Genomic DNA, 57,671 nt, shown 5'->3' on the forward strand with positions numbered 1-57,671 from the left:
CTTCCAGCCCCGGAATGTCCGAAGCCCCAGCGGGCGGATCATACAGCCCTTTGCGCTGGAAGACGTCCGGGCCGTTCACCGCCGCTGCGTGGATACGGATCAGAACCTGACCGGCGTCCGGCATCGGCACCGGACGCGTAGTCGGCACGAGGACTTCGGGACCGCCGGGCTGTTTGATCTCAATGGCCGTCATGGACGACGGCACACGATAAGTTGAGGCAGACATGGATACCACTCCTTCTATAGATGAGGCTCGATTGATCCGGGAGGATCATTGAACGAGAAACTCTTGCGCTCAGTATAGGTCTCGACATTGCTGCGTATGTGCAGCATTATTCACGTCGATAGATGCAAATTTGCATCAGGAGGGCGGCACGATGAACTGGGATGACGCGCGAGTGTTTCTCGCGGTGGAGCGCGAAAAAACGCTCCGTGGCGCAGCCAGGACACTCAATCTCGATCAGGCGACGGTCGGCAGACGGATTGCGGCACTGGAGCACGCCCTGCGTGCCACGCTCTTTCTGCGCACTTCCGAGGGTTACGCGTTGACCGCCGCAGGCGAGGCTGCGCTGAAATCAGCGGAGAAAATGGAACACTCCGCAAACGAACTCATCAGACGAACTCAAGGCACAGACACACGGCTTGCGGGGGACGTCAGGGTCACCAGTACCGACTCGATCGCGCTCGAATTTTTGCTGCCCGCCATCGAACGCCTGCATGCTGCACATCCCGAAGTGCGCGTCCTGCTGGACACGTCGACGCGCATGCTGAATCTGGCAAAGCGTGAAGCGGATATCGCAGTCCGCTCAGTGCGGCCGGACAATCCCGATCTTGTCGCGCGGCGCCTGGCTCGCTGGCCCATGGCGCTCTTTGCATCGAATGCTTATCTCGAGCAGCACGGCAAGCCCGTCCTTGGCTCTGCATTTGCGGGCCACGATCTCGTCGTCTATCAGGGCAACTGGACCGGTAATCGATCGCCAACGCTTGCCGGCGAACCGATACACGCGGGGCGCATCGTATCGACCTTCAATTCCAGCCTCATGCTGCGTACCGCGGTAAAGGCCGGCATCGGCATCGGTGAGCTTCCGATACATCTGGCTGAACACGACGGCCTCGTGCAGATATGGCCTGAACCCGCACGTGGGGCCGTCTATGAAATCTGGCTCGTCACGCATCAGGACCTTCGGCATACCGCGCGCATTGCGGCAATGATTGACGGTATTGTTTCCGTGTTCGAAGATCGCGCGAACTAACACCAGGTCGACGGTGTGGCCCGCACTCATCCATATTGCGCGACGAGCGAGTACCACAAGGCGTAGATTTCCCGCATGCCTGGATCGTGATCGCTGGTCCATACCGCCGTTTGCACAAGTACGAGTTTCGAACGCGGATCGACAATGATTCGTTGGCCATCCATGCCTTGTAATGCGAACATGCGCCGCTCACCCGGAAGTATCCAAACCTGATATCCATAGCCGAAGATCGGATTGGCTATTCCCGGCGCGAGAAAGCTCGACGATGACTCGACCGTCGTTGCCTGTAAAAGCCAGTCGCGCGGGACGATCTGCTTGCCGTTCCACGCGCCGTCGTGCGCCAGCATCAGACCCAGTCGCGCCCAATCGCGCAGCGTCGCGCTTACGCAGCAGTAGGTAATGTCCTGTCCGGTTGGATCGCGCCCCCATGACGCATCCGACTCCATGCCCATCTTCTTCCAGATGCGCTCACTCGCGTACTGAGCCACGGACATATGCGTTGCGTGGCTCAAAACCAGGCCCAGCACTTCCGTTTCGATACTTGCGTAGCTGAAATGCGTACCAGGTGCGCGCTCGCGTTTGTCGAAGCGCTTGACGGCTTCGATTGCCCCTACGCCGTGCGTGCTCAAAAGGTCATGACCTAGCTTGTCGCGATCGTCGCCGGGATTGCTGTCTTCAAAGAAATGGACACCGGAAGACATATGCAGCAAATCGCGAATTGAAGTTTGCCCATAAGCATTGTTAGCCAACTCCGGCACATAGGCATCCGCGAGATCGTCAATCGAGTGAATCGCGCCTTCCGATATGGCGATACCAATCAGCATTCCGACGATAGTCTTCGCCATAGACTGCGACATGAACCGGTCGGCGTCCGTACGGGCGTAGCGATAGTGCTCGTAAAGAATGGTGTCGTCGCGCGCGATCAGCAGGCCGGTCACCGGGTTGCGATCGAGGTAATCGTTAACGTTGCGGTACTGACCTCCGTACGGATAGTTCAGGGTGAGTTCGTGTGCGGAGGTTTTGAGTGTCGACGGAGCACCGGCCCTGGCAATCGGATCAGCTGGATGAACTTCGTCAAAGTGACTGTAGTAGCCGACAAACTGCCTTTGTGTTCTCGCCTGCCTCGGTGCGGGTACGGGATAGTGGTCTGCGGCACCGTAAGCGTCAGCGGCATATCCGGTGTCGGAGAACACCGCGTCCGACTGAGCCACTGCACACGACAACGCCAGAATGCAGCCTATGGTTACCTTGACGCCTTGTAGCATTGTCCAGTCCCTTTCTCGTTTAACGGTTGCGACGTTTAGACAGAAGATGACGAGAGTCATCTCCTACGCTCCCGTTAAACGGTGGATGGCGCCAGTTTCCGTCGGCAAACCGCCCTGAAAAAATTCCCAGATATTGCGAACTGCCAGGCACGGCTATGTCGTCAAGATGAGGGGCTTCATGGAAAAAGCTCCTGGCCAAAACATAGCGGCGCGCCGCGCTCATTTTGACCTAATTCTCCCTGCCTACCATCGCTTTCATGGGTCACGTCACCGAACCCGCAACGAAGCTCGATAACTCTCAGGAGAATTGCCATGAACACACTTTTTCGTTCCGCACTGCTTGCCGCTATATTCGTCTTGCCCACAGCGGCGTTCGCGCAATCGGTCATGCAGGTCGATGAAACCCAGGTTGAGATGGTCGCGTACGAGGCTGCCGGTCCGGATTCCGCGGCAGTGCAGGACCGCACCAGCACGTTGAGCGATCCTGCTGGCTCGCACGCAAGCACGCTTTCCGATGCTGGATTCAATCCCGCCGCTGACGTAGGCCTGAATTCGATTTACGTCCGTCACTGATGTTGTGGGTTACTCGCGCGGCAGCTGCACGGCCACGCTGATGTTCACGTCGCCAGCCGCGTGAAGCCGTCCGCGCTCCACGCGTCGGAATTCACGCCTTGGTGAATGAAGAACAGGCCATCGGGATCGTATCGGTGCTTCACCTCGCGGAGCCGGTCGTAATGCGTTCCCCAGTACGCATGTTGCCAGTCGGATTGAAAAAAGCTGCTTTCCGAAATGTAGGCACCTGCATTCGGCACCGCGCGCCGTAGCACGTCTGCCGCCTCACGGATCCTCACCGAGGCCTGCCGGGCCCGTGCGAGATCGGGGCCATCCCCAGGCATGCCCCTGAACGCGGGAGCGGCTTCGCCCGCAATAATCGCGAGCGCAAAGGCGTCGAGCACGGCCGGGTTCATCGCCGTCTCCGATGTCCGCTGACGTGCCTCAGGAGATCCGCCGCCAAGTCCCTTGTTGAAGTGCAAACCGATCGACCAGTGACGGGTGATTTCGAACAGCATATCCACGAGTTGGGCTTGCGCGGACTGTGTCAGCAACGATACCGGCAGCCACGCGGATTCGTAGCCATAGATAAACTGTCCCGCCTCGCCCTGATTCGCAGACCAGAACACATCGCCGGCGGTGGCACCGGGCCTGTCGTCGGTCATCATCGCGCCGGGCACGTGCTGCATGATGTAGGCGGGATCCCATAGCCGCTGTGCCGGCGCGGCGAGGATCTGCGGCGGGGATGCCAATGAACATCCCGAGGCGGCGCTGGATACCCAGTCGAAGAATGGCTGCCACATGGCCGCCGCCTGATCGCGGCTCAACCCCTGAAACATCATGGAGATTCGCAAAGTGCCATCGGCGCGTAGCGACACCGTTTCGCCCCAATGCTCGTTCAGGAGATTCTCTGCGTAGAAAGCAACGAACCTCGCAATCAGTTGCCGGAACGCCTCCGGCGAGTGCGTGTTGATGTTTGCAAAGATCACGCCGAAGTACTCGGGCAACGGATGGGTTTCGAGCGTCACACTCGCCACAGCCGCAAAGCTTCCGCCGCCCCCGCCTTTCAGCGCCCAGAACAGGTCCGGTTCCCGATAAGCGTTGACGACGCGGACGGCGCCGTCGGCCGTCACCACTTCCGCCTGCAGCAGCGATCCGGCGGCGTTCCCGTAGCGTTTCGAGAAACTTCCAAAACCACCGCCCAGGACAAGTCCGGCGACGCCGACCGTCGCACAGCCGCCCCCTTGAACGTATCGGCCACCGCGTGTGGTCACCGCGTCGTAGACGTGCATCCAGATGGCCCCTGCTCCCACGGTGACTGCTGGCCGAGCTGCTTGCCGGCCCTCTCCGCCTTGAGGGGTAAATCCGTCATGCACTTCGATTGCACGCATGTGCCGCGTCCAGATCAACAGCGAGTCGGGCGAATTGGATGTTCCCTGATAGCTGTGTCCACCGCCTTTGATCACCAGCCGCAGGTTGCGCTCGCGAGCGAAACTGATCGCTTCGGAAATGTCCCGCGAATCGCTGGCCGCGACCGCATAGGCGCTCGGCGTCGACATCCACGCGTCTACCCAGCCCGATGTCTGCGTCAGCGCCGGTTCATCGCCGAGGTAGTACGGGTTCTTCAGTTCGTGAAGCAGTCCCTGGCAAGTCGTACCGTCGGGCGCCTGCTGGCATACCGAGAGCGGCGCGGACAACCGGCTCAGCCGGCCGCCGACTCGATCATTGAGCGCGGCCCAATCGCTCTCCGTCGGCCAGTCCGCATCCGACGGGCGGCGGCGCCGCATCGCTCTATCCCCAGCGGCTCCGGCGTTGGTCGCGCATGCCGTCAGTGCGGGAACGGCCGCGGTGGCAGCGGCGCTTGCCGCGATCTTCAACAGGTCCCTTCGACTGAATCCACGCATCGTCTCTCCTCCACGATAGGGTGATTCGGAATGGTGAGGAATAGCCGCAATTTTCGAATACTAACTCACCCTCGGCTGTTAGCCGGCGAGCGATCAAGCACCTCAAACACGTACGTCTTGCAACAGGACAGAGCTAGACGTTACGATCGCAAATCGATCGCGAGAAAATCTGAGGTAGCCGTGGACACCGACGTACTGCACATCTCGACAAACAAGCATGAACTTGATCTAGACATGATTCATGCATTCCTCCATGACCAGGCGCCGTGGTCGATCGGCATCGCGCGGCATACCGTCGAGCGGGCAATCGAAGGTTCATTGTGCTTTGGCGCCTATCTCGGCAAACGGCAGGTTGGTTTCGCGCGCGTCATCACCGACTTCGTTACGTTCGGCTATCTCTGTGACGTGTTCGTGCTGCCCGAATTCCAGTCGCGCGGCTATGCGGCGTTATTGATGCAGCACGTCGTCGATTCGGATGTGCTGCAGGGACTTCGACGTATCGTGCTTGTGACTTCGAATGCACACGGTCTGTATCGCCGGTATGGGTTTGACAAGCTTGCGCATCCGGAGAAGTACATGGAGGTGCATCGGCCGAATATTTATTCGGCCAGCTAGGTGGATTCTGATATCGAACCGCTTCGACGACGACGTATCTGCCTTCAAGAATGACTTCCCTGCCCTTAGCAATGCGTCGAACTCCCAGCGCGCTGAAATACGACGCTGCCCGGCCCTCCCTCCCGCAACGCTCCCGACTTCAGCCATGCGAGCGCAATCGGCCAGAGGCTGTCTTCAAAGCGGCTGTGAAAAAACGCGAAATGCCCGATCGCCGGCTGCCCGATCTGCCTCGGCCCAATGCGCAGATGCGTGAGCGCACTGCCCGTGAAATAGCGAAGCAGCCTTTCAATTGCGGGCACGGTGCCGAACTCGTCGTCGGTAACGCTAATCGCGAGGATCGGCGCATGCACCGCCGAGAACTGTGCGACAAGCCGCGCGCGTTCTGCCTCGCCGAGGGCGAACGCCCCGCGCCTGAAAGTGTCTTCGAAACGCGCCTTGCTGCAGCTCCACGATAAGGCTACGCCCTTGGGTGTGTCCTCCATCCAGCCGAGACGCCTGGCCGGCACATAGCCGGCGAGTATCGCGAGAACCGGCATGAGTACATGCCAGCGCCACAGCATCGCGAGCTTGCGGCCCGGCGCATAGTCGCGCCAATGCGCGTACTGCGCGCCCATCGTGACGACTCGCCGGATCATCGCGTTCGACGGCGCGAGCCCGACGACAACGCCGCCGACGCTGTGCGCGACGACGTCAACCGGTTGGCCCGGAAATTCGCGCGCCGCGTATTGCAACACCGCCTCGAAATCGAGCTGCCCCCAGTCAAGCCACGACGCGCTAAAGCCGCGCAGCGACCGCGGCCGCGACTCGCCGATGCCGCGGTAGTCGTAGACAATCGCGTCGTAACCGTGGCTGAAGAGGAATGCCGCGAAGCGAAAGTAGTAACGGCAACGCACTGAGGTCGCCGCGTTGACGATCACCACCGGCCGCGCGCTTGCGTTGGATTCGTGCACGACGCTGCAGTCACCAGCATGGCGTTCGCCATGACGCCAGGCGAAGCCGCGAATCGGGCAGCCGTCCGCCGCAACGAGCGCGATTGCCTCAGGTTCGAGTGCGGTGGTTTTCGTGTCCTGCATCGTATCTCCAGATGAGTCGATTCCCGATTGCCCGAATTCGTGTACATCCACATTCCACTTGACTCATGCGCCCGGCTCAACCAACCTTCTCGCATCTTTCGCATGAGGTGCATGCATGCCAGTACCGCTTGTCCAACTCGCGCCGCTCGACCTGATTCGCGGCTTTGTCGCGGTCGGCCGCCGCATGAGCATCACGCTCGCCGCACAGGACCTGTGCCTCACGCAGTCGGCGCTGAGCCGCCAGGTTCGCGCACTCGAGGATTGGCTCGGCTTCGTGCTCTTTCAGCGCGGCTACCGGTCGATTTCCTTCACGCCCGAGGGCGAACGTCTCTTTCGCACCGCCGATGCCGCCGTCCAGCAATTGCAGGAAGTCTTCGAAGTCCTGGGCCACGCTCAGGAGGGGCTGCCCGTGACGATCACGGCCAGCATCGGCGTGACGGGCCTCTGGCTACTGCCGCGGATCAACGGATTCCAACGGCGTTACCCGAATGTCGACCTGCGTATGGCGGCTATCGACAGAAACGTCGATTTGCGCGCCGAAGGGATCGATCTCGGCATCCGCTATTGCCCGGCCACGAATGCGCCTCCGGGCGCCGTGCGCCTCTTCGAGGAGGCCGTCGTGCCCGTCGCGCATCCCTCGCTCGGGCTCGTACGGCTCGACGAGGCCGCGTTGCTGGGGCCTCAGGCGCTGCTCGAATTCGAGGGGCCACGCAGGCCGCTCCTGCGGTGGTCCGATCAGCTCGCCGCAATGGGACTCGCCCACGCGCAGCCGGTCAGAATGCTCCGCTTTAACCAGTATGACCAGGTCATCGCTGCGGCGCTTGCCGGCCAGGGCATCGCGCTGGGCCGCATCGCGCTGATCGAGTCGCTCCTCGCCGACGGACGGCTCGTCGCGCTTGCCGAGGGCGCCGCCGTGCGCACAAGTACGTACGGTTATTGGCTCTATCAGGCTGAGACACAGCCGCGTCAGGACGTGCTCGATGTCGTCGAGTGGATCCGGTCGGAGGCCCGCGCCGTAGAGGCAGTGGTCAACGAGGCGCTGGCGGCGCAGGCCGGCGTATAGCGCTCCCTCTCGCATGCATGGCATGCATGCGAACGCGTCCAAAACATTGATTGAAGCGCGCCGCGCGCCGACATTTAATGCCCAGCATGGTGTGCGGACGCGTGACATCCGCAAACGTCACGTGGGGCCGCGCCGTGCGGCGCCGGCAGCGAAGGCGCGATGAGCAGCAAGCGCGCCACCCACACTACGCGGAGGAGCGGCAGTGAGCGGACAACAGGACATCTGGCGAAACCGCTGGCAACCAGTGATTGCCGGCGGCGTTGTAATGGGCGCCGCTTTGGGCGTGCGGCACGTGCAGGGGCTCTTCCTGACACCGGTCACGATCGACCACGGCTGGTCGCGCGAAACGTTCGGTCTGGCGCTAGCGCTGCAGAATCTGCTCTGGGGCATCGCGCAGCCGTTCGCGGGGATGATCGCCGACCGCTTCGGTTCCGCCCGGGTGATACTCGCCGGCATGCTTGTCTATGCGCTCGGCCTCCTCGTCATGGCGTATGCAGGTACTCCTGGCATCTATACGCTCGGCACCGGCGTGCTGGTCGGCGTCGGACTCTCGGGCTCCGCATTCGGCGCTGTGTACGGCGCGCTCTCGCGGATCTTTCCCGCCGGGCATCGCAGTTGGGCACTCGGCGTCACAGGCGCGATCGGCGGCCTTGGCCAGTTCTGCACCGTGCCGTTCGTGCAAAACCTGATGAGCGGCATAGGCTGGGTTTCGACGCTCGTCGTGCTGGCCACGGTGATGGTCCTGCTCGCGCCGCTCTCGGCCTGGTTGCGCGATCGCCCCGTGCGCCATGTCCCCGGCGAGGCATCCGCGCAATCGATGGGCGCGGCGATTCGCGAAGCGCTCTCGCATCGAGGGTTCTGGCTGTTGAACTTCGGCTTTCTGGCATGCGGCTTCCAGCTGGCATTCATCGCCGCGCACATGCCGGCGTATCTGCTGGACAAAGGCCTGAGCGCACGCAATGCAAGCGCAGCGCTAGCCCTGATCGCGCTTGCCAACGTGATCGGCACGTACGTGTGCGGATATGTCGGCGACTTCATGCGCCGGAAGTACGTGCTCTCGGCGATCTACTTCATCCGGTCCGCGGCGATGGCGGCGTTCTTTTTCGCGCCCCTCACGCCGGCAAGCGTCTACGCATTCTCGTTCGTGATGGGCCTGATCTGGCTCGGCACGGTGCCGCTGACAAACAGCCTCGTATCGCAGGTCTTCGGAGTGCGTTATATCGCAACGCTGTTCGGCTTTGTGTTCTTCGGACATCAGTTGGGGAGCTTTCTCGGTGTCTGGCTCGGCGGCATCGTGTACGACGCGACCCACGCCTACGATCTGCTTTGGTATGGCGCGATCACGCTTGGCGTCGTCGCGGGCCTCTTGCACTTGCCAATCAACGATGAACGAGTCGATCGTCTCGCCAGGCCGCTTGCGCAGCCGGTGCAAGAAGCATGGGAGGCCTAAGGATCATCACGAGAGCTTTGATGAACTCGCCGAAGCCTCTTCGGAAGGCTCTGATCGCAAGCGTGGCCGCACTCCTTGGGCTGGCGATCGTGGCAGTGTGCTTCGTGGGCTACCTTACGCCCGCCGCGCTCTTCTCGCTTCTAACAGGAAGCGCGTTTTGCGGATGAGGTGATAGACGCCAACCGGCGTTCGGCAGTGGTCAACGCCAAGACTGCGGGCGACCCGTCGGGCCGCGAACTACCCGAAAACACGTCCCCATGCTGTCCGAATGCGTCGCGCACGGTCTTCGAAGAGATATGAAGCGACGAGTGTCAGCAGACCTGAAATCACTCCCGTCATGATGTGTTCGAGGTAGGGAATACGATAATGACTCATGTGTGAGTAGACGTCGCCTAACATGGTCAGGACTCCCACGATCAGCGCATTGCCATACCGATTCGTGTAAAGCTTCGCAGCAGGTGTGAACGTGAGCAGCACAGCGAGAAGACCCGTGAGCAGACCGGTGTGGAATGCAATCGTCCAGTGGCCAAGGCTCATGACGTTGCCCCAACTCCCCGGCATGCAGGTCATACATGCGCTGGTAGGTTGCCAGAAACGCTGGATAAACAGCTTGGCGCGGCGCGTCCACTCGCTTGACATGATGTGTCCCTGCGTATGTGTGAGAACCCCGAGGGCATTTCTCAGGAGATTAGACCGTTCTGTATGCGCTCAGCGCTCAGTTATGTTACGCGGCTCCTGACACAAACTGGCGACGCGCCCTTGTCGCTGAAAACCCATTGCCTCGTATATTTCGCCCGCGTGGTAAGCCTCATCTGCAACAATAACAAACTGGTGCGAACGTCCAGCGGTGCGCCTGATAACCTCGGCCATCAGGGACTTGCAGACATTCCGGTTTCGATGCTGAGGCGCGGTGATCACTGACTGAAAACGCGCGATCCCGTCCAGAAAGAACAAGCCCAGACTTCCGACCTGTTCGTCACCAATAAAAGCTCCCCACCAGTTTCCCAGACCGCGGTCGATCAGCGTTTTGTAGGCCGTCTGTTGATGCGCCATGTAACGTTGCGAAGTGATCTCCTCGGGATTGGGCATGTCGGCGAGTTGCATTCGGGACCAATCGTCCCAATCCTGCTGGACGGCAAACGGGCGCACTTCAACCAGCGCGCTTGTCGCGACCGGACGCAGGTCATCAGGATGCGCCGCCAGCACACGACAGACCGTCGCGTCATAGCCTTGCTCGATGAATGCGTCGAGGGTGACGACGCTGTCGACGCTCTCCGGCCACGTAAACGTGCGGTGTGCAATCGAAGGCGGTTTGCCGACGAGGTGGGCAAAGTCATGCTCCAACCGTTTCAGGTCACTTCCCACGGGTTGCTGCGGCAAGACGAGCATATTGCCGAAAAAGTATTCGGGTGCATGGGGGGTGCGGACGACGATGTAGTCATCCCGCGACTCGACGATCCCGGTTTCTGCGTGCAGCAACAGATCGGTAGCGAGACCCAGGTTGTCGGGGAAATGGCGCATTTCAAGTATCGTTAGTAATGAGCATCGTTCGGTCTTTTTGCTTTTATGCGCGTTGACTTTCGGTCAAGGCGGATCGCAACCGGCCGGATGCGTCATAGGCCCCGGCCTCTGGTTGCGATTGTCTGCGATCCACTTCCCCGTGTCGACTGGCCGAATCTGGGCCGACCTAGACCACGTTGATCACGACGTCGATGTTGCCGCGTGTGGCCTTGGAGTATGGGCACATCTGGTGTGCCGCGTTCGCCAATGCTTCGGCAACTTCGCGCTCAACGCCCGGCAGGCTGACGTTCAGACGAGCCTGCAAGGAGTAAGCGTCGTCAGTTACACACAGGTCCACCTCTGCATCGACGGCGGTGTCTGCCGGCAGCGCAATCTTCATGCTGGCAGCTGCGCGTCGCATCGCGCCGATGAAACAGGCAGACCAGCCTGCCGCAAACAGCTGTTCCGGATTCGTGCCGGTGCCGGATGAACCGGGCGCCGATAGTTTGACGTCGAGCCGGCCGTCGGAACTGCGGGACGCTCCGTCCCGGCCACCGGCGGTATGGGTTTTTCCTGTGTAAAGCACTTTCTTGAGCTGAGTCATGATGGTTTATTTCCTCGGTTTACGTTTGGATCTACGGCGGTGCGTGAGTCCGTCATCCGGCGTTGATGCATTAAGCCCCGGCGACGTATCTGGCTTGTGTCGGAAAACGGGCCGATTGCAACGACGTGTATCACCGTGGCGACCAGATACATTACGATACGAATCAAGCGTTTTGAGCAGGAAAGGAAAGCGAATCGCGGGCAGGTCCGCGAAGACCCGCGGAATAAAAGACGCTGGCGGCTCGCGAAGGGTATACAGTGGGGAGACGGCTGGCTGCGTCTCGCGGCCGCGTGCTCAGGGATCCATCATGCCAGTACAGACCAAATCAGCTTCTACAATCACCAGCGGTTCGAGTGCGTACACTCTCGAGCGCAGGACGCACGCCCTTGTCCTCGAAACAGCGGATGCACTGCGCGCAGAACAGAGACGCGTCAGTTTTGCTTCAATTGATTCGAATGCCAGTAAATGGCGTTACTCAGTTGCAAGCGTAAAGGGCTGATCGTGGCACTTGAATTCCCCAATCCCAGCCGGAGCTACGATGCCGCGAGGCATTGTGTGTGTTTCTGGGGATACGACAATTCGCGCGAAATCACCTTCCTGGTGGATGACGCGGTGATCAGGAATTTGCAGCCGGGTGCGGGCTCCGACGAGCGGTCGATACTCGGGGCGTTCGACCAGTTTCGGGAAAAGCTTCTGGAGATCGCCCGGAAGCGGTACGTCAGCGGTCCGCAGAACCGGTATTCGATTTCTTGAGTGGCGGCCTCTTCGACCTGACGTCGAATACGGCGCGCAGATAGCTCGCGGTACGACTGTCCTCGGCGAGCGCCACTGTCTCAGGCTCGCCGCTCACAACGATCCGGCCACCCTCCTCTCCAGCCCCTGGACCCACATCGAGGATCCAGTCGCTTTGCGCCGCGACGCGCATGTCGTGCTCGACCAGCACCACGGTATTGCCAGCATCCACAAGGCCATGCAGATGCACCATCAGACGATCGGTGTCGACAGGATGTAGACCCGTAGTCGGCTCGTCGAGGATGTACAGCGTATCGCCACGTTGCGCACGCTGCAGCTCGGTCGCAAGCTTGATGCGTTGCGCCTCGCCTCCGGATAGTTCGGTGGCCGGCTGTCCCAGCCGCAGGTAGCCCAGGCCGATGTCGCGAAGCACGGTCAGCGAGCGCATCACCTGCGCTTCGTCGACGAAGAAGTCGCATGCGGTGTCCACGGTCATCGCCAGCACTTCAGCGATGTTGCGATCGCGCCAGCGGATCTCGAGCGTCTGCGGGTTGTAGCGGCTGCCATGGCACGTCGAACAAGGCGCGTAGACGCTTGGCAAGAACAGCAGCTCGACCATCACGAAGCCTTCGCCCTCGCACGTCGGGCAGCGTCCTTGAGCGACGTTGAACGAGAACCGGCCGGCGCTGTAGCGACGCTTGCGTGCAGCGGGAGTCGCGGCAAACAGCTTGCGCACGGTGTCGAACAGGCCACAATAGGTCGCGAGATTCGAGCGCGGCGTACGGCCAATCGGCTTCTGGTCGACGCGCACGAGGCGCTTGATCCTGTCCATGCCGGCTGTGATCCGGCCGTCGGTCGTGACAGGCGGGGCCGCAAAGAGCGGATCGACTTCGTCGTCTTCGGCAAGATCGGGTACGCGTCCGAGATGTTCCGCCACGAGTTCCGTCAGCGCCTGGCTCACCAGGCTGGACTTGCCGGATCCCGAGATGCCCGTCACCGCGGTCATGCAACCCAGTGGAAAATCCGCCGCAAGCTTGTGCAGATTGTTGCGCGTCACGCCTTCGAGCCGCAGCCAGCCGCGGGGCTCGCGGCGCGGACGGGGCGCGGCCTCGCTCCACTGAGCGTCTGACTCGCCCTGCGCAAACAGGTAGCGGCGTGTGCGCGAGCTTTCGACATCCGCAAGGCCTGCGGGTGGTCCGCTGTAGATCACACGTCCGCCTGCCTCGCCGGCATCCGGGCCTACGTCGACGAGCCAGTCGGCGCGCTGCATCACGCTAATGTCGTGCTCGACCACGAACAGCGAATTGCCCGCGTCCTTCAGGCGCTGCAATGCTTCCAGCAACGCATCGCCATCCGCGGGATGCAGTCCGGCAGACGGCTCGTCGAGCACGTAGACAACGCCGAACAGCTGCGACGACAGCTGTGTGGCGAGCCGCAGCCGCTGCAGCTCCCCGGAGGACAGAGTCGGCGTCGCGCGGTCCAGCGCAAGATAGCCGAGGCCGAGGTCGATCAGGGTTTTCAGACGTTCGAGCAGTTCGATCGCGAGCCGCTGCGCGGCCACGCGCTTCTCGTCGGACAGGTTGGGCGTACGGCGCACGTCAGGGGCAGCCTGGTGAGCCTGTCCGCCGGCCGCGACACGGCGCGCGACCGCTTCGCGCCGGCTGGCCTTGTCCATAACTTCGCCATCAGCGGACGTGCTGGAAGACGGCCACTGGCCGCGCGAGACGGGTTCGAGCAAGGCAGCCAGCCGTGCGATGGGTAGCTGCGAGAGCTCGCCGATATCCATACCGGCGAACGTCACCGAGAGCGCTTCCGCCTTCAGCCGCTTGCCGTGGCACGACGGGCATTCACTGCCGAGCATGAACTGTGACACGCGTTTCTTCATCAACGCGCTCTGCGTATTGGCGAAGGTATGCAACACGTACCGGCGCGCGCCGGTGAACGTGCCCTGATAGCTGGGCTCTGCCTTGCGTCTGAGGGCGGCGCGTGTCTCCTTCGGCGTGAAGCCCGCGTAGACCGGCACCGTGGGCTGTTCGTCGGTAAACAGAATCCAGTCGCGGTCTTTCTTCGGCAGATCGCGCCACGGCGTGTCGACGTCGTAACCGAGCGTGACAAGGATGTCGCGCAGATTCTGGCCGTGCCATGCGGGCGGCCATGCGGCGATCGCGCGCTCGCGGATCGTCAGCGAATCGTCGGGGACCAGCGAGCGCTCGGTCACGCTATAGACGCGGCCGAGCCCGTGGCAAGTCGGGCAGGCGCCCTGTACCGTGTTCGGCGAGAAGTCCTCCGCATACAGCATTGGCTGCTTGGGCGGATAGCTGCCGGTTCGCGAATACATCATGCGGACGAGGCTCGACAACGTCGTCACGCTACCCACCGACGAACGCGCGCTCGGCGTGCCGCGCTGCTGCTGCAAGGCGACCGCGGGCGGCAAGCCTTCGATCGCATCGACGTCGGGTGCGCCGACCTGCTCGATCAGCCGCCGCGCGTATGGCGCGACCGACTCGAAATAACGCCGCTGCGCTTCCGCGTACAGCGTGCCGAACGCAAGCGACGACTTGCCGGAACCGGACACGCCGGTGAACACCACCAACGCATCGCGGGGAATGTCGACGTCGACGTTCTTCAGGTTGTGCTCCCGCGCGCCGCGAACCTGGACGAAGCCGCGCGGCACAAAAGTGGACGGCTCGGCAAGATCAACCGAATGCTGGGGAGTGGAGGACCGTGAGGGCTTGGCCATGGCGACAGGGATAGGTTCGGGGTGACGGTCTTGAATGCGGTCGCAAGCGACGTGCCGCTGGGTTCGCCGTACGAGGCGATCATGACTTCGGTATCGCGTGCCAAGAAAAATCTGCACAAGCTTCATTCTAGCCAAACCGGCCATGGGCGGTTCCCTCGGTCAATGAGCCAACGACGGCTTTCCGGATCGTGGTCCGATACATCAAGCGGAACACCGTGCCATACTTCCCGAACATATGGCCCATATTTCCTGTTGACGATGACCACCTCTTCCACGTCCATCGGTTTTAACCACAATACGCTCGAGCGCCGCTCCGAAAGACGCGACGATCACGCCTTCATCGAAGCGCTACGCAACAACCCGGCTACGCGATTTCTTGTCTTCGACGGAGACGCTCCCTTGCTCAAGCGAGGCACCGAGCATGACCCGTGGTACATCGCGAGTGAAACGGTGGCCTTCGGCGAGCCGCTTCACAGCGTGTTTCTCGGCGAGGAAAGCGACGGCAGCGGACGCTTTGCGCTCGGCTTCACGCTCAACCGCGCCGCGGACGATCCGTCGGGAGACACGCTCCACGAGCGCATCGAGCTTCGCTCTATCGCGCTGCAGGGTCTTGTCGGCACTGCGACGCTGGGAATGCTCGGGCAGGCGAAGTCGATGCTCGACTGGCAGCGCCGCCACTCCTACTGCGCAAACTGCGGCTCGCCGAGCCGCATCGCGGCGGCCGGCTGGCAACGCATCTGCGATGTTTGCGGCGCACGCCACTTCCCGCGGGTGGACCCGGTCGTGATCATGCTCGTCATTGACGGTGAACGATGCTTACTTGGGCGTCAGCGCCATTTCGCCCCGGGGATGTATTCGGCGCTTGCCGGGTTCGTCGAACCGGGGGAAACCACGGAAGACGCCGTGCGGCGCGAAGTCATGGAGGAGGCTCGCGTGAGGTGCGCACAGGTTGTCTATTTCGCGTCACAGCCGTGGCCATTCCCTTCGTCGCTGATGATCGGCTGCTTTGCGCAGGCGAGCGATACCGAGATCGTGGTCGATACAGAGGAACTCGAAGACGCCCGCTGGTTTTCGCGCTCAGAGGTCGCGGCGATGCTCGCGGGTACGAGCGCGAGCGGGCTGTCGGCGCCGAAGCCGTTCGCTATTGCCCATCATCTGCTGCAGGCGTATGCGGATAAGGGTGCTGCGGTGTTGGGCGGTTGCGGGTAACCGTATCATCCGATGAGCTCAACACTCAGGAGGGGTAACAACGTGCCACTGTCCGAACTCCGGGTCAAACAGTCCGACCCCGTCACAAGTTGAGTTGTCGGCCACAACCATGATCGGGTCCCGAAACAGGCTGCCGTCGAGTTGCGCGGCGGCCATGACGTGATACGCCTGCCCTGGCTGCGCGAAGCGCGCGGCCTCGTGAACGAGAACCCACGCTGGCGGTGAAACGAAAAACGGCATCGCGTCCGGGTGCCGTGATTTTCTCTCAATCATTCGTTCACGCTTCGCGGGTTGGTCCGCCATCCTCGCGGGACATCACGATCCATGTGACCGGTCCTTCGATACGGTCGCGACCAATGCCTTCGGGGAACACGTCGCCCTCCTTGAACATGCGCTCCTGCACGAACGCGCCCGGCGATTCGAGTACACCCCAGCGGCCTGCGTGCGGGCAGTGTTCGCCGGTTCGACGCGAGATGTGTGGTTTCGGCGTGTCGGCGCCCCGGGCTGCGGCCTGCTGCTGGCGCGCAAAATCCACAAGATCCTTTGGATACACTAGATTGTCGCGATAGCTGCTGTCGTCAATGTCCCACAGCACTGTCACCAGCGCGGCTTCCAGACACCAGTAACCGAAGTACAGGCCGTCCGTATGCGCGCCGTGCCAGTAGGTCGGTGTCATGCCCTTGTACCAACTCTCGACAAATTCCTTGACGAAAGCGGCACGCTCTTCGGGCGGCGAAACTGTCGCGCGAGCAAGCGGGCGATAGGGTTCTGGATGGAGCAACACGCGCGGTGTTTCGAGGCGCGTACCTGTAAGCATCATGACCACGTTCTCAAACAGGCCATCACGCCCCCGGTTGAACTCGCGGGTTTTGTCCACCCAGCGCATCACCGTCGGAACCAATTCCAAGTGGTCTAGTAGCCTGCAAAGTGCTAGCAGCCAGAGAACATAAACGTAAGCGTCAAACTGGGTAATTTCCAGCGTATCAGCAACGTTCTCGGGCGGGTTCTTGCTGCGAGGCGATACCTCATTGACAATATAGACATCGAAACGCCGGATGACTTCTGGGAACTGCAACTTCAGTTCTTCGATGGGACTACCCGCGGTGTAGTTGAGAAGAAGAAGTTGAAGGCTATCGGACGCGATCGACCAGCGATGACTTGACTCGGCTCCTGGAGCCTTGACCTTTTCGGACGAAAGCGATTCATACGAAAGCTCAATACCGTATTCAAATCCTCGCTTGGCTTGAAGAAATTCCTTTTCGCCGAGAAATTTTTGCCGCCGACTTTTATTGAAATCCACGTTCCGAACTCCTAGAAAGTATTCTCGGCAGGCTGTGACGGAGCCGGTTTCAACGCATTTTCCAGCTGCATTCCAGATGCCACTATGTCAATCAGTACAAACAGCTTGGAAGAGGACCCTGTTGCGCCGGGTAGGCAGATAAAAATCCAGCGGGCATAACGAGAAGTTTGAATAGCCTTTAGCTTTTTGACCTTTTCATCTACGGTCATACCGCCGGCCCGTACGCTTCGATCAAGTGCCTTGGGAATCCGTTCTTCAGTCCACGGTTCACTCATCTGCGTGCCATCGCACGTTTCCCCGAGACGACGCTTCGCCTCCTTATTGATACCGTCGGTATCGTCAGGATCGAAACCTTTCGATATGTGCTTGGCCTCAAACACCACGAACAGCGGATACGCTACCGGACTTGTCGCCTCCGGGTTGAGCGCCTTGTACTTGAGTGTCGGCGGCTTCATCGTGTCGAGAATGAACACGAGCTTGCCCCCTGGCGGCGGCTCGCTCACGATCTGCGGCATAGGGTTCGGTGCGCTCATGTCCCATTGCTTCTCGAACAGACCGTCGAGACCTCGACCCCTTGGCGGATCGACAAGCCGCTTGTAGCCTAGCGACTTCTCCATCAGGGTATAGCCATCGTTCTCGCACTTCGCGCCGTTCTTTTGGTTGTTCTCAATCTGCAGCTTGCATTCGTTGGTCAAGGTATCGGCTTTGACTTCAGTCTTGACCTCCGGAGCGGGAATCGCAATTTGCTTCTTGCGGGCATATCCCGCCTGCCATTTCCGCAAATCCTCATCTTCGGTGTAGTGCTCAAAGGCATTGGATGGCATCACCACGATAGCAATCGTGAACAGCACCATCCCTCCGAGTCGAAGCAAGTACGGCGCGAGACGACTACCGACAGCCTCGCCAATGCTCTCGCCGACGGTGGGCGCCTCGACCGGCGGCACGACCCTCAGCGACGGCGGTGGTTTCGGAAAGAATGGATCATTCGCCGGGACGTCGGTGATCGGCGCATCGGGCGCGGGAAGTGCCTGCGCCAGCATGACCGTGCCCCCGAGCGCCGCTGCCTGCAGCTTCCGATCTTCCTCCTTCAGCACGCCCACCCATGCCTTGGCTTCGGCCTGTGCTTTCTTCCCGCCTCCCGACCAGTCGAACGATTCGACGTAACGTTTCGCATTGCCGTATGCCTGGCTGTGCATGAACGCTCGCACATCCAGCCAGTTTCCACCGTCATTCACAATGCCAAGGAACGTGCGCGCGGTTCCGTAGCTCGGCATGAATCCCGAGAAGAAGAAAGCGAGCTGGTCAGAAGCCAACGAACGCTCGCCGCCACTGAGTATCCACGACAGGAAATCGCGCACCAGATACAGGAAGTCGTCATCGTCGTGAAATCCCTTCACACGTGAGAGCCACTGTCCGGCAATCGCCAGCGCGGACTGCTGCTGGCGAATCACGTCGATGGGATAAAACATGGCGAGAAACCGTTCGATTTCCGCCACGGACATACGTACTGCGTCCTTCAGGTCTGGCTTGACCTGGGTGATGGGCAATACCCTTGCGATCATGAAAGGAACTTCCTCACGAGGTTGATACCGGATTGCGCATCGGCGGCTACGCCGCAAACGGTGTTGGGGTGCGTCGGCTCGCCCGTCCACTGCCGTGCGTCCTCGCTCAACTCGACAGTCCCCTTACCGGGCGGTACGCCATCGAGGCGCGCAAAGCCCTTGTCATCGAGCGTGCCGGACAGTGTGGTGCCATTGCGCAGATGCAACTTGTAGGGCGCATTCCTGACCGGCTCAAGGTCCTCATAGTGATGACTGATTTCGAAGAAGTGCGGCAGATCGCCCACCTTGCCGGACGGCAAAACCGGGAGGTCCGGTCCCTGTGATGCCTTGCCCTGTTTCTGGATCGTAATGGTCTTGAAGAACAGGTCGAACGGACCGCCAAGCGTGACGCTGCCGTCCTTCATGTGGATGAAGGCGCCGCCGCATTCGAGGATGATTTCCTTGGCAGCTGCAAGATTGACCTTGCCGTTGACACTGGCCAGATTAACGTCCTTGTCGGAAATGAACGACATCGGGCCGCCTTGCGCCTGAATATCAACGGGGCCTTTCACGGCGAAAATCTTGATGCCAAGTTTCTGCGCGAATAGCGAAATCTTCTCGCCTGCCGCTACCGTCCAGCGTCTCAGCACACTCCAGTCAGCGTTCTTGCCGGCCACAGCGTTGATGTTTTCCCGCGCCGAGAACTGGACGCCGCCACCAGCGACGAGTGCCGCCGATGCAGGCGTGCTCATCAGCAGGCCCGGCTTCTTCAGGCCGTCCAGGTCGTTTTTCATCTGCTGCTGGGCGTCTGTGTCTGCTGGCTCGGCCTTCGCGCTCGCGGCCGAAGCGGCCAGCGCCTTCGCGATCACCAGCGCACTCTCAAGCTGCGCGATGGTTTCCTGCATGTCCAGTTGCTGGCCGGTCGCGCCAGGGCGGTCATAGGTCGTGACCATCATTCCCTTGCCCGCGCGGTTCACGCCGTAACCCGAAGTGCGAAGCTCATAGCCTTCGCCCCTGTATTCCAGCTTGTTATTGACCAGGTAGCCGAGATTCAGTTGCGACTTGCCCGAATGCTCTGTGCTCAGCTTGGCACCTTCCTGGCCCGACCAGTCTTCGAAACGCAGCTTGTTATTCTTCTGCGTGCGGATCATGTTGCGCGAGAGCCAGCGCCGGTCGCTCGTCACCAGGTCGCGCGCCTGGCTATGGTGATGGAAGGCGCTGATTTCGGGCTTATCCGGATCGCCATCACGGCAGGTAATCACCGCTTCGGCATCGTCAAGCGCGGGGAAGTGCATGCCGGTTCGCCCCTTGCCCGCGAACGGTTTTGCCAGGCGCAGCGGTACGCTCTCGCCGCCATTGGGCCACGTCTCGAAGTCTGAATCGAAACGAACGATATAGCGCCCGTCTGCGTTGATGTACGAATAGGTGTAGCTGTCCGGACTGCAAATTCGCCCCGACAGGGTGCCGCTCACTTTGGCCCACGTCTGCGGCTTCAATTCGAGCCTGAAGCGCCGGTCGGCTGGAATCGCCCTGAAGGTGTTGGAATAAGCCTTGTCACGCGCGCCGCTGTGCGTAATTTCGATGATGACCATGCCCTTTGGCGCATCGACCAGGACAGCATCGGTTTCCAGCACGCGGCCGCACTGCAACGCAAGCACGTTGCTCTCGCCTTCGTAGACAACCTGGCGGGCGATGGCCGCTTCGTGGCGAAGTTGTGCCTCCCACTGCGCACCCGCCTGGTCAAGATGGTGCGTACCATAGACATAGGCCTGGCCATAGGTCGTGTCGTCCTGCGGCGCGATGTTGGCTTCGTCCCTGAAGCGCTCCCAAGCCGCATCCGGGTTGTAGTCCGCGACCATGAACGACCTCGGCACTGTCGAGGTATGCGTACTGATCGACGTGACCGCCTCGATGCCGCCCGCTTCAAGTCCGGCTGCCTCGCGGTACGGCACGATCAATTGCGGGTCGTAGATATAGTGGTCAATGTCGTCGCCATAGACCGTCTGGTCGCCGTATTCCGTTTCGACGATATAGCTGTAGATACCCGCCTTTTCCATCAGCATATGGGCGTAGGCCGCGTCCGACATTCCGTACTGCATGCGGAACGCGTGCTGGGGATACTGCCTGCGCAAGCGAAACGACATCTGCTCGGGCCGCATGCCTTGGCCCTGCGCGATGGCCTTCAGGATGTCCGGCGTCGTGCCGTGCTGGAAAATCCTGTTACGCGTGACGGCCTCAAGCCGCGCGATATGCGACCTGAGCACGATTTCGTACGCGACGAAATCCTTCGTGGTTTGCAACGTCGAAAAGCGTGCGATGAACCCGGAGAACCTGCGTATGGTCCCGTCGTCTGTCTCGATTGAAAACGACGCGTCGCGGTTCAGGTAGTCAGCACGCGCAAGCTGCAACGGGTGGGTCAACATGACACGCACCTCATTGGGTGCGCCCATTTTTTCGGTCGCGGTGAACGACACGACCGACAGCGCCACCGCGCTATCTGTGCCAGGCACGGCGAGGTGATACGCCTGTCTGCCTGGTATGGCTTGCAGCGCGTCTTGCAGGTCCGCCATAGGCTGCCCTCCTCGATGATTGTTTTTAGAGGCGCGGCCTGCGGTGCATCAGGACTGCTTAGATTGGTAGGCCGCGATGCGAGGCCAGTTCAACCCCTGAAGGTTTTTACCGCGCAATCCGTCCCGATTCTACGAGTCGGAGGCACAGAATTTGTCATTTGTTGTCAAGGCAAAATCACTAAGCGCTGTCCAACAGCGGACGAGCCTGGATGGCCAATCTTGAGTGGGCTTTGGGCGGTCTCGCAAGAATCGTCTGCTCACCACCGCTTGCTCGTTACGGCCTCCCTCGTCGCGCACCGGACATAGCCGGATTCTGGAGGAGAGTGACGAATGAGAGACGGGCGTCAAACGCCGAGCGGCATCATTGGCCAGCCGCGAAACACTGCCCGATGATGGGCCATTTGATTTCATCAACAGGATTAAGCTACTGATTATTATCGGGTTTTATTGTTTGGGGAGGCTGTGTACCAGTAGCTGTGTACCAGTCAAGCTTGCAACCGGTTTCAAAATCGCCGCGTATCAACTTGGTCACCCACCGGAAATCGAAACCCCTCGCTCATACAAGGGTATCCGAGCGTCTCTGCTGTCGAGTAAGCGCACAATGACCATCGCCGCCCCGAAGCGGAAGTAGGCAGTCAGCGTTGCGCGCCAAAGCGGACATATACTGTTGGCATTGGCTCCGCTTTGAGTCACCGCATCGATCCAGCGAGCCATCTGATCGGTGCGTGTGCCTCACACGCATGCGGGTTTGGAGTCCGAAGGCTCGGTGCTCGCTGACGTCGGCATATCTTCAGAAAGGTTGCTCATTTCAGCGTCGGCGCCAACGTGAAAATGCGGAAAACTGCTCATAAAGGGAATCGATGGCTCCTGTACTTGATGACCTGCTCAACGACGGCCGGCTAGCGCGGCTGTTCTCGAAGGACACCCGCCACTGCGCGCTGCAGCTGTGGATCTTGCAGATCAAGTCCGCGCAATCGATTGAGAGTCGCGTCATCTACGGTCGCTTACTCCCTTACAGCCATTCCAACGACCACTGGTCCTCCAGCGACGATAACTTCCATACCTTCGGGCAAGTCCAGGCGCAAGTTATACGGCTCGAACTGTACGTCAAAAGCACCCATTGTGCGGACCTCCTACGGCAATTGAGCGTCGGCCGAACCGTCTCGACAATAAGCGAGGACCTGAAGCTCGGGCTCTCGGACGAATTGAAGGCACGGTTCGGAGCGACCGCGCTCGCCGCCGACGACTTGGCGTACCGCCCGGTCGCCTACCTGCTCAATCGCGACGCACATGACCATCATTCGCCCTCCAGCCCGCATGGTGGGGCTGGCGCCTTCAGCGCTTCGATAACCAAGACCGACAAAGGGACGCTGTTCTGCGTAGGCCAGGACTACGACGTCGCCTTGACCGCATCGATGGTCAAGCACCTCAACGCGGATACTGGCCTAGACTTCGGTGGCGCCGATACCGCTCGGTTCGGCGACCTCGAACTGTTGGTCTTTCCTGCGCTGGACGACCTAGAGAGGCGCTTGCTAAGCGTGAGTTGGGTCGATGCCCCGCGCGCCTTGGTCGCCCGATTCGATCCGATACAGCTACCGCACTTCAGCGGCTTCCAGTTCCGCCTGAGCATTGCGAACGACGGCCAAATCGTCTACTCGGGCGTCGCCACAGCAGAACGCAATGCGGAGGACGTGTTCGAGTGCAAGTTCGAGCTGAACGACCAGCTGCGCGCCAGTACTGACAGCACCGACTTGGAGATCTTCGGCTTCCATGGCGACCATTCCCGCGAGGGTACGCTGTGTTGCCGGTGGCGGATCGGATATGTTAGGGAGTTCCATCTTCAGGGTCATGTAGTCGGCCACGCGGTCAGCCCAGTCAAGTTCGATTGGCTGGAAAGAGCTACGCGGAAGGCAGTACCGGCGCGGGTGAAGGCAGCCCTGACGATCAATCGCGGCAATATGGGATTCACCAACCGCTTCGGTGGGCGAGAGGCGGACCCTTGGGTCCCGGCCAACCGAAATCTCACGACCCTTTTTGCACGGCTCCATCCGCCGAAGTCGGAGGGGCAGTTCTTCATGCGCTGGGGCTTGGGCGATGGCGAGGGGCGGCTGCAATTCGTGGAGTGGTTTAGGGTGCTGCTGGCCAAGTACCAGCAACACCAGATAGTCATTTTTGATCCCTATTTCGAGACCGCTGGCTTGGGGCTGGTGTTGCTCTGTGCGGCACCGCAGGCCGACTACATCATCTTCAGGTCCCTACCCCCAAAAAAACCCAAGAAAGGCGAAGCGACGCCGGACGAATCCGACAAGCCCACCCCCAGCGGGATTGACAACTTGGTGGCGAACTGCGAGCAAAACCGCCATCTACTGAAGCACATCAAGCTGCGCATCTACGGCCTGAGGAAAGGCCGGCTGCATGATCGCTACATTCTGATCACTGGAGCGGACAAGTTACCGGTCGCTGGCTTCAACCTCTCCAACTCGTTTCAGGCAGCCGCTCAAGACCAACCATTGCTGATCACCCCGATCCCTGCGGATGTCCTGCTCAAGGTTCAGCAATACAAGTTCGAGTTGGTGCAGGAGGCCGAGAGGACGCAGGCGGCACAGCCCGAAAGCGAGAACGAGAATCCCTCCATGCGGCCTCTCTTCGACTCCACGGCATTACCGACGGCACCCCGAAACTACGAGCTGCTCAGCTTCATCGAAAAGGCCCGGGCGGGCGACGTGTTAAGCGTGTGGACTGGCGAGCCGTCACTACAAGGCTTGAGCGGTGATCCGTTGAAGGAACGGATGGTCACGCTGGGACTGCTCATGGATGACTCGCTCACGCTGCCTGAGACGGCAGGCTTGCGCAATTTCTTGGCTCAGCACGCGGGTAACTTCGCGGATTTCACGGCGACCTGGGAGGTGCTCGGCGACGTGCTCGCGCATTCGCGCGCGGAGGATCGCCGCTTTCGCGAGCTCGAATCCGAGCGCGGCTTTTTGGAATTCCTGGCGCGGTTCCTTGAGACATCGTTCAACCGCGCGTATGAAGAGGGGGATAAGGAACTGGCCGTGATGGACGCTCGATTCTTTCGGGAACCGGTCGAGACCCTGCTACACAGCTCCTATCACTTGCATCACTTGTTCCATGCGACAAAATACGCGGCCCTGACTTGGCCGGAGTACTTCGCCATCAAGTTTCTATGGTGGTATGCCCCAGAGGCTCTGCTACCGATCGCCGAAGCCCAGGTGGCCGGCGTGCCAATGGAACCTCAAGTTCAGGACATGGTGCGGCTGTCTCTATTGAGCCAGATCGTCAGCGACATTTCGCTGTCTATACAGTTCGATATCAACGAAGCGCAACGGGATCTCCTCGTTCGCAGCAGCAACGGCCTGCTGCAATGGATGGGACTGAACGCGATTGAGCGGCAGCTGGAAAAGCCTGAGGGGCTCGCGCCTGTGCTGCAGTTGACGGGCGCCTTTGCCTACCCGGAGCAAGTGCGTGCCCTTGGTTGGATGGTTCATCACGCGGCAGAGAATCCGGAGAAGGCCGAAATCTACAACGGCCTGGTTACGGCGCTGCACGACGCGCTACCAGCGACCATCCCCACTGAAGAGCTCAGGCGTCTAGTCGACTCCATGCGCGGTCATATGCGGCAACTGGCCTGGGCCGAACCGTGGCTGTTCCAGGATGTGGTCTTTCCGCTGTTACGGAATGGCCGCGCAAACACCGACGATGCCTGCGAGATCTGGGTGCAGGAGCTCGCCCGCATGCTGGAACCGGAGTTCAAGGAACAGCCCCGGCTGTTTGACGGAGCGCGCGAGGGGCAGACGACCAACATCGCCGCGCTCCTCTTTGCCTACAGCAGCCCCGAGCGTCAGTTGGCCAGCCTGAAGTCGATGCAGGTGATCCTGAAGCGGCAGCGGCAGATCGTGCTACAGCCTCTCGCCAGCACCTCGAACTGGACCAGGTGGGACGCCGCCCTCACTGTGTCGCTGTGGATAGTGGCCTTCAGCAGATGGGGTGAATACTACTTACGCCAGCGCGGCATGACCGATCGCGAGTTGGAGCGGCTGTCGCGGGACGCCCGAGAGCTGACCATGTTTAGGCCGATGGTCGAATGGCGCTCGGGGGGCGCTGGCAGACCCGGCCACCTCGTCGCGTTCCTCGACCAAGTGGAGGAGCTCCTGGCCTCAAGCAACGAGTCGCAAAGCAAACTTCAATAGTCGGTTTGCCCAAGCAGCAGTGCTGGTGAGCCTTGCCGCGCGATTGAAGCACCAGAGGCCTTTCGCCATTCTGTTCTGGGACGCTCACCTACTGCTTGCCCACGAACAAACAACTGGCATCCTTTGGCGGGAAGTGCCGCCCGCCTTACTTTGCAGATGTCTCGTTGGTCGTGCTGGCAGTAATCGCTGTGTACCAGCAGTTCGTGCAACCGGTTTCAAAAAGGCAGGTCGCAGCGCGTACTGCGTACATGCCTCATGTAACGTGTTGTCACGGGCCGCCAGCCTGCGAGCGCGCCGACGCTGCGATGCAGTCCGCTACCATGTCAGCCGAGATCAGCCTCAGCGCTCGAACGAAGCCCGCAGATCGGTATCCTCCGGGCGACGGGATCCGCCGCAACCCATAAGGAGCACGTGAGATGACAATCGCCCAAGAGGTCCTTGAGACTGGACGCCAGGTCGCCGCCGTCTGCGCAGGGACTCTTTCAGCCGGCTTGCGAGCGGGAATCGAACGCTACCTTGGATGGCCGTACAAGGTAGCGTCTGCCAGCGTTGTCGATGCCGACGGCGCGGTGTCGGATACCTTTGCAGCTGTCGTGTACGCGGCGAAGGAAACGTTGCCGGATGCAACTCTTGCGCAAGTGCCGGCGGATTCCACCGCAGTCGTTGCAGACGCTACCGACAGTCTGACGATTGACAACTTCCGGGCAGCTTACGCGCGCGTTGCGCGCGCGAAGCGGCTGAAGAAATCGCCAGCACCGAAGCTGGATACGCCGACGACGACCGTAACACTCGGTGTGATCTACGCTCAAAGGTCGGATTTGCCGCTGGAGGCTTTTGCCGAAGAGCTTGAGCGGCTCAACGCCGCGACTCCGAGCAGGGAATGGCCTGACATGATCGTCGTTGCTTCGATGGGCGCGATCCAGTATGCGGCGCAGTTTCCGGGAGAGTCACTGAGCGGCGACTATCTGCCGCCGGCAGAAGGTGCACTCAACAACTACATACCGGCGGTCTACGTCCTGATCGTCCTGAGGCCGACGGGCGCGTTCACTTTCAACAAGATGATGTCTTTTGTTGTCGCGCACCTGGGCATCTTCTCGCCGGGCGCGAAGCTTCCCAACTTCACCGAATTGTTGGACGGCGTACCGAACACGGCTGTGGTGATGTGCGGCTATCAGTACGACCTCAAGGGTAACCTAAGTCCCGTTCCACGCAATCAGTACCAAGACCGCTTTGTGCCAGCGCCGCCGTTTCAGATCACGGACCGGCGCGGGCAACACATGGCCACGATTCAACTTATCCCGTGGCAGGACGGAGGTACGATCCTTCTCAAGGGTAAATTGCCGCTGCTCGGCCTGCTGCCGTTCTTCGGGAGGCAAGACATACTGAAGGCCGGAGTTATCACCCGGCCGGATGATTTACAAATTTCGTATGTCCTACCAATTACGCCGGCAGATTTCGGCGACATGCTGACTCGGTTTCAGCAACGGTCAAACATGCGGGTAAAGCGACCGCAGAGTCAGTGGATCGTTCAGAAGCTCGCCGACGAGGGCTCGGCGTCACCCTTCATGGCGCGTCTGTTCATGGGCCTCATGCGGCTGCGCGACGCCGTCTATCCCGATCCTGTGGCGCGCGAAAGCTTCGACAAGGCCTTTGACTTCGTCCCAAACTCGCTGTTCCCGGCGCGAACGGCGGCAAAAGAAATATCCGAGCTCTGGGCAGGACACGCGAGCAAAGTCGCCGCCGGGGAAGTCGTGCGGCGGCAAGGTGTGGCAATCCACATTGACGAAAACATCGACAAGGAACTTAGGAGGCAGGTGGAGCACTTCCTTAACAGCGCCGCGCGCGTCATCAAGCAAGGCATGCAGGGACTCACGACGCAGCTCGGCGTAGACATCGGCTTCATGTTCAAGCAGCAACCTGCCTTTGAGCGCGGTATTGCTGCACTGAAGGCAACCGATCCGCTGCTAGCAAATTATCTAGAGAAGTGTCGGCAGACGTGGTCAGAGCGGCTTATCAAGAGTCGCAACGATCTGGAGCACAACAACTGGTCTTTGCCACGCGTCACGTATGACGCCTCGGGCGCGAACATCGTCGCAGTCGAACCCCTCGTCGCCGGCCAGGCGGTCACGGAGTTTGTGCAAGCGATGCTTGACCGCGTGTGTTGTTTTGTTGAGGACGTAACTGCACATTGCATACAGCAAAAGATGGCCGCGCCGATTACCATCACGGAAATCCCGTTGGCGGAGCGTCGTTCGGAAGCGCCCGAGCGCTTCCAGCTCACTCTTGCCGTAGGCGGCCAACCTCGCTGGAATATTTCCTACCAGTCCTCTTTGTTCGAAAAGGTGTAAGAGCGGGCAATGCGTTGAAGTCGCATGGCCCATCCAAGGGGCGTCGATGTCCGCACTTGGGCCGTTCTGAGACGGCTCGCGCGGTGCGGTTGCGGGGCCTGAGCTTTGCAACCGGTTGCAAATTGTGCCTCGCTCGCCCCAGCGAAGCGCTTGCTCTGCCGAACGGGCACGCAAGCGCATGATCGCGTGGCGGCTAGTATTTAGTTCGCGGGCAACGGCGAAGGCCGTCTGCCCCTGAACCAGCCACTTCAGCACCGTCGATTCCAGGCTGTCGCTCAACGCCACCCGCTACCATGTAGACCGTGATGGGGCGCGGCGGGCGCAGTTCAACAAGCGCAGCAGTCGCCGTGTGCGTTACATCGACGATTCCGCCCGCGTGACTTCGCACCCGATAGACCTCAGCGCGCTACCGAAGCGCGCAGGTCGATGTCCTCGGGACGGCAGGACAGCACGGCGCGGACCTCAGACCAGAATGTGTCATCGTAGAGGCGCAGCCCCCCGCAGTGCGGGTCACGACTCTGAAACGCGAGACGGTGGGCGATAAGAATTTCCGCGTGTAGTGGTTCGACGTTGTAGACCACTCGGCCGGACTCAGTAATCGAGATGCCGTTGGGGACGTTACTGAACTGCCGGAATAGGGCAGAAGTGTCCGGTTGCTCATGATTGCTGGGCTGCGCCTCATGGTTGATGGATTTTGAAACCAGTTGCAAAAACGAGGGTTCCGATGAGGTGGGCCTATCCCTGAGCCGCCTTGAGGATAGTTGGATGGGACACGCCATATTCCTTTGCCAGTCCTCTGGCCGTTCCGCCGACTTTCAGCTTGGCCCTTATCTCGACCTTCTGGGCCTCGGTCAGAGTAGCGCGTCGTCCAAGTTTTTTCCCCTCGGATTTGGCACGAGCCAGGCCGGCATGCGTTCGCTCGATCAGCAGATCACGCTCAAATTGCGCTACGGCAGCCAGCACTGTCATATGTAATCTGCCCGATGCGCTCGTTAGATCGACGCCCTTGAGCGCCAAGCAATGTACGTGCACGCCGAGCATCGCCAGCCGCTCGACTGTCGCGAGCACGTCGCCCGTATTTCTGCCGAGCCGGTCTAGTTTTGTCACAACGAGGGGATCGCCCTCGTCCAACTTGTCGAGAAGCTTCCCAAAACCCGGCCGCTCGGCGGCCAGAACGCTGCCAGAGATTGCCTCCGTCATGATGTGTCGGGGCTGGATGACAAACCCCGCTGCCTTCGCCTCTAGCAATTGGTTATCAGTCGTCTGCTCGGCAGTAGATACCCGCGCGTAGAGGAAGGTTCGGCTCATGACGATCAAGCGGTAAGAAAAGATGGAAAGAATAATGCCCGGTAACAAAATCTTCGGCAAGGAATTTATTACCTGCTGAACGGCGCGCTCAGATGCGGATAGGAAACGTTCGTTTGATTACCGCAATACGCTCCCTTCCCGCTGGAGATAAACCGTCGACAGAGCACATCGTTCGCACGTTTGGGACCCCAGTTGCTGTAACGACCGACGAGGTTAATCGATAGTGTGAGATCCCGTCGATTTCGTTAATTCGCGCATAGAGGGCCATAGGGGGAATAGACGTGCGCTTAGTGCCCGCGCACTGCTCAGACATTAGCAAAGCAGAATTCGGTCCGGTATGCTATCGAACAGCAAAGAAAGGCGGCGGGTGCTCGCTTAGGGATTTAAGGTCCTAAACGCGAACAGTCATAGCAGCCATTAGCCATGTATAGATTGGCAACCAACGGCCAGACTAAATTAACAAACGAATCGGGGGAGCAATTGAGTGACTATCGGCTTGATCGGCTTAACACTAGGGAATTCGAGCACCTCTCGCAAGCGCTATGCAAGAAATTCGTCGCCACCGGCGTGACTCCGTTTGGTGATGGTCCCGACGGAGGACGTGAAGCAACCTTCGATGGCAAGATGGACTTTCCCTCCGCCTCCGCGCCTTGGGCAGGATATCTCGTCGTTCAGTGCAAATTTCGCCAACGCTCCAACGGAGACACGGCAAGCGACACCGAATGGGTAACCAAAGAACTCTCATCGGAATTGGCTAAATACGGCGCCCCTAAAGCAAAGCGCTCTACCAAAGCACCAAAGCGAGGGAGACGTTCGCCGGACTATTATATCTTCATTACCAACGCTGTACTGTCAGGCAACGCAGAAACCGGCGGACACGATAAATGTGACGCGATCCTGCGACGTCATATGGCGCGCCTTGGAATGCAAGGGTACGCAATTTGGGGTTTCGACGAGCTTCGCTCATTTTTAGATCTAGCACCGGAAATACGACAAAGCTACATTGGATTCATACTTCCAGATGACGTACTGCATCGTGCGCTTATTCAACTTTCAATCGATACACCCGATTTTGCTCGGGTTTTAGAAAATTATTTACAAAAAGAATTACAAAGTGACTACGCAGCAAAACTGGAATCAGCGGGCCAGCATGACGAAAAACGTGTGGTTCCTCTCTCTAAAGTATTTATTGATCTGCCATTCACACCAACGAAAGAGGCATCTCTCCGATCTTCAGAGTCACACGACACACTCGCATGCAATTTGATCACTGCTGCCAATGCAATTATTCGCCATCCTGAAGAATCTAAAAATCGACCATCATCGCTTGGCAGGTTCGCAATTGTTGGCGGCCCTGGCCAAGGGAAAAGTACTATCGGACAGTATCTTTGCCAATTGTACAGAGCAGCATTACTGGAAAAATGCAAAACCCTCGATCCTCAATGCGCGCAAATTATTGACAGTATAGTTGAATTCTCGAAGGAAAACCCCCGCTTCGCGCCTGAATCATTGCGATTTCCTTTTAGAATAATATTAAACAGATTTGCCAGTGATTTAGCAAAAGATGGAAATCTGACGGTTGTTGAATATATACGGCAGCGAGTCGAAAAGCTAGGCAGCGCAGGGACAATTTCGACCCCCATTTTGAAACAATGGATTTCCGGGTATCCATGGATTTTTGTGTTAGACGGTCTTGATGAAGTTCCATCGAGCAGCAATCGAACTCAGGTGCTCGAAGCTATTCAACATTTTTTAATAGATTTATCTACAGCCAAAGCAGACGCGGTGGTTATCGCTACCACTCGCCCGCAAGGATATGCTGACGAATTTGCGAGTTCACATTTCCAGCACATCTATCTTCCGCCGCTATCCGCAGCGCAGGCACTGAAATACGGCTCATCGTTACTCGAATTCCGAGCGAACGGGGACATGGATAAATTTGAGACCACCCGCCGCCGCCTCGCTGCAGCAGCAAGTAACGAGGCGACCATGCGACTGATGTCAAGTCCACTGCAGGTGACAATAATGGCAACGCTAGTCGAGCGCCTAGGAGAACCCCCAAAGCAACGGTATCGATTGTTCGAAGAATACTACCGGACAATCTACACTAGAGAGACGAATCGCGAAGGTGCGCACTCGGAGCTCTTAAGAGATCGAAAGACGGATGTCGATACGATTCACTATCGCACTGGACTTTTGCTTCAAGCTGAGAGCGAACTTGCGGGAAAAACTGCGGCCCTGTTAACATTGCCACGGTTTCTTGCTCTCGTTCGTCAACGGCTAAGTGAACAAGGGTTAGACGGCACAGACTCAGATCGACTAATAAATGAAATAAAGACGTCTGCTCTCGATCGACTGATTTTTCTGGTCAGCCCACACGACGAAGAAATCGGATTCGAGATCCGGTCTCTTCAAGAGTTCATGGCAGCAGAAGCAATAGCGAGAGGAACGACGGAACATGTTCGCCTCCGAATAGAAGAAGTCGCTCCGATTACAAATTGGAGAAATGTATTTCTTTTCTTGGTAGGCAAGTTATGCGACGCAGATAGCGTGGAACTTTTGGATCACATAATCATATTGTGCGATGATTTAAACGACTCAGAATTAAATCCGGATTATTCGTCGATTAGATGGGGATCTCGCCTTGCAATTGACATTCTTTCTGATGGCGCCATGCGTCCCGCTCCTAAACGCGAAAGACGGCTACTTAGCACGGCATTAGAAATTCTTGATCAATGTTTTTTTACGGATGCGCAAGAGCTGGCCTCTATCTACCACGAACGATTGGAAGACATGTATCGTGATAAATTGGAATCGATAATGGTAGGCTTTGATTGCAGCCGCGCACTACCTGCTTGGGAATTGTTAGATGCCTTGGCGACCAAACAGGTTAAATGGGCGAGGGACCTGCACGGCAAATATTGGAAGAAACTCTCTGATTATGAGAAATTCATGGTGGCCCCAAGTGAGATTTCACTTTACAACGAATGGCACCTCCAAACGATAGCCGCCATTTTTCCCCAATTATCGCCCGGCCAGGCTTTCCCTATGATCGAGGAATACGATCAAAGAAATAAAGCCCTTGAAACGGATTGGCCAAAATGGCTTGTTGCGTTATATGATTTGCACGACAATTTTTTCTCATTTAATTCTGACTCAACTGCCACATCGATTTCCGTGAAAATCCGCTTCGGGAATACAGAAATAAAGGGGGTCATCGGCCAAGTTCTAGTCGAACCGATGAAAATAAATTTGGACATTTTGGAAATGCCCAACCCCAGTGCGTCTTGGGAAGGCTTCTTAGCCGCAATAAAATTTGCGACTACGCCTAACAAACACAGCCTTGGTTCGGCCATTCGCGCAATCGGCCGAGCGGGCGTAAGTAACGCAATTCCGTGGTTGCGAAGCATTGTGCCTTGGCCGTTGTCCGGTCTATTTGATGGTCTACATAGTTGCGGCGACGACGCGGAACTGATTACGCTCGCAGAAGAACTAGCATTCAAAGCCGACGCAGGTAAGTTCGGGGACTTCGACGACTGGGTGAAGGCAGAATCACTATCGCAACAGACGCCGATCACTTACAACCTCGCTGACAAGCCCGGGCAACTTCCATATGATCGCCAGTCTTTAAAGCGAGGGCTGCCCCTTGCTGGCAGCTACAGCCTACAATCGGGAGACGATACATTCGATACAGATTTTGATTTCTGGCTCCGAACACTAGCCGCCAACTATGAGACGCCCAATGGCGCTTGGCTTGCTCGCTGCGCGCACACCTTTCTTTTCCGGCTCTCCCGTTCGAAGGCGGAACACGAATCGATGCATGATTCACCCACTAACAAGCTAGCCCCCGATGTAATCAGCACTTATTTTGTCGCCCTCCGCGCACAATTCAAGTTTTTGGATCCTCAATTAGTACACTTTCTTCTCACTGAACTGAGTAGCGCAGACTCCATACCTGAACTACTAGATGCTTTGGTATCCGGCAAAGGGGTAACACCCAACCACGCGGGCCGAGAAATGCTTTCCACACTGATCCGCGAGGCAACCGTCGCAGATCGCCTCTCAGAGCGGTCTTTACGTTGGGCTATCTGGGCAACAGCAACGGGGCTACATATGGGGCTGTCGAAGATGCAGTTGGACATGTCACCTGCCGCAGACGCCTTAGATCCTGTCCAACTTGCGATGCTGCGCCTCGGTGCTTCAGACCTCACCGAAGAAGAATGTCGATCTTTAATCGGGCAATTTTCAGCGAACGCAAACGCGGATATGTCGCGGGAAAATGTCCGTGAGCTTGGCCGGGCTATAGAACAACTGCCTCCAGAATCGGCGAAGCCACTTAGAAAGCTAGCCCTAGAAAGCTTTGCGAAGAACGTTCCACTTGCTGAAGGATGGCCCTTGTCATCATCCTATGGTTACACGCTCTACGAAGCTTTAGATGAGCGCAAGTCAAGTCTGCGTACCTCACTTGAAAAGTGGGCGTCTCTGGGATTTCTATCGGTACCAACTGAATGAGTGGTCCCTAGCGAGAGCACAAATGACCGAACCGCAAGAGACTCCGCGGTGAACATAGCGTGCACCGCAGAAGCTGTTGCGTCACCGGTTCGAATCGCGATAAAGAAGAGCAACTATCAACAAATTACCTCTCCTTTCAATAAAGCGTAACCCCCGGGACTCGATACCGGGAGATCGCTTGAACTAACGGCGCAAGTGGATACGAAAGACCGCCATAATTATCGGCCACGTCGCCGGTAACATGCCCTGTTAAAGCGCTGTGTACTTCGGCCGCAATACCCGCAAGGCGCGCAAGGCGCGCAAGGTGCTTGAACGTGTGGCGGAATGAATGAAACACCATGCGCTCGTCCGTCACCTTGCAGTGCCCCCGCAGATAGCGGCTGAACCACTTAGAGTAATTGCCGCTTTCCTTGCCGTCAGCATCAGGCTTCAGCTTATCGAAAATTCTCGCCCGCCCCTTTGCCGCCTGTGCGTACTTCACAAGACCGAGGCGCAACAGCTCTGCGTGCAATGGGACTCGCCGCTCGCTGCTTTCCGTTTTGATATCCTGCCCCTCTGACAAATTGCCAGTGATGCGTAGCACCCATGCGCGACATTCGGCCCCTTGCCCGTCCGCGTAGTCCTCCTCGTACACGTCTTCAGGGCGAAGCTGTGCCAGCTCCTCAATACGCGCCCCCGTGAACAAGGCCAGCAACGGCAACCAATAAGCGGCCTCACCCGCCCCTGCGATGGGGCGATAGTCTTTGGTGTAAACCGGGCTTGTGAAGATGGCATTGAGTGCCGACGTATCGAACTCTCGACGCTTGTCCTTGGCTCGCCGCTTGTCCGCCACGCGAATCTTTGCCGCCGGATTGACGGGCATGATGTCGTTGTCGCAAGCGTAGTTAAAAATCACCCCGAGCATCGGTAGCTTGATGTTGATGTTCGCGGGACTCTCACCGTAAGCGAGCAGTGCGTCTTTAAATTGCAGAACGTGCCGCCTCGTGATCTGATCAGTACGCGAGACGCCTACACGTTTTGCGAAGTCCATCGCAATACTACGCGTCCGGCTAACCGTCTTTGGCTTCGGTTGCTTCTCCGCCGCCCATTTATTGATAAGGTCAGGCAGGTCGATACCGGCGCTTGCCGAGCGGTGTGACCTAGCTGGCACGTCATGCGGGGGGCGCGCATGGCGGCCGAACTCGATAACGCTACCGTCGCCGAGCAGGAAAGCCCGCAACGCATTGCGGTGCGCCTCATGGTAGGCAACCGGCTGTAACGGCTCAGCTTTGCCCTGCAATATGTCCTCATGCTCGGCAAGTTGCAACCGCCGCCAGTCCATGAAGACCTCCAGCGCGGCTTCGCCTTTAGCGGCTGCTTCATCGCGGACTCTACGCAAATACGCCAGATAACGGCGTGCAGAGTAGTCCACGTCGATAGCCTTTACGGGAACAGCGGGCGGCTGCGGACCACTGACAGCCGCAGACGCGTCATCGTTGTTTCCCAGCTGGCGTAACTGCGCGAACTCACGGTCAAGCCGCACGCCTTCCTCCCGTGCCAGCTTCTCGGCTTCACGCTTATCGGACGTACGAAGAGACTGCATGACCTCTTTCTTGCCGTCGTAATAGGCAATCAGATCAAGCGGTATTTTGCGACGGAAGTAATAGACGGAACCGCGCTTCGAGAGATGGGTACACATTGGCTCGCTCATGCTCCAAAGTGTAACACCCACTGGTAGCAGATCGGCCTGAGAGCCTTATCTGGCGGGGAGTTCCGAGCCTGGCAAGGCCAAGAGGTCCGCTGGCGGAGAGACGGGGATTCGAACCCCGGATAGGTTATTAACCTATACACGCTTTCCAGGCGTGCGACTTAAACCGCTCATCCATCTCTCCGGCGGGAGCCGAATTATAGCAAAATCCGGAGCCCGCGCCACCCCTGTCCTGAAACGGACCTCGAACACCGCTCAAACGCCCGCCAGAGGCCGATCCAGCCGCCTTACGGATGCCGGATATAGTCCACCAGCGCCCGCGTATAAGCGTCCGGCTTCCGATCCACGAGACTCACCAGAATCGCCACCAGAAACCCCGCCGGCACGCCAAACACGCCCGAGCTGATCGGCTCGATCCCAAACCACCGCGCCCCGACGAACCCCGTCATCTGCGTGAAAAACGGATACGTCGAGACGATGTAGTAGATGCACACCACCAGCCCCGCCACCATCCCCGCCACCGCCCCAAGCCGGGTCGTACGCTTCCAGAACACCCCAAGCACCAGCACCGGGAACAGGCTCGACGCCGCCAGCGAAAACGCCGCCCCCACCAGAAACAGAATATTCCCCGTATTCAGCGACGCCACGTACGACGCAAACAGCGCCACCCCCAGCAGCAAAATCTTCGAGATCGTCACCCGCCGCTGGCTCGACGCCGCCGGATCGACCATGTGATAGTAGACATCATGCGAGAGCGCATTCGCAATCGTCAGCAACAGTCCATCCGCCGTCGAAAGCGCGGCCGCCAGCGCCCCCGCCGCGATCAAGCCCGACATCACATACGGCAGCCCCGCAATCTCCGGCGCCGCCAGCACCACCATATCCGGCTGCATCTGGATCTCGCTCCACTGCACGAGGCCATCGTGATTCGTATCGGCGACGCTGATCAGGTTCGGTTCGATCCTCAGCCACTGCGTCAACCACTGCGGCAAATCGGCAAACGGATGATTCACGAGATTCGCGAGGATCTCGTACTTGATCAGCACCGATAGCACCGGCACGGTCAGATAAAACAGCGCGACAAAGAACAGCGTCCAGCCAACCGAGCGCCGCGCCGAGGCCACGGACGTGGTCGTGTTATAGCGCGTCAGGATATGCGGCAAGCTCGCCGTCCCCAGCGACAGACACAGCAGCAGCGACAAAAAATTGCGCTCATGCGTCTGCCGGTCTTCGGCGCTGATCGCCGGAAACGGCTCGGCCATCGGCACCGGCGACGACGCGCGCATCAGCAACGCCTCACGCTGTTGCGTCCACACGATCCTCGCCGCGTCAGCGTCGCGCGGAAACAGTTCAAGCGCCCGCTCGCCGGTATTGATGTCGCGCAACGGCCCGTTATGCCGGCGCAAGTCAGCCACCTGCTGCGTCAGTTGCTGCTTCGCTTCCGTGAACGATTGCGGCAGCCTGTCGATCTGCGTCTGCAACTGCGCCGCCTGCATCCGGTAGTTCTCGCGTACGTTCTGGTCCAGCGGCGAGTCGCGCACCTGGCGCTCCAGAATCTCGACACGCGACATGAGTCGTCCGTAGTTAAATTGCGGCACCCAGCCGAGGCCATCCTTATGCGCGATCATCGATACGGGAATCAGGATCGCAAAGATCAGGATGACGTACTGTGCCACCTGGGTCCACGTCACCGCGCGCATGCCACCGAGGAACGAGCACACCAGAATGCCTGCCAGTCCGCAGAAAATCCCCACCGCAAAATCGACCCCGATAAAGCGCGTCGCAATTAGCCCCACGCCCTGGATCTGCGCCACCAGATAGACGAACGAACACAGGATCGCGGATAGCGCAGCGAGTCCGCGCACTGCGTTGCTCGAGAAGCGCGTGCCGAGAAAGTCGGGAATCGTGTAGCGCGCCAGCTTGCGAACATACGGCGCGAGCAGGAACGCGGTCAGGCAATAGCCGCCGGTCCAGCCCATCAGATACGCGAGACCGTCGTAGCCAGTCGCGTAGATCGAACCCGCGAGACCGATGAACGACGCCGCCGACAACCAGTCCGCCGCCGTCGCCATACCGTTGAAAGCGGACGGCACGCGCCGTCCCGCGACGTAGTACTCCACCAGATCGGAGGTGCGCGACAGCAGACCGATGACTGCATACACAGCGATCGGCACGAACAGGAACACATAGCCGATCCACACGCCCGGCCCCGTCACGTTCTCGATGCGCCACATCACGTAAATGAAGGCCAGAAACCCTAGCGTGTAGAACGCGTATGAGCGGATGAGCCGATGCGTGAGCGTCATCGGCTCAGTTTCCTCTCGCCGTGGTGGGACCGGCCGGCGTCGTGCCTGGGTCGACGTTTGCGTCCGCATCGAACGCGCGTTGCAGCGTACGATCGGCGCGCTGCATCAGCACGATATAGACGACGATCAACGCCACGTAGATCAGGATCGCCCCTTGAGCGCCGACGTAAAACGGCAGGCTGAAACCGGCGAAACGGACCTTCGACAATGCAGGCGCGGCCAGCGGCACCACGAACGAAACGAGAAAGCCGAGGGCCATCAATACGCCGATCGACAGCAGGTTGAAACGCCAGTAGCGCCGATGCGCGCGCGCCATCGCCTCCGAGACCGGAGGCGGTTCGGGAGGCGGATGAAGCGCGGATTGAGAGGGGGGATGCGGCGCGGCCATGCGCCTATGTATCAAAAAGGAACCGCGCAGGCAATCGGGGTTGTCCGCGCGGTGTCCTCAGAAGCTCACACTACACTCACAGCGACTCGCCAAGCTGATCGAGAATCGCCGGGTTCTCCAGCGTCGATACGTCCTGCGTAATCTCCTCGCCCTTGGCCAGCGAGCGCAGCAGGCGGCGCATGATCTTGCCCGAGCGCGTCTTCGGCAGATTGTCCCCGAAGCGGATGTCCTTCGGCTTGGCGATCGGTCCAATCTCCTTGCCGACCCACGCACGCAGTTCGTTGGCAATCTTCACCGCTTCCTCGCCTTCCGGACGCGAGCGCTTCAGCACCACGAAGGCACACACGGCTTCGCCGGTCGTATCGTCCGGACGCCCTACCACCGCCGCTTCCGCGACGATCGGATTGGACACCAGCGCCGACTCGATCTCCATCGTGCCGAGCCGGTGGCCCGACACGTTGAGGACATCGTCGATACGGCCCATGATCGTGAAGTAGCCGGTTTCCTTGTCGCGCACTGCGCCGTCACCGGCGAGGTACAGCTTGCCGCCGAGCTCTTCCGGGAAATAGCTCTTCTTGTAGCGCTCCGGGTCGCCCCACACGTTACGCAGCATGGAAGGCCACGGACGTTTGACCACCAGAATCCCGCCCTGCCCGTTCGGCACATCCTGGCCGGTCTCGTCGACCACCGCCGCCATGATGCCCGGCAGCGGCAGCGTGCACGAACCCGGCACCAGCGGCGTCGCGCCCGGCAACGGCGTGATCATGTGACCGCCCGTCTCCGTCTGCCACCATGTATCGACGATCGGGCAACGGCCGCCGCCGACGTTCTCGTGGTACCACATCCACGCTTCCGGATTGATCGGCTCGCCGACCGTGCCGATCACGCGCAGCGACGACAGGTCGTAGCTCTTCGGATGCACCTTCGCATCGGCTTCAGCGTATTTGATCAGCGAACGGATCGCGGTAGGCGCCGTATAGAACAGCGAGACCTTGTGCTTCGCGATCATGTTCCAGAAGCGTCCCGCATTCGGATACGTCGGCACGCCTTCGAACACCACCTGGGTGCCGCCGAGCGCCAGCGGACCATATGCGATGTAGCTGTGGCCGGTGATCCAGCCGATGTCGGCGGTACACCAGAACACATCCGTGGGCTTCCAGTCGAAGGTCCACTTCAGCGTCTGCGTGGCCCACAGCAGATAGCCGCCGGTGCTGTGCTGCACGCCCTTCGGCTTGCCGGTCGAACCCGACGTGTAGAGGATAAAGAGCGGATGCTCGGCGCTGACCCACTCCGGCGCGCATTGGTCGGACTCGGCCTCGGTCAGTTCATGCATCCACAGGTCGCGGCCTTCGTTCCACGCAATCTTGCCGCCGGTGCGCTTGTAGACGATCACGCTCTTGACCGCTTCGCAGCCGCCCATCGCAAGCGCTTCATCGGCGATATTCTTCAGCGGCAATGCCTTGCCGCCGCGCATCTGTTCGTCAGACGTCACCAGCGCCACGGCGCCTACGTCGACGAGGCGCTCATTCAGCGACTTCGACGAGAAGCCGCCGAACACCACCGAGTGCGTCGCGCCGATCCGCGCGCAAGCCTGCATGGCGACGATGCCTTCGATCGACATCGGCATATAGATCACCACGCGGTCGCCCTTCTTCACGCCGCGCTTTTTCAGCGCATTGGCGAAGCGGCTCACGCGCTGCAGCAGGTCCTGATAGGTGACGTTGGTGACGGTGCCGTCGTCGGCCTCGAAGACGATCGCGACGCGCTCGCCGTTACCGGCTTCGACGTGGCGGTCCAGGCTGTTGTACGACGCGTTCAGTTCGCCGTCCTCGAACCACGTATAGAACGGCGCCTTCGACTCGTCGAGTACCTTGGTGAAGGGCTTGTTCCAGCTCAACGTCTCTTTCGCGAGACGTCCCCAAAAGCCTTCGTAATCGCGTTCCGCTTCGGCGGCGAGCGCCCGGTACGCGTCCATGCCAGAGATCGTCGCGCCCGCCATGGCTTCGGCGGAGGGTGGGAAAACGCGGCGTTCCTGAAGAACCGATTCAATCGCAGACATCGACTACCCCTTGGTGAAGATAAAACGAAAATCCTGTGCTGACGCGCCGGTGACGCGCCATGTCATGGTGGCGCCGCATAGCCTTTGCCCGCGACACCTGTCTCCAACCCTCGCGCGGACCCTTCACTGTCCGCGCAGCCGAACGGCGAAACCGCGTGCGGCACTGCAATATGCCCGCAGTCTGACGATCGGCCCGTTCATCGCTCAAGATAAACGTTGCAACTTACCGGCCACTTACGCAAGCCTCATACAGCGGGATGCTACCCGCTTAAGCCTTGATATGGTGCCGTTGTGGGCTCGCCACCTGACGCGGCCCAAACCTTGGGAGCAAACGCCAGACCTTGGCGCTTATGTTTCAAAGGCACTTCTTCGGCCACGCCACCCGGAGGCCCGCTGGACGAGCGCCGGGCGCTTCGTACGCGCCCCTTTTACAATGCTAACTGAACTCCCCGTTCCAGTTCCACCTTGAAGCCAGACCTGCGCGTTTGCAGGACTCCACCAGGTAAACCCGGGTGTCGCTGTACAATAGCGCGCCTGCCGTGAGCTTGTTCGCCTGCTTTTCCGCGAGCGTCTCCGTGGGTTTGTCCGCGGTTTTGTGCGAAATGCCACGCCATTTCGCGCCGCCCACATTCATCGCCCTGAGCCACGATCCTTGCCCATGTCCGCTCCGCGCCCCGACTCCGCTGGTAAAACGCGCCGCCCGATGCGCCCGCTGCCCGCCATCATCTTCATGAGCCGCTGGCTGCAGGTGCCGCTTTACCTCGGTCTGATCATTGCGCAAGGCGTCTACGTCGTCCTGTTCATCAAGGAAGTCTGGCATCTGGTCACGGCCTCGATGACGCTCGACGAAACCAACGTCATGCTGGTCGTCCTCAGCCTGATCGACGTGGTGATGATCTCGAACCTGCTGATCATGGTGATCATCGGCGGGTATGAAACCTTCGTGTCGCGCCTCGGCGTAGAGGGTCATCCGGATGAGCCCGAGTGGCTCGATCACGTGAACGCCGGCGTGCTGAAGGTGAAGCTCTCCATGGCACTGATCAGCATTTCGTCGATTCACCTTCTGAAGACCTTTATTAGCCCCGACCAGAATACGACGCACACCATCATGTGGCAGGTGATCATTCACCTGGCGTTCCTGTTGTCCGCGGTCGTGATGGCCTTCGTCGACCGTCTGACCACGCATACGCACCCGGCGCATTTTTACGAGCCGCAGCGCGAGCAACCAGTTTCCCCTCCCCTGAAGGCGCAAGACTGATCGCGCAGCCGTTGCGATCCGTATAACAAGCGCCATTGTCCCCACAGAGCTAGCCATGACCGTCATCAAACAGGAAGATCTGATTCAGAGCATTGCTGATTCGCTTCAGTACATCAGCTACTACCACCCGCTCGATTACATCCAGGCCCTCGGCCGTGCCTACGAGCTCGAAGAGAGCCCCGCCGCGAAGGATGCGATTGCGCAGATCCTCACCAACAGCCGCATGTGCGCCGAAGGCAAGCGTCCGATCTGCCAGGACACCGGCATCGTCACGGTGTTCGTGAAGGTGGGTATGGACGTGCGTTGGGACGGTGCGACGATGGGTGTCACCGACATGATCAACGAAGGCGTGCGCCGCGGTTATCTGAATCCGGACAACGTGCTGCGTGCGTCGATCGTGAGCCCGCCGGAAGGTGCGCGCAAGAACACCAAAGACAACACACCGGCCGTGATCCACTACGAGATCGTGCCGGGCGACAAGGTCGACGTGCAGGTCGCGGCCAAGGGCGGCGGCTCGGAGAACAAGTCGAAGTTTGCGATGCTGAACCCGTCGGATTCGATCGTCGACTGGATCATCAAGACCGTGCCGACGATGGGCGCCGGCTGGTGTCCGCCGGGCATGCTCGGCATCGGCATCGGTGGCACGGCTGAAAAGGCGATGCTGATGGCGAAGGAATCGCTGATGGATCCGATTGACATCCAGGACGTCATCGCGCGTGGTCCGAAAGACTGGATCGAAGAGCTGCGTGTTGAACTGCATGAGAAGGTCAACGCACTGGGCATCGGCGCGCAAGGTCTCGGCGGTCTCGCCACCGTGCTCGACGTCAAGATCATGGCTGCGCCCACGCACGCTGCGAGCAAGCCGATCGCGATCATCCCGAACTGCGCGGCTACCCGTCATGCACACTTCACATTGGACGGCTCGGGCGTCGCGAAGCTCGAAGCGCCGTCGCTCGACGCATGGCCGAAGGTGCAATGGGAACCGGACACGCAAAAGAGCAAGCGCGTCGATCTGAACACGCTCACGCCGGCCGAAGTCGCTTCGTGGACGCCGGGCCAGACGCTCTTGCTGTCGGGCAAGATGTTGACGGGTCGCGACGCTGCGCACAAGCGCATTGCCGACATGCTCGCCAAGGGCGAAAAGCTGCCGGTGGACTTCACCAATCGCGTGATCTATTACGTCGGCCCGGTCGATCCGGTGCGCGACGAAGCGGTCGGCCCGGCGGGTCCCACTACTTCCACGCGGATGGACAAGTTCACCGAGACGATGCTGTCGCAAACAGGTCTCATTTCGATGATCGGCAAGGCCGAACGCGGTCCGGTTGCAATCGAATCCATCAAGAAGCACAAGGCGGCGTATCTGATGGCGGTGGGTGGTGCTGCGTATCTCGTGTCGAAAGCGATCCGCAGCGCCAAGGTGCTCGCGTTCGAAGACCTCGGCATGGAAGCCATCTACGAATTCGACGTGCAGGATATGCCGGTCACGATAGCGGTCGATTCGAATGGCACGTCGGTACATCAGACCGGCCCGAAGGAATGGCAAGCAAAGATCGGTAAGATTCCGGTCGCAACGGTTTAAAACCCACTTCAGTGCCTGCCAATCTGGCAATGCAAAGCCGGGGCTCACGGTCCCGGCTTTTTCATTGAGTAGACCACAGCAACATCACCAGCCCGTGACTCGCAACGGGTAAGCATCAAAAAATGCTTCGCTCCTTGGCTTTTTTGGGTCGGGCGTTTATTGTTGTTGAAAAATCGTATTTCAGAGCCCCACAAGGAAAAAATCATGCAAGGCGACAAGAAGGTTATCGAATATCTGAACTCGCAGTTGAAGAACGAACTCACTGCGATCAACCAGTACTTCCTGCACGCCCGGATGTACAAGCATTGGGGCCTCGATAAGCTCGGCAAGCATGAATACGATGAATCGATCGGCGAAATGAAGCATGCCGACTGGCTGATCGAACGCATTTTCATGCTGGACGGTCTGCCGAATCTGCAAGACCTGCACAAGCTGCTGATCGGCGAGGAAACCAAAGAGATTCTCGAATGCGACCTGAAGCTCGAACAGATTTCGCAGAGCACCTGCAAGGAAGCGATTGTGTATTGCGAATCAGTACGCGATTTCATCTCGCGTGAAATCTTCGTGAAGATTCTCGACGACACTGAAGAACATATTGACTGGCTGGAAACGCAACTGGATCTGATCGACAAGGTCGGCATCCAGAATTACCAGCAAAGCGGCATGGGCTCGATCGAGTCCTAAGCCATGCAGCCCGCGTACTCTGCGATGGATGACGCGGGCTCGATTGTTCGCCTTTTCCTGTGCCCCTCTCTGTCCTCTCTGCTGCCGTGACCGCGCCCATGCACACTGCTTCGTCAGACGCAGGCCTTATTGCGCCCACCTCGTCTTCATCATCTTCCAGCGCTTCCCTGGAGCAGACCGTCAGCGAGGCTCATGCCTCAGGCAAGACGCAGGATCACGCACCTCATGCTCCGATAGGCGTGTTCGACTCGGGTCTGGGCGGTCTGTCCGTGTTGCGCGCGCTGCGCACGCAATTGCCTGACGAAGCGGTCATCTATGTGGCTGATTCGCTGTACGCGCCTTACGGTGAACGCGACGACGATTTCATCGCCGACCGCACACTCGCGATCGGGGAATGGCTCGTCAAGCAGGGCGCGAAAGTGCTGGTGGTGGCGTGCAACACCGCGACGGCTCAATCCATTGCGCTGGTGCGCGAGCGCTTGCCGATTCCGCTGATCGGCGTCGAACCGGGTATCAAACCGGCGGCCCTGCAGTCGAAATCCCGCGTGGCCGGCGTGCTCGCCACTCAGGTGACGCTGCGTAGCGCCCGCTTTCAGACGCTGCTGGAACGCTATGCCGCGGACTGCCGGTTTCTCTGCCAGCCTGGCCATGGACTGGTACAGGCCATCGAACGCTGCGATATCGGCTCAGCTGAGTTGCGCGCGCTGCTCGACAGCTACCTGCAACCGATGCTCGACGCCGGCGCCGACACGCTGGTGCTCGGCTGCACGCACTATCCGTTTCTGGATGCGGCGATCCGCGATATCGTCGGTGAGCGCATGACGCTGATCGATACCAGCGTTGCTATTGCCCGGCAGGTGGAGCGCATTCTCGATCAGCACGGCTTGCGCGCCGCGCCGGGCTCGGCAGTCGATCTGCCCCGGTTTTGCTCGACCAGTGACGGTGCGCATCTGCAACAACTCGCCGCCACACTGTTGCACGTCGACGCCCCGGTAGAGCGCGTCGTAATTCCGTCGCGGCGCACACTCGCGGCTGACTCCGAGGCTGCTTAAGGGGCTGGGCTGGGCCGGCCCCGCCGGCCGCCGCCCGCCCCACCCCACGCAGCCGACACCCCATCCGCCCCCATCTCTAAACCAGGTTATCCCTCCTAACAGGCTGGTTTTGTTACAAAAATTCCCGCAGGACGCTTGCCAAATGCATCAAACATAATGATAATAATTCGCATTAACGTTAGCTATTACGACCCACCATGATCGTTTGCGTGTGCAAGTCTGTTTCCGACCGGAAGATCCGTGCCTCGATCGCGGATGGCGTCGACTCGTTCGATGAGCTCCAGTTCGAGCTGGGCGTCGCTACCTGCTGCGGCAAGTGCGAAGAGTCCGTGCGCGATGTGATGGCGCAAAGCGGTGTCTGCGCGAGCCGCTGTGGGGTCGAGCATCATGCACATCCGGTGCCGCTCACGTTCTACGAACGCAAGGCCGCCTGATCCTGCCGGCACGGCGCTCCCGCCGTGCCTCGAGCGTCCCGGCCACCTCGGCCTCACGCTTTAGTCCACTGCCGTCAGCAAGCCAGTACACGTACGAGCCAGCTACCCGCTCACCCCGTCAAGGAGTTCGAGATGGAATTGCTGATTGGTTTCGTGACCACCCTATGTATTTCGCTGCTGATATTCCGAAAATGACGCTGTCTTGTCGTAGACCCGGTATCGACGGCGCCTGGCCGCGCTGACATGCCCGCCTCGCACTCCCTCCCAGCCAGCCTCGGGCCGGCGCCTTCCAGCCGTATGAATTCCCGCGCGGTTACAGCCATCGCTGCCGTCGCCCTGATTCACGTCGCACTGCTTGTGGTGATCATGAGCGTACGTCACGATGAGCCGGTGCGCCCCATCGAGTCGCGCACTCTGACCGCCGAGTTGTTGAGTCCCGCGCCAGTGGCCGCGCCCGCCGCAGTGCAATCGATCGCCCCGCCGCCGCCCAAGCCGACGCCGCCCGTCCCGCACGCGAAGCCGAAGGCCCAGGCGCGGCCTACTCCGACGCCCAAGCCGACGCCGATGCCCTTGCCGCAAGCGGCAGCGCCTTCGCCGACGGCGCCCGCCGCCGCGCCGTCCGCACCGCCTGCTCCGGCCGCCCCAGCGGCGCCGGCCCCGACGGCCGCGGCTGCGCCGGCCATCGGTCGGCAGACGATGGAAATCAGCGTACCCAAGAACGTCACGCATCTCGACTGCAATATCGCGAAGCCCGATTACCCGATGCTGTCGAGGCGTCGCGGCGAAGCCGGCACCGCCTACGTCCGGTTTGTCGTGGGTCTGAACGGCAATCTCGAGGACATCGCCCTGAAAAAAAGCAGCGGCTTCGACCGCCTCGACGACGCAGCACTCGCCGCCGTGCGCGCAAGTACGTGCAAGCCTTATCTCGAGAACGGCGTGCCGATCCGGGCCGCCTACACCCAGCCGTACGAATTCGGTCTGAATGACTAAGCGCAGGTGGCTGAACTCAACTGAGCGCAACTGACCGACTCAAGCAGATTTTAAAAAAAGGAATCGCAATGCAGAACTACGGATTGGCCCACGTCTGGGCCCAAGGGGATTTCGTGACGCGCGGCATCGCGCTCGCGTTGCTGATCATGTCGGTGCTGTCCTGGAGCGTCATCGTCATCAAAGGCTGGAACGTGGTGCGCCTCAAACGTCTGACGAAGAATGCCGAACAGGCTTTCTGGCATTCCGACGATCTCACGGACGGCGTGCAGAAACTGGGCGCACGCTCCTCGTCGCCGCAGGACAATCCGTTTCTCGCGCTCGCGCTGTCGGGTCAGGAAGCGGCCGATCACCATCACCAGACGCAACCGCATCTGCACGACCGTATGGACGTGTCGGACTGGATCACGCGCTGTCTGAAAGACACCATGGACGACAGCATCGCCCACATGCAGAGCGGCCTGGCGATCCTCGCGTCGATCGGCAGCACGGCACCCTTCGTCGGTCTGTTCGGCACGGTGTGGGGCATCTATCACGCGCTGCTGGCGATCGGCGCGAGCGGTCAGAGTTCGATCGACCAGGTAGCCGGCCCGGTCGGCGAGGCGCTGATCATGACCGCGTTTGGCCTGTTCGTGGCGATTCCGGCGGTGCTCGGCTATAACGCGCTGACCCGCGCGAACAAGGCGCTCGTCACCAAGCTGAACCGTTTCGCCCACGGCCTGCATGCGTTCTTCGTGACGGGCGCGCGCCTGTCGTCGTCCAAGCGTGGCGACGGGCTGCGACTCGCCACGCGCGCCAACTGATCAGCGAGGTACTCCGATGGGAATGAGCCCCTTCGCCAGCGACGATGACGATGGCCTGATGAACGAAATCAACATGACACCGCTCGTCGACGTCATGTTGGTTCTCCTGATCGTCTTCATGGTGACGATCCCGGTGATCCGCCACGCCGTGAAAGTCGATCTGCCGCATGCAAGCAGCCAGAAAGAAGAGACCAGGCCGGTGCAGGTGAACGTGTCGGTGCAAGCTGACGGCACCGTGCTGTGGGATGAACAGAAGGTCAGCGACGACGAGTTGCGCGCCAAGATCGAACAGGCCGCAAAGACAAGCCCGCAGCCTGAACTGCATCTGAACGCAGATCGTAAGGTAGCCTATGAAAAGGTGGCACAAGTCATGTCAGCGGCGCAGGCCGGCGGTCTCACGAAAATCGGCTTCGTGACGCAGCCTGTCAGCCACTAACACTAGCGTCAGCACCGTCCGGATGCAAAATAGCCCTGATTTTCAGGGCTAAAAGTAAAAGGCCTTCATCGTCGGATGAAGGCCTTTTTTTGTGCGCACAAGGCGCCTTCGGGCGGCGAGATCACCTGCTATCGGATGAGTAGCGAGCGACTCCACATGCGACAGCCGTGTTCGACACGGACAGCGCGATCAGCCCTATCAGGCTCGCTATGATAGCGGCCATGAGTTTCCGCATAGGAGACTCCTTAGCGGAGGGATTTCACTATAAGCCCGCCAGCCCACGCATTCAAGCAAAGACCCATTGAAAGTACTCATCACAGGCGGCGCTTAAATGCCAAAACGATATGACGCAGTGCTTCAAACGGTCGTAGGCTGAGCAATGGATTGCTCGATCGTCGTCCGCACGGTCTTGCGCTTTTCTGCAGCCTCCGGGCATTCGCCAATGGTGTGCTTTCCGGTATCCGGGTCCAGCATCTCGACCAGATAGTCGACGAACGCCCGCACCGCAGGCACCATGCCCTGCCGCGAAACGAACACCGCATAAAGCTGCGGCGCAGGTAGCGTCCATCCCGGCATCACCGGCGACAACTGCCCGGCGCGCAGCGCAGCGCCGTACATCATTTCGGGCAATGCGGCGATGCCGACACCTGCCAGCACCGCCTCGCGGATCGTCATCAGATCGGCGCTCACCAGACGTGGCTCGTGTTCAAGTATGTGTCGCGTGCCGTCCGGTGAGATCAGCTGAAACACGTGGCGGCCGTCGGTGGTGGGCGTATCGAGCGTCTCGAAGCGGTTCAGGTCGGATGGCAGGAGCGGCGGCGCGTTTTGCTGCAGCAGGCTCGGTGCGCCGACCAGCATCTGCTGCGTGCGCCACAACGGCCGAACGACGATATTGGCGTTTTCGGGCGGCTCCGAGCGGATCCGCAATGCAACATCAATCGAATCTTCAAACAGGTCGACGACGCGATTGGTCACGCGCATCACCACCCGAACCTCTGGATAGCGGTGCATGAATTCCGGCAGGATCTGCGAGAGCAATGTCTGCGAAATGGTGACCGGCACGCTCACGCGCACCGAGCCGCGCGGCGACGAGCGTAGCTGCTGCACCACGTTGACGGCCGCCTGCGCCTCCGACAGCATCGCCTGGCAATGCTGGTAGAACAACTGCCCCGCCTCGGTCAGCGCGAGCTTGCGCGTGGAGCGCTGCAGCAAACGCACGCCGAGCGACGCCTCCAGCTCGGTCAGACGCCGCGACAGACGCGACTTCGAGATGCCCAGCACCCGCTCGGCCGCGGAGAATCCGCCGTGCGCGACGACCTGCGAGAAGTACATCAGGTCGTTCAGATTGTGCGAATCGATCTTCATCTCATCGTTCCATGAATAGAACAATCCATTGCGTGAGGGTGGCTGGCACCGCTAAAAACGGTCCCTATAATAGCCCTATGTTTCAGAAATAGTGCTATTCCCCATTTTTTAAGGTGACTTTGGATGAGCTCGACACGCACGATCGAACGCACGTATCCCGCGGTTCGCACGACCGAAGGCGGCGGCTTTATCGTCCATCGCCCGTTTCCGACGCGCATGCTGATGGACTTCGACCCGTTTCTGCTGCTCGACGAAATGGGCCCGATCGACTACGCGCCCGGCGAAGCCAAGGGCGCGCCGGATCATCCACACCGCGGCTTCGAAACGGTCACATACGCGCTTGAGGGCCAGTTCGGCCATAAGGACTCGGCGGGCCACTCGGGTACGCTGAACGCCGGCGATGTGCAATGGATGACCGCAGGGGCCGGTGTCGTCCACAGCGAAATGCCGGATCCGGAGTTTGTGCGTACCGGCGGCCGGGTGCATGGCTTACAGGTGTGGGTGAATCTGCCGCGCAGCGACAAGATGATCGCGCCGCGCTACCAGGAGATGCCATCGGCAAAGATTCCGGTGGCAACCTCTGCGGACGGCTCGGTGCGCGTGAAGGTGATTGCAGGTGAAGCGCTGGGCGTGGCGGCGGCCATCGAAACCCGCACGCCGATCCTGTACCAGCATTTCACGCTGCAACCGGGCGCGACGATCGAGCATGCCGTGCCGGCGAATTACCGCGTGTTCGCCTATGGGTTGTCGGGCCACGGCTTCTATGGCGAGGCTCGCAGCGAAATCGGACCTCGCCAGATGGTTGTGTTCAACAATGACGGGGATACGGTCACGCTGGCCGCCGGCGAGGAACCGCTCGATGTGTTGCTGCTGGGCGGCGTGCCGCTGAAGGAACCGGTGGTGCGCTACGGGCCGTTTGTGATGAACACCGAGGACGAGATTCGCCAGGCCGTGATCGACTACCAAGCGGGGCGGATGGGGCAGATCACGCACTGAGCGTTGCCCCTGCGCGGCAGGCGGGCGCGACGGCCGTATGCGGCGCGCCCGCTAACGGCGCCGTGCTGCCGTGACCTCTGCGGCGCGAAGCCGGGCGATTTCGTTCACAATAGCGGCTCATGCCGCGCGCCCTTGACCTCTGTACCCTGCGCCGCGCGGCGCCCCCGTCCCTGTTCAGGAGCGCGCATGGCAGAGTCCACCGTCACCGCCCACATCGGCGCGACGAATTTCCAGGTTCTTCTCGACGACGGCACACACACCTGGATCGCCGATGAACCGGAATCGCTCGGCGGCGGCGATCGCGGGCCTGCCCCGGTGACGCTGCTGCTGGCGAGCCTTGGCGCCTGTACCTCGATCACGCTGAAGATGTATGCGCAGCGCAAGGGCTGGCCGCTGGCCGACGTGCGTGTGACGCTATCCATCGAGACCGGAGCCGAGGGCTCGACGATCGACCGGCGAGTCGTGCTCGAGGGCGAGCTGTCCGACGAGCAACGCGAACGCTTGCTGCAGATCGCCAACGCGTGTCCGGTCCACAAGATCCTGACGCATCCGATCACGATCCGTACGGGCCTTGCCGCTGCCTGACGCCGCGCGCGCTGACATGGGCATCGCTTAGCTTGAAGAGGAAGCCTCCGTTTTGAATTTCGAACACCTAATCCAGATCAACGACCCGTTGAATCCGTTCGTCGAAGCCATGACCCGCGAGCAGTTGTGGGAAGGACTGGTGCTGCGCGCCGAACAGCCGCAACTGTTCGTGCTGGGGCTCGACACATGCACGATCCTGTCGCGTACCGGGGACACGCTCGAGCGCGAACTGCACTACGGCCAGGCTACGGTGCGCGACCGCGTCACGCTGCTCGCCAACCAGAGCGTGCGCTACGACATCCTCGCCACCGAATCGCACGTAGGCGGTTCGCTCACGATGACCATCGAGCAGCCCGACGAGTTGCAGTTGTTCCTGCGCTTCGAATACACCACCACCCTGCCCGTTTCCGACGACGAGGATGCACGTCAAACGCAGGAGATCGTCAAATCGGCGTACCGCGAGTCGGACATCGATACGGTGCGGTTGATTCGCCAGTACGTGCAAGGCAACAAGGCGCCTGGCGCGTTGCATTGAGGCCTGGCGGAGCGGGCATTGCGGGAGTTGGTGAAGTACACGCGTTGCGCTCACCGCTCCTGCGGTGAACCTACCTGCCCCACCTATCGAAACTGTAATCCGATGAATTTATCGACCTTGTAAATGGGAACGATTATCATTTAGAATCACTCCATCGAATCGACAACCCGACGGAACGAATGAACGACCTTACACGCTCTTCTACGCTTAGCCTGCGCCGCCCAGCGGCGGCTGCGCTAACCAGCCGTCCGAAAGCCATCAGCACGACCGCTGCTCCGCGGCCGTCCGCCGAACGCAGCCCGTCGACGCCGGCCGCAAACACTTCCGCGCCGGCAGTCCGTAGCGAGACGCTGCTCCAGGGCCGCAGTCACGTCAGCATCGTGCATAACGGCGAGACCTACCAGCTTCGCGCCACGCGGCTCGGCAAACTGATTCTGACCAAGTAACGAGGTATCTACCGGGTATTGTGGGGACCACCTCCTCGAGAGGTGTTGGGCATTAGCCAGCAACGACGGCTTGCACGCGAGATCTAGACCCCTTCGTGCAAACACACCAAGCCAGCCGTCACAGCAAGCCACGCCGTTTTTTTGGTTCTCATTTTGGTTCCCACCAATGCGGACTTGCGCTGAAGCGCTTGTCGCAACTACTGAACGAGTCGTATGAAGAAGCCGTGTGGATGGCGACATCCCACGGCTTTTGTGTTTGCTGCGCTGTCTGCGGAAGCGCGGGTGGAGTAGTTGGTGTTCAACGCGCCGCTAGCGCGTCCAGCCCCAGAACATCAGCCACCACGCACTATCGACAACGGCGAGTGCAGTGATAAACCACACCATCGCAAAGCCGCGCTGGAAAAGCCGCTCACTGTAGCGGCGTGTGACGAGCCAGGCGAGCCAGGCGCTCCACAGGTTGGCCACAGCCAGAATGGCAATGCGCAGATCCGTCGCCCACCACAGCGAGACATGCTCGGCGCGTAATAGCGACAGTGTGGTCGCCGACAGCCCGAGAAACACGCCAGCACCCGCGAGCGGAATCAGCCCCTGCGCGAGATGATGCAGCCGCTCCGTCGTCGCAAACTTGCCCAGCGTGCGGGATGCGCCCATCAGCAACACCAGCAGGATCGTGCCGTAGACGAGCCCAGTCGCAACGATGTAGCCGATCACGAGCGAGCCGTCGAGCCACGAAAATACATCGTTCTGCTCAGGATAGTGCGTGAAGAGAAACCACGGCGGGTTGGTGTCGAGCGGCCAGGTGATATCGCGATCCACGAGCCAGGTGGCGAGAACCATCTTCAGATCGACGAACCACGTCGACACCGTCCAGTGAAACGCGCCAATCGCAATGCCTAGCAGTCCATACAGAATTAGCGCGGTGTCCCAGGCGCTTGCCTGCCGATCGCCAAGCTCCACGATTTCCGACGACGGTGCGCGCCACGTCAAGGCAATCGCATCACGATGTCCACTGCAGCGGCCGCACATATGGCACGACGCCGCACCCTTCATGTTGCGCAGCGGCACCAGCGGGGCGCAATTAATCGGAATCACGCGATGGCCGTGTTCGCCCTCTTTATACGAGCGGCGCCAGGCGTCTTCGTCGACCTTGTAGTGAAACGGTGCGAGTCGCGCCAGAAGCCCGAAAACCCCGTTGACGGGGCAGAGATACTTGCACCAGACGCGCTTCTCGCGTCCATACAGCAGGCCGATAATCATCGCGGCAAAAGTCGAGCCGCCGAGCACCAGCAACACCGCCTTCGGATACTGATAGACACTCACCATCTGACCGTAAATGGTGGTGAGACCGAAGGCGACAAACGGCCAGCCTCCCCAGCGCATCCAGCGAGGAATCGCCCAGCCGCGGCCGAATTTGCTGGCGAACTCGGCGAGCGTGCCCTCGGGGCACAGCACGCCGCACCATACGCGACCCAGCATCACCATGGAAAGCAGTACGAACGGCCACCAGATACCCCAGAACACGAACTGCGCGGCAAGCGTCAGGTTATTCCAGAGATGCGCCGTTTCGTCCGGCAAGGGCGAGAACGCCGGCACGAGAATCAGGAACGCGTATACCGCGACGACGACCCACTGGATGCCGCGAATCAGCGCGCCGTGACGCTGCATCCACTGGCCCGCCGCTGCGAGCCGGCCTGGGCCGCTCGCGGGGTTGGCGTGGTCGAGGTGTTTTGAGCGGCGCAACGCCCCTCTCATGCTACGCGCCCCGCCGCCTGCTGCGCCGGCTGCCGGTTAGCGCGGCGCACCAGCAGATAGACGATACCCCAGTACACCGCATACGCGATCAGGTTCATCAGCGCGGGATGCGCGCGATAGCCAGTGAGCGTGGCAACGAGCGACCCGAACGTGCTCGAATCGTCTAGCAGCGCCGAGGTGTTCCACAATTGATCGACAAACGTGGGAAGAATTTCCTTGTCGATCAGCTTGTCGACGCCGGTCTGGAACAGGCCCGCACCGAGAAACAGCAACATGATCTCGGTGACGCGGAAAAAGAGCCGCCACGAGAAAAGCTTGCCACCCAGTTGCAACACGTAGAACGTCAGGAATGCGAGAGCGAGGCCAATCAGCACGGCCAGTATCTGGCCGCCGTCGACGTGGCCCGACTGGCCGAAGCCGAGGCCATACAGAAAGATGACCGTTTCGCTGCCTTCACGCGCGATTGCGAGTGCGACCAGCACGGCGATGCCCCACCAGTTCGAGTCGCGCGTGCTCTGTTGCAGCGACTGCTCCATGTCACGCTTGAGCGTGCGGCCATGCCGCTTCATCCACAGCACCATCTGCACGATCAGCACGCACGCAACCAGCACCATCGCAGTTTGAAAGTAGTCCTGCGCGTCGCCGGACAGGACTTCAGTGAATCCGATCAACGCAGCTCCGAGCGCGATCGCCGCAAGGATGCCCGCGCCGACGCCCGCCCACAAATACGGCAGACCGCGGCGCGCGTTGTCGTCGCCGTTCTTCAGCCACGCGTACAGAATACCGACGACCAGCAGCGCCTCGACGCTCTCCCGCCACACGATGAACAACACCTGACCCATCGAACTTCTCCTGCTACCTGAGCGGACGCCAGGCGCCCGCACTCAATACTGCCGGACCTACTTCGCGACGATCACACCCTGTGCCTGCTGATGAAAATCGTCGAAAAACTTATATTCACCCGGCGACAGCGGCGCGATCACCACGAACGAATCCGCGCCCGGCGCGAGCACCTTCTCCTTACGCAACTGGACGCTCTCAAATTCAGCCGCGCCCTTGCCCGTGTTGCGCACCTCGATCTTGATGCGCTGTCCGGCCGGCACCTCGATGCGCGCCGGATTGAGCGTGCCGTCTGCCATTTCAAGCTTGAACGTGGGCAGGTCGGCAGCGTGCGCGGCGCCAACGAGCGAAGTCGTCATGGCAAGGATTGCGATGTTTCGGTTGATTCTCATGGCCCCTTCCAGGCAAATGCCGCGCGTTGATCAGTACCCGCCCTTCTTGCCGATGCCCGCATACGTAAAGTCGTATTCGAGCGTGAACGGCTTGAACCAGGGACCCACGCCGGTTTCCTTGTCGACGTGACGGCCGAAGGCCATGTGGCCGGTTTGCATCGGCGGTGCGATGAAGAGCTTGAGGTGGTATTTGCCAGGGCCTTGCAGCTTGACGTTGTCGCCGTAGTGCGGACCGTCGTCGGCGACCATCGCCATCATGTCGCCCTTCTGCGTCTGGGTGGAGCCGGCCTTCGTGAGTTCATAGCTCACTTGCAGATAAGGCATCCAGTCGCCTTCCGCGAAACCAGTCGGGTTGTTCTTGACCGCGTGGATGTCGGCCTCGAGGTGGACGTCCGAATCGGATGCCTTGCGCATCATGCCTTCCGGTTCCATCGTGATCGGCTGCAGATAGACCGCGCCGATTTCCATGCCGCCCTGAATCTGCTGCTTGCCGATCGGATACTCGGCGGCCGTTGCCGTGATGGCTGCCACCACTGCGACGGCTACCATGCCGCCGCGCACGAATGAAGAAACCCGCATTGAAACTCCTTGTTTTTTAGACTGAAATGCTGAACGCCAGCGCCAAAACCGGTGCCCGCTCAGCATTCAATACACTTTCTCATAATTACTAACGCTAATGCGAACTATTCGTATTATTGAGCGAATCTTACCAGTTTTTGGAGTCGAAAACAAATGACGACGCCGGGAAACCCTTTCTCAGCAAGGGTTTCATGAGACGTCAAAAACGGGGATTGTCCTGACACGACCGTCAGGCAAATCCTTACTAGAAGGCTTCGCCTGAGGTCAGAGTCGGGTAGGAAGGATGGAGCTTAGAGGTGGTGTAACTAGCTGGTGCCGGTCAGATGATCGCCGACATTAGCGCCAAATACCCGTTGACGCAGCAGCGCCAGCTGATCGCGCGTCTGGGCCGCCTTTTCGAATTCGAGGTTCTTGGCGTGCTCCATCATCTGCTTCTCGAGCCGCTTGAGTTCCTTCGACAACTGCTTCTCGGACATGTCCTCGAACTTCGCGCGCTGTTGCTGTTCCTGCAACTCCGCGCGCGCTTCGTCGACGTTATAGACGCCGTCGATGATGTCCTTGATGCGCTTGACCACACCGCGCGGCGTGATGCCCATCTCGAGGTTAAAGGCGATCTGCTTGTTGCGGCGCCGTTCGGTTTCGTCGATGGCGCGGCGCATCGAATCGGTGATGCGGTCCGCGTACAGGATCGCCCGGCCGTTCACGTTCCGCGCGGCCCGGCCGATGGTCTGGATCAGCGAGCGTTCGGCGCGCAGGAAGCCTTCCTTGTCCGCATCGAGAATCGCCACCAGCGACACTTCCGGAATGTCGAGCCCCTCACGTAGCAGGTTGATCCCCACCAGCACGTCGAACGTGCCAAGCCGCAGATCACGGATGATTTCGACACGCTCGACCGTATCGATGTCGCTGTGCAGGTAACGCACCTTGACGCCATGGTCCGCCAGAAACTCGGTCAACTGTTCGGCCATGCGCTTGGTCAACACCGTGACCAGCACGCGGTCGCCCGCCTTGACGCGCTCGTTGATTTCGGCGAGCACATCGTCAACCTGGGTACGCGCCGGACGCACCTCGATTTCGGGGTCGACAAGGCCGGTTGGCCGGACCAGTTGCTCGGCCACCTGCCCTGCCGTCTTCTGCTCGTAATCAGCGGGCGTGGCCGACACAAATACCACCTGGCGCATCTTGCGTTCGAACTCGTTGAACTTGAGCGGACGGTTATCGAGCGCGGATGGCAGACGGAAACCATAGTTGACCAGGTTCTCCTTGCGTGCCTTGTCACCGTTGTACATACCGTTCAACTGACCGATCAGCACGTGCGATTCGTCGAGCAGCATCAGGGCGTCGCTCGGCAGGTAGTCGACCAGCGTCGGCGGCGGTTCACCCGGCGCCGCGCCCGAGAAGTGCCGCGAATAGTTTTCGATGCCTTTGCAGAAGCCCAGTTCCTGCAGCATTTCCAGATCGAAACGGGTGCGCTGCTCGAGACGCTGCGCCTCCACCAGCTTGCCTTCGCTATAGAAAAACTCGAGCCGGTCGCGCAGTTCGGCCTTGATCGTTTCCACGGCTCGCATCACGGTCTCGCGCGGCGTCACATAGTGCGACGACGGGTACACCGTGAAGCGTGGAATTTTCTGACGCACACGGCCCGTCAGCGGGTCGAACAGCTGCAGGGTTTCGATTTCGTCGTCGAACAATTCGACACGCACCGCCATTTCCGCGTGCTCCGCCGGAAAGATGTCGATCGTGTCGCCGCGCACGCGGAACGCGCCGCGCTGGAACTCGGTTTCGTTGCGGTTGTACTGCATGGCGATCAGCCGCGCGATGATGTCGCGTTGACCGATCTTGTCGCCGGTGCGCAGCGTCAGAATCATCTGATGATATTCGGACGGGTTGCCGATACCGTAAATCGCCGACACCGTCGCCACGATCACCACGTCGCGCCGTTCCATCAGACTCTTCGTAGCCGAGAGCCGCATCTGCTCGATATGCTCGTTGATCGACGAGTCTTTCTCGATGAACAGGTCGCGCTGCGGAACGTACGCTTCCGGCTGGTAGTAGTCGTAGTACGAGACAAAGTACTCGACGGCGTTGCGCGGGAAAAACTCGCGGAATTCCGAGTAAAGCTGCGCCGCCAGCGTTTTATTCGGCGCAAAGACAATCGCCGGACGGCCGAGCCGCGCGATGGTGTTCGCCATCGTGAAGGTCTTGCCGGAGCCGGTCACGCCGAGCAGCGTCTGGAACGACAGGCCATCCTCGACGCCTTCGACGAGCGTGTCGATAGCGGTGGGCTGGTCGCCAGCAGGCGCGTACGGCTGATAGAGCTGGAACGGCGAGCCTTCGAACGTCACGAATTTCGACTCGTCGAGAGCGTCGTTGACTTCAGTCAGATGATGTTCGGACATGTGTGCGGCACCGGGGCCTGGGCAAAGGACTATTCTAGCGGTTTGCGGGAGCGCGGGCTGAGCCGGCGACCGAGGGATGACTTGCTTGATTCGCTGGATGCGAGCCGCTTCCGATGCGGTAAAGAAGCGCCCGTATAGCCATGCAAGGTGTAACGTTGCCGCCCTTTTTCAGGGCCGCCGCCGCGGACATCAAGGCGCCGCCGGCTTGTCGAATCTGATGCCAAAGCGCTGTTTTTCAAGCAAATAATCCCGCCCCGTGGACAGGATGGGTCAAAAAACCCGTCAGGATTCGCTACAATGGCATGCTGCGCTCTTCGCTGCCGCCCCTCTTTTTTACTACTGCCGAACCATCATGTCTCTGT

General features: G+C 60.0%; 47 protein-coding genes and 1 tRNA gene (2 of these 48 only partly in view). 23 read left to right on the plus strand and 25 right to left on the minus strand.

Annotation, left to right across the window (positions count from 1 at the left end; all coding sequences use genetic code 11):
- Positions 1 to 226: the 5' end (the start) of an NAD(P)H-quinone oxidoreductase gene (locus BUS06_RS16425; protein WP_074265227.1), read on the minus strand. Its footprint begins 806 nt before the window's first position; 226 of the gene's 1,032 nt are visible here — the first part of the coding sequence; it begins with the start codon at positions 224 to 226; its stop codon lies beyond the left edge, outside the window.
- A gap of 151 nt (positions 227 to 377) precedes the next feature.
- Between BUS06_RS16425 and BUS06_RS16430 the strand changes: the two genes are divergently transcribed.
- On the plus strand, positions 378 to 1,253 hold the full coding sequence (locus BUS06_RS16430; RefSeq protein ID WP_074265228.1) for a LysR family transcriptional regulator: 876 nt from the start codon (positions 378 to 380) through the stop codon (positions 1,251 to 1,253).
- A 26-nt stretch (positions 1,254 to 1,279) separates the two neighbouring features.
- Here the strand turns inward: BUS06_RS16430 and BUS06_RS16435 are convergent, their stop codons facing one another.
- Complete coding sequence (locus BUS06_RS16435) at positions 1,280 to 2,518, minus strand: serine hydrolase domain-containing protein (protein ID WP_074265229.1); 1,239 nt, start codon at positions 2,516 to 2,518, stop codon at positions 1,280 to 1,282.
- 312 nt (positions 2,519 to 2,830) lie between these two features.
- Between BUS06_RS16435 and BUS06_RS16440 the strand changes: the two genes are divergently transcribed.
- Entirely contained in the window at positions 2,831 to 3,091 is a 261-nt protein-coding gene (locus tag BUS06_RS16440; protein ID WP_074265230.1) for a hypothetical protein, read from the plus strand.
- A 44-nt stretch (positions 3,092 to 3,135) separates the two neighbouring features.
- Here the strand turns inward: BUS06_RS16440 and BUS06_RS16445 are convergent, their stop codons facing one another.
- Positions 3,136 to 4,974, minus strand: coding sequence for an FAD-binding oxidoreductase (locus BUS06_RS16445; RefSeq protein ID WP_074265231.1), 1,839 nt, complete (start codon positions 4,972 to 4,974; stop codon positions 3,136 to 3,138).
- A gap of 234 nt (positions 4,975 to 5,208) precedes the next feature.
- Here BUS06_RS16445 and BUS06_RS16450 point away from each other — a divergent pair, with 234 nt between their 5' ends.
- Positions 5,209 to 5,589, plus strand: a complete 381-nt coding sequence (locus BUS06_RS16450; protein ID WP_074266137.1) for a GNAT family N-acetyltransferase — start codon at positions 5,209 to 5,211, stop codon at positions 5,587 to 5,589.
- A 65-nt stretch (positions 5,590 to 5,654) separates the two neighbouring features.
- Here the strand turns inward: BUS06_RS16450 and BUS06_RS16455 are convergent, their stop codons facing one another.
- Positions 5,655 to 6,662, minus strand: coding sequence for an alpha/beta hydrolase family protein (locus tag BUS06_RS16455; protein ID WP_074265232.1), 1,008 nt, complete (start codon positions 6,660 to 6,662; stop codon positions 5,655 to 5,657).
- A gap of 115 nt (positions 6,663 to 6,777) precedes the next feature.
- Here BUS06_RS16455 and BUS06_RS16460 point away from each other — a divergent pair, with 115 nt between their 5' ends.
- Positions 6,778 to 7,725: a LysR substrate-binding domain-containing protein gene (locus tag BUS06_RS16460; protein WP_074265233.1), complete on the plus strand. Its 948-nt coding sequence runs from the start codon at positions 6,778 to 6,780 to the stop codon at positions 7,723 to 7,725.
- A 202-nt stretch (positions 7,726 to 7,927) separates the two neighbouring features.
- Positions 7,928 to 9,175, plus strand: coding sequence for an MFS transporter (locus tag BUS06_RS16465; protein WP_074265234.1), 1,248 nt, complete (start codon positions 7,928 to 7,930; stop codon positions 9,173 to 9,175).
- 237 nt (positions 9,176 to 9,412) lie between these two features.
- Here BUS06_RS16465 and BUS06_RS16470 read toward each other — a convergent pair whose 3' ends face one another.
- The 3 genes from BUS06_RS16470 to BUS06_RS16480 all read right to left on the minus strand — a co-directional run bounded on the left by BUS06_RS16470 (position 9,413) and on the right by BUS06_RS16480 (position 11,279).
- Positions 9,413 to 9,814: a hypothetical protein gene (locus BUS06_RS16470; protein ID WP_074265235.1), complete on the minus strand. Its 402-nt coding sequence runs from the start codon at positions 9,812 to 9,814 to the stop codon at positions 9,413 to 9,415.
- A gap of 69 nt (positions 9,815 to 9,883) precedes the next feature.
- On the minus strand, positions 9,884 to 10,696 hold the full coding sequence (locus BUS06_RS16475) for a GNAT family N-acetyltransferase (RefSeq protein ID WP_074265236.1): 813 nt from the start codon (positions 10,694 to 10,696) through the stop codon (positions 9,884 to 9,886).
- Between the two features lie 166 nt (positions 10,697 to 10,862).
- Entirely contained in the window at positions 10,863 to 11,279 is a 417-nt protein-coding gene (locus BUS06_RS16480; RefSeq protein WP_074265237.1) for an organic hydroperoxide resistance protein, read from the minus strand.
- A 465-nt stretch (positions 11,280 to 11,744) separates the two neighbouring features.
- Here BUS06_RS16480 and BUS06_RS16490 point away from each other — a divergent pair, with 465 nt between their 5' ends.
- Positions 11,745 to 12,032 carry a DUF1488 family protein gene (locus BUS06_RS16490; RefSeq protein WP_074265238.1) on the plus strand — a complete coding sequence of 96 codons (288 nt, stop codon included), beginning with the start codon at positions 11,745 to 11,747 and terminating at the stop codon, positions 12,030 to 12,032.
- Here the strand turns inward: BUS06_RS16490 and BUS06_RS16495 are convergent.
- The gene (locus BUS06_RS16495) at positions 11,998 to 14,751 is read right to left on the minus strand and encodes an excinuclease ABC subunit UvrA (protein ID WP_083611445.1); all 2,754 of its coding nucleotides are present in this window, start codon (positions 14,749 to 14,751) and stop codon (positions 11,998 to 12,000) included. The two genes, BUS06_RS16490 and BUS06_RS16495, sit on opposite strands and share 35 nt — an antisense overlap.
- 258 nt (positions 14,752 to 15,009) lie before the next feature.
- Between BUS06_RS16495 and nudC the strand changes: the two genes are divergently transcribed.
- Positions 15,010 to 15,960 carry an NAD(+) diphosphatase gene (gene nudC, locus BUS06_RS16500; protein WP_074265240.1) on the plus strand — a complete coding sequence of 317 codons (951 nt, stop codon included), beginning with the start codon at positions 15,010 to 15,012 and terminating at the stop codon, positions 15,958 to 15,960.
- An 18-nt stretch (positions 15,961 to 15,978) separates the two neighbouring features.
- Here nudC and BUS06_RS16505 read toward each other — a convergent pair whose 3' ends face one another.
- The 4 genes from BUS06_RS16505 to BUS06_RS16520 are packed head-to-tail and all read right to left on the minus strand — an operon-like array spanning position 15,979 to position 21,371.
- A complete protein-coding gene (locus BUS06_RS16505) occupies positions 15,979 to 16,233 on the minus strand; it encodes a hypothetical protein (protein WP_143787539.1) in 255 nt (84 codons plus the stop codon).
- A 4-nt stretch (positions 16,234 to 16,237) separates the two neighbouring features.
- Complete coding sequence (locus BUS06_RS16510) at positions 16,238 to 17,260, minus strand: PoNe immunity protein domain-containing protein (protein WP_083611446.1); 1,023 nt, start codon at positions 17,258 to 17,260, stop codon at positions 16,238 to 16,240.
- Positions 17,261 to 17,271: 11 nt separating this feature from the next.
- Entirely contained in the window at positions 17,272 to 18,822 is a 1,551-nt protein-coding gene (locus BUS06_RS16515; protein WP_074265242.1) for a hypothetical protein, read from the minus strand.
- The gene (locus BUS06_RS16520) at positions 18,819 to 21,371 is read right to left on the minus strand and encodes a type VI secretion system Vgr family protein (RefSeq protein WP_074265243.1); all 2,553 of its coding nucleotides are present in this window, start codon (positions 21,369 to 21,371) and stop codon (positions 18,819 to 18,821) included. The genes BUS06_RS16515 and BUS06_RS16520 overlap by 4 nt, the downstream gene beginning before the upstream one ends.
- Before the next feature lie 860 nt (positions 21,372 to 22,231).
- Here BUS06_RS16520 and BUS06_RS16525 point away from each other — a divergent pair.
- Positions 22,232 to 25,579 (plus strand): VPA1262 family protein, encoded by a 3,348-nt coding sequence (locus tag BUS06_RS16525; RefSeq protein ID WP_074265244.1) that lies wholly within the window; start codon positions 22,232 to 22,234, stop codon positions 25,577 to 25,579.
- A gap of 416 nt (positions 25,580 to 25,995) precedes the next feature.
- Positions 25,996 to 27,927 carry a hypothetical protein gene (locus tag BUS06_RS16530; protein WP_074265245.1) on the plus strand — a complete coding sequence of 644 codons (1,932 nt, stop codon included), beginning with the start codon at positions 25,996 to 25,998 and terminating at the stop codon, positions 27,925 to 27,927.
- A gap of 398 nt (positions 27,928 to 28,325) precedes the next feature.
- Here BUS06_RS16530 and BUS06_RS16535 read toward each other — a convergent pair whose 3' ends face one another.
- A complete protein-coding gene (locus BUS06_RS16535; RefSeq protein WP_254368863.1) occupies positions 28,326 to 28,637 on the minus strand; it encodes a hypothetical protein in 312 nt (103 codons plus the stop codon).
- 25 nt (positions 28,638 to 28,662) lie between these two features.
- Positions 28,663 to 29,235 carry a recombinase family protein gene (locus BUS06_RS16540; RefSeq protein WP_074266140.1) on the minus strand — a complete coding sequence of 191 codons (573 nt, stop codon included), beginning with the start codon at positions 29,233 to 29,235 and terminating at the stop codon, positions 28,663 to 28,665.
- A gap of 423 nt (positions 29,236 to 29,658) precedes the next feature.
- Between BUS06_RS16540 and BUS06_RS16545 the strand changes: the two genes are divergently transcribed.
- The gene (locus BUS06_RS16545) at positions 29,659 to 33,747 is read left to right on the plus strand and encodes an NACHT domain-containing protein (protein WP_143787540.1); all 4,089 of its coding nucleotides are present in this window, start codon (positions 29,659 to 29,661) and stop codon (positions 33,745 to 33,747) included.
- 136 nt (positions 33,748 to 33,883) lie between these two features.
- Here BUS06_RS16545 and BUS06_RS16550 read toward each other — a convergent pair whose 3' ends face one another.
- From BUS06_RS16550 to acs, 5 genes are all read right to left on the minus strand, one after another.
- Complete coding sequence (locus BUS06_RS16550; RefSeq protein WP_074265247.1) at positions 33,884 to 35,425, minus strand: site-specific integrase; 1,542 nt, start codon at positions 35,423 to 35,425, stop codon at positions 33,884 to 33,886.
- A 102-nt stretch (positions 35,426 to 35,527) separates the two neighbouring features.
- Positions 35,528 to 35,618, minus strand: a tRNA-Ser gene (locus tag BUS06_RS16555).
- A 103-nt stretch (positions 35,619 to 35,721) separates the two neighbouring features.
- Positions 35,722 to 37,740: a sodium:solute symporter family protein gene (locus BUS06_RS16560; RefSeq protein ID WP_074265248.1), complete on the minus strand. Its 2,019-nt coding sequence runs from the start codon at positions 37,738 to 37,740 to the stop codon at positions 35,722 to 35,724.
- A 4-nt stretch (positions 37,741 to 37,744) separates the two neighbouring features.
- Positions 37,745 to 38,128: a DUF4212 domain-containing protein gene (locus BUS06_RS16565; RefSeq protein WP_074265249.1), complete on the minus strand. Its 384-nt coding sequence runs from the start codon at positions 38,126 to 38,128 to the stop codon at positions 37,745 to 37,747.
- A 76-nt stretch (positions 38,129 to 38,204) separates the two neighbouring features.
- Positions 38,205 to 40,187: an acetate--CoA ligase gene (gene acs, locus BUS06_RS16570; protein WP_074265250.1), complete on the minus strand. Its 1,983-nt coding sequence runs from the start codon at positions 40,185 to 40,187 to the stop codon at positions 38,205 to 38,207.
- Positions 40,188 to 40,845: 658 nt separating this feature from the next.
- Between acs and BUS06_RS16580 the strand changes: the two genes are divergently transcribed.
- The 8 genes from BUS06_RS16580 to BUS06_RS16615 all read left to right on the plus strand — a co-directional run bounded on the left by BUS06_RS16580 (position 40,846) and on the right by BUS06_RS16615 (position 47,420).
- Entirely contained in the window at positions 40,846 to 41,445 is a 600-nt protein-coding gene (locus BUS06_RS16580) for a TIGR00645 family protein (RefSeq protein WP_074265252.1), read from the plus strand.
- A gap of 55 nt (positions 41,446 to 41,500) precedes the next feature.
- Positions 41,501 to 43,024: a fumarate hydratase gene (locus BUS06_RS16585; RefSeq protein WP_074265253.1), complete on the plus strand. Its 1,524-nt coding sequence runs from the start codon at positions 41,501 to 41,503 to the stop codon at positions 43,022 to 43,024.
- A 204-nt stretch (positions 43,025 to 43,228) separates the two neighbouring features.
- Complete coding sequence (bfr, locus tag BUS06_RS16590) at positions 43,229 to 43,708, plus strand: bacterioferritin (protein WP_074265254.1); 480 nt, start codon at positions 43,229 to 43,231, stop codon at positions 43,706 to 43,708.
- Positions 43,709 to 43,806: 98 nt separating this feature from the next.
- On the plus strand, positions 43,807 to 44,760 hold the full coding sequence (gene murI, locus BUS06_RS16595) for a glutamate racemase (protein ID WP_083611447.1): 954 nt from the start codon (positions 43,807 to 43,809) through the stop codon (positions 44,758 to 44,760).
- 197 nt (positions 44,761 to 44,957) lie between these two features.
- Positions 44,958 to 45,194, plus strand: a complete 237-nt coding sequence (locus BUS06_RS16600; protein WP_074265255.1) for a (2Fe-2S)-binding protein — start codon at positions 44,958 to 44,960, stop codon at positions 45,192 to 45,194.
- Between the two features lie 243 nt (positions 45,195 to 45,437).
- Positions 45,438 to 46,184 (plus strand): energy transducer TonB, encoded by a 747-nt coding sequence (locus BUS06_RS16605; protein ID WP_074265256.1) that lies wholly within the window; start codon positions 45,438 to 45,440, stop codon positions 46,182 to 46,184.
- 68 nt (positions 46,185 to 46,252) lie between these two features.
- The gene (locus tag BUS06_RS16610) at positions 46,253 to 46,984 is read left to right on the plus strand and encodes a MotA/TolQ/ExbB proton channel family protein (protein WP_074265257.1); all 732 of its coding nucleotides are present in this window, start codon (positions 46,253 to 46,255) and stop codon (positions 46,982 to 46,984) included.
- Positions 46,985 to 47,000: 16 nt separating this feature from the next.
- A complete protein-coding gene (locus BUS06_RS16615; RefSeq protein ID WP_074265258.1) occupies positions 47,001 to 47,420 on the plus strand; it encodes an ExbD/TolR family protein in 420 nt (139 codons plus the stop codon).
- 357 nt (positions 47,421 to 47,777) lie between these two features.
- Here BUS06_RS16615 and BUS06_RS16620 read toward each other — a convergent pair whose 3' ends face one another.
- The gene (locus BUS06_RS16620; RefSeq protein ID WP_074265259.1) at positions 47,778 to 48,785 is read right to left on the minus strand and encodes a LysR family transcriptional regulator; all 1,008 of its coding nucleotides are present in this window, start codon (positions 48,783 to 48,785) and stop codon (positions 47,778 to 47,780) included.
- Positions 48,786 to 48,908: 123 nt separating this feature from the next.
- Between BUS06_RS16620 and BUS06_RS16625 the strand changes: the two genes are divergently transcribed.
- From BUS06_RS16625 to hemP, 4 genes are all read left to right on the plus strand, one after another.
- Positions 48,909 to 49,781, plus strand: a complete 873-nt coding sequence (locus BUS06_RS16625; protein ID WP_074265260.1) for a pirin family protein — start codon at positions 48,909 to 48,911, stop codon at positions 49,779 to 49,781.
- Positions 49,782 to 49,967: 186 nt separating this feature from the next.
- The gene (locus BUS06_RS16630) at positions 49,968 to 50,366 is read left to right on the plus strand and encodes an OsmC family protein (protein WP_074265261.1); all 399 of its coding nucleotides are present in this window, start codon (positions 49,968 to 49,970) and stop codon (positions 50,364 to 50,366) included.
- Between the two features lie 52 nt (positions 50,367 to 50,418).
- Positions 50,419 to 50,901, plus strand: a complete 483-nt coding sequence (locus tag BUS06_RS16635; RefSeq protein WP_074265262.1) for an SRPBCC family protein — start codon at positions 50,419 to 50,421, stop codon at positions 50,899 to 50,901.
- 179 nt (positions 50,902 to 51,080) lie between these two features.
- Positions 51,081 to 51,347 carry a hemin uptake protein HemP gene (gene hemP / locus BUS06_RS16640; protein ID WP_074265263.1) on the plus strand — a complete coding sequence of 89 codons (267 nt, stop codon included), beginning with the start codon at positions 51,081 to 51,083 and terminating at the stop codon, positions 51,345 to 51,347.
- 309 nt (positions 51,348 to 51,656) lie between these two features.
- Here the strand turns inward: hemP and BUS06_RS16645 are convergent, their stop codons facing one another.
- The 5 genes from BUS06_RS16645 to uvrB all read right to left on the minus strand — a co-directional run bounded on the left by BUS06_RS16645 (position 51,657) and on the right by uvrB (position 57,309).
- Positions 51,657 to 53,012, minus strand: coding sequence for a 4Fe-4S binding protein (locus BUS06_RS16645; protein ID WP_254368909.1), 1,356 nt, complete (start codon positions 53,010 to 53,012; stop codon positions 51,657 to 51,659).
- A gap of 83 nt (positions 53,013 to 53,095) precedes the next feature.
- Positions 53,096 to 53,941, minus strand: coding sequence for an FTR1 family iron permease (locus tag BUS06_RS16650; protein WP_074265265.1), 846 nt, complete (start codon positions 53,939 to 53,941; stop codon positions 53,096 to 53,098).
- A 57-nt stretch (positions 53,942 to 53,998) separates the two neighbouring features.
- Complete coding sequence (locus BUS06_RS16655) at positions 53,999 to 54,331, minus strand: cupredoxin domain-containing protein (protein ID WP_074265266.1); 333 nt, start codon at positions 54,329 to 54,331, stop codon at positions 53,999 to 54,001.
- A 30-nt stretch (positions 54,332 to 54,361) separates the two neighbouring features.
- A complete protein-coding gene (locus BUS06_RS16660) occupies positions 54,362 to 54,910 on the minus strand; it encodes an iron transporter (RefSeq protein ID WP_074265267.1) in 549 nt (182 codons plus the stop codon).
- Positions 54,911 to 55,215: 305 nt separating this feature from the next.
- Positions 55,216 to 57,309, minus strand: a complete 2,094-nt coding sequence (gene uvrB, locus BUS06_RS16665; RefSeq protein WP_074265268.1) for an excinuclease ABC subunit UvrB — start codon at positions 57,307 to 57,309, stop codon at positions 55,216 to 55,218.
- Between the two features lie 352 nt (positions 57,310 to 57,661).
- Between uvrB and BUS06_RS16670 the strand changes: the two genes are divergently transcribed.
- A protein-coding gene (locus BUS06_RS16670; RefSeq protein ID WP_074265269.1) for an amino acid aminotransferase crosses the window boundary here: on the plus strand, positions 57,662 to 57,671 show its beginning. 1,190 nt of this gene lie beyond the right edge of the window; the window shows 10 of its 1,200 coding nt (coding positions 1–10); its start codon is at positions 57,662 to 57,664; its stop codon lies beyond the right edge, outside the window.

The organism is Paraburkholderia phenazinium (assembly GCF_900141745.1).
Lineage (GTDB): Bacteria > Pseudomonadota > Gammaproteobacteria > Burkholderiales > Burkholderiaceae > Paraburkholderia > Paraburkholderia phenazinium_B.

Excerpts from the sequence above, each read along its gene's own strand:
- BUS06_RS16490 (WP_074265238.1), top strand. The coding sequence starts at position 11,745 with ATGGCGTTACTCAGTTGCAAGCGTAAAGGGCTGATCGTGGCACTTGAA.
- BUS06_RS16505 (WP_143787539.1), bottom strand. The coding sequence starts at position 16,233 with ATGATTGAGAGAAAATCACGGCACCCGGACGCGATGCCGTTTTTCGTT.
- BUS06_RS16650 (WP_074265265.1), bottom strand. The coding sequence starts at position 53,941 with ATGGGTCAGGTGTTGTTCATCGTGTGGCGGGAGAGCGTCGAGGCGCTG.
- BUS06_RS16625 (WP_074265260.1), top strand. The coding sequence starts at position 48,909 with ATGAGCTCGACACGCACGATCGAACGCACGTATCCCGCGGTTCGCACG.
- BUS06_RS16495 (WP_083611445.1), bottom strand. The coding sequence starts at position 14,751 with ATGGCCAAGCCCTCACGGTCCTCCACTCCCCAGCATTCGGTTGATCTT.
- BUS06_RS16560 (WP_074265248.1), bottom strand. The coding sequence starts at position 37,740 with ATGACGCTCACGCATCGGCTCATCCGCTCATACGCGTTCTACACGCTA.
- BUS06_RS16520 (WP_074265243.1), bottom strand. The coding sequence starts at position 21,371 with ATGGCGGACCTGCAAGACGCGCTGCAAGCCATACCAGGCAGACAGGCG.
- BUS06_RS16460 (WP_074265233.1), top strand. The coding sequence starts at position 6,778 with ATGCCAGTACCGCTTGTCCAACTCGCGCCGCTCGACCTGATTCGCGGC.
- hemP (WP_074265263.1), top strand. The coding sequence starts at position 51,081 with ATGAACGACCTTACACGCTCTTCTACGCTTAGCCTGCGCCGCCCAGCG.
- BUS06_RS16455 (WP_074265232.1), bottom strand. The coding sequence starts at position 6,662 with ATGCAGGACACGAAAACCACCGCACTCGAACCTGAGGCAATCGCGCTC.
- murI (WP_083611447.1), top strand. The coding sequence starts at position 43,807 with ATGCACACTGCTTCGTCAGACGCAGGCCTTATTGCGCCCACCTCGTCT.
- BUS06_RS16525 (WP_074265244.1), top strand. The coding sequence starts at position 22,232 with ATGGCTCCTGTACTTGATGACCTGCTCAACGACGGCCGGCTAGCGCGG.
- BUS06_RS16430 (WP_074265228.1), top strand. The coding sequence starts at position 378 with ATGAACTGGGATGACGCGCGAGTGTTTCTCGCGGTGGAGCGCGAAAAA.
- BUS06_RS16580 (WP_074265252.1), top strand. The coding sequence starts at position 40,846 with ATGTCCGCTCCGCGCCCCGACTCCGCTGGTAAAACGCGCCGCCCGATG.
- nudC (WP_074265240.1), top strand. The coding sequence starts at position 15,010 with ATGACCACCTCTTCCACGTCCATCGGTTTTAACCACAATACGCTCGAG.
- BUS06_RS16630 (WP_074265261.1), top strand. The coding sequence starts at position 49,968 with ATGGCAGAGTCCACCGTCACCGCCCACATCGGCGCGACGAATTTCCAG.
- BUS06_RS16450 (WP_074266137.1), top strand. The coding sequence starts at position 5,209 with ATGATTCATGCATTCCTCCATGACCAGGCGCCGTGGTCGATCGGCATC.
- BUS06_RS16550 (WP_074265247.1), bottom strand. The coding sequence starts at position 35,425 with ATGTGTACCCATCTCTCGAAGCGCGGTTCCGTCTATTACTTCCGTCGC.
- BUS06_RS16585 (WP_074265253.1), top strand. The coding sequence starts at position 41,501 with ATGACCGTCATCAAACAGGAAGATCTGATTCAGAGCATTGCTGATTCG.
- BUS06_RS16530 (WP_074265245.1), top strand. The coding sequence starts at position 25,996 with ATGACAATCGCCCAAGAGGTCCTTGAGACTGGACGCCAGGTCGCCGCC.
- BUS06_RS16545 (WP_143787540.1), top strand. The coding sequence starts at position 29,659 with ATGTATAGATTGGCAACCAACGGCCAGACTAAATTAACAAACGAATCG.
- BUS06_RS16540 (WP_074266140.1), bottom strand. The coding sequence starts at position 29,235 with ATGAGCCGAACCTTCCTCTACGCGCGGGTATCTACTGCCGAGCAGACG.
- BUS06_RS16610 (WP_074265257.1), top strand. The coding sequence starts at position 46,253 with ATGCAGAACTACGGATTGGCCCACGTCTGGGCCCAAGGGGATTTCGTG.
- BUS06_RS16475 (WP_074265236.1), bottom strand. The coding sequence starts at position 10,696 with ATGCGCCATTTCCCCGACAACCTGGGTCTCGCTACCGATCTGTTGCTG.
- BUS06_RS16480 (WP_074265237.1), bottom strand. The coding sequence starts at position 11,279 with ATGACTCAGCTCAAGAAAGTGCTTTACACAGGAAAAACCCATACCGCC.
- BUS06_RS16660 (WP_074265267.1), bottom strand. The coding sequence starts at position 54,910 with ATGCGGGTTTCTTCATTCGTGCGCGGCGGCATGGTAGCCGTCGCAGTG.
- BUS06_RS16655 (WP_074265266.1), bottom strand. The coding sequence starts at position 54,331 with ATGAGAATCAACCGAAACATCGCAATCCTTGCCATGACGACTTCGCTC.
- BUS06_RS16445 (WP_074265231.1), bottom strand. The coding sequence starts at position 4,974 with ATGCGTGGATTCAGTCGAAGGGACCTGTTGAAGATCGCGGCAAGCGCC.
- BUS06_RS16440 (WP_074265230.1), top strand. The coding sequence starts at position 2,831 with ATGAACACACTTTTTCGTTCCGCACTGCTTGCCGCTATATTCGTCTTG.
- BUS06_RS16620 (WP_074265259.1), bottom strand. The coding sequence starts at position 48,785 with ATGAAGATCGATTCGCACAATCTGAACGACCTGATGTACTTCTCGCAG.
- acs (WP_074265250.1), bottom strand. The coding sequence starts at position 40,187 with ATGTCTGCGATTGAATCGGTTCTTCAGGAACGCCGCGTTTTCCCACCC.
- BUS06_RS16645 (WP_254368909.1), bottom strand. The coding sequence starts at position 53,012 with ATGCAGCGTCACGGCGCGCTGATTCGCGGCATCCAGTGGGTCGTCGTC.
- BUS06_RS16470 (WP_074265235.1), bottom strand. The coding sequence starts at position 9,814 with ATGTCAAGCGAGTGGACGCGCCGCGCCAAGCTGTTTATCCAGCGTTTC.
- BUS06_RS16615 (WP_074265258.1), top strand. The coding sequence starts at position 47,001 with ATGGGAATGAGCCCCTTCGCCAGCGACGATGACGATGGCCTGATGAAC.
- BUS06_RS16600 (WP_074265255.1), top strand. The coding sequence starts at position 44,958 with ATGATCGTTTGCGTGTGCAAGTCTGTTTCCGACCGGAAGATCCGTGCC.
- BUS06_RS16565 (WP_074265249.1), bottom strand. The coding sequence starts at position 38,128 with ATGGCCGCGCCGCATCCCCCCTCTCAATCCGCGCTTCATCCGCCTCCC.
- BUS06_RS16605 (WP_074265256.1), top strand. The coding sequence starts at position 45,438 with ATGCCCGCCTCGCACTCCCTCCCAGCCAGCCTCGGGCCGGCGCCTTCC.
- uvrB (WP_074265268.1), bottom strand. The coding sequence starts at position 57,309 with ATGTCCGAACATCATCTGACTGAAGTCAACGACGCTCTCGACGAGTCG.
- BUS06_RS16515 (WP_074265242.1), bottom strand. The coding sequence starts at position 18,822 with ATGATCGCAAGGGTATTGCCCATCACCCAGGTCAAGCCAGACCTGAAG.
- bfr (WP_074265254.1), top strand. The coding sequence starts at position 43,229 with ATGCAAGGCGACAAGAAGGTTATCGAATATCTGAACTCGCAGTTGAAG.
- BUS06_RS16435 (WP_074265229.1), bottom strand. The coding sequence starts at position 2,518 with ATGCTACAAGGCGTCAAGGTAACCATAGGCTGCATTCTGGCGTTGTCG.